The organism is Qipengyuania vulgaris, assembly GCF_009827325.1.
Classification (GTDB): domain Bacteria; phylum Pseudomonadota; class Alphaproteobacteria; order Sphingomonadales; family Sphingomonadaceae; genus Qipengyuania; species Qipengyuania vulgaris.
In genome coordinates this window covers 57,672-115,342 of record NZ_WTYC01000006.1, presented here as the reverse complement: position 1 = coordinate 115,342, position 57,671 = coordinate 57,672, and the positions used below count along the sequence as shown (strand labels likewise).

The window sequence follows — 57,671 nt, the reverse complement described above, 5'->3', positions numbered from 1 at the left end:
CCAAGGCCCTTGCTCAGGAAGGGGCGCGTTTCGGCATCACCGTTAACGCCATTGCGCCAGGCTATATCGACACCGAAATGGTGGCAGCCGTCCCCGAGCCGGTGCTGGAAAAGATTATTGCCAAGATACCCGTAGGCCGCCTTGGTAAAGCCAGCGAGATTGCGCGCGGGGTCAGCTTTCTCGTATCGGACCATGGCGAATTCGTCACCGGTTCGACCATGAGCATCAATGGCGGTCAGCACATGTATTGATACCGCACGAGCGGTACCACATACGTCTCTATTCAGTAACGTGAGACCAACTCTACGCTCTATTCGGGCCCTCGCGGATCAACCCGCCATTTCCCGGCTTTCGCCTGACGACACCACTGGGTCGCCGATGAAGTCACCTGCCGCCCCTGCTCGAATTGCGAGTAGCTAACCTGACGGCATTCACGGGGACCGTAAGATACGATCTCGCTTACGAGGACATAGCCGCGCTTCCCATCTTCCTGCCACAGTTGAGCCTTGCCGCTGCGCAAAGCACGAGCGGTTTCCCGGTCGACCGAGCCAACGGGCGGGCCAAGGAAAGTCGGAGCGGGGTTTTCGCGAGGTGGCGGCGGGAAATTGAAGGTCTGCTCGCCGCTTTCAGGCGTCGCCTCAATCGTTGGCAGTTCTTCGACTCGCCTTTGCGCGGCAACCTTTGACTCCGATGGGTCCGCTTCCGGGCTCTCCGTCGGTTCAGGTCGGGCCTCTCCCCAGAAAAACGGTGAGTCGTCCTCCTCTACGGGCCCTTCGGGATCGAGACGGACGAATTCGTCATTCTGCTGGATTTCATCGGAGAACAGGTAGAACGCGAGTGCCGCAGTGGCCAATGCGGCGCCGCCGAAGAACAGCAGCAGCCATCCGCCCAGCCGTTCGCGACGTTCCATTTCGGCCAGCTCTGCAGCTGTGTAGCTTGTGGGTCGCGGGGGCAAAACGTCGGATGGCAAAGCCTGCTTCGGCCCGCCATTGCCCTTTTCACCCCTGCCGTCATCTTCGGTCACGTCCAACCGCGCAATCTGTCGATCCTGAGGAACACACTATCGACGAGCGCATGTTTTACCGCAAGAGTGTTCACGAAAGAAGGACGGAATGACGACTCCCTATCACCCACCCAGAAAATACTCTGTCCGGATCGAGGGCCATCGGACCTCGATCAGCCTCGAGCCGATCTTTTGGGATTTGCTCCGCGCGGCTGCCGCGCGGAGCAATATTGCCGTGAATACGCTGGTCGCCGCTATCGATGCGGAGCGAATTCGCAGCGAAACACCCCCGGGACTTGCGGGCGCCATCCGCATCTGGCTGGTAACCCACGAACTGGTTTCCAGACACGATTAGGGCGGCGAAATCCCTTCCGCCGCCCTGATTACCGGACCTGAAATGGTCAGTATTTCGCGGTCGCATCGCTTGCCGGATAGGTTTCGTCCAGCGCTTCGTCGGTCGAACTCATCCGGTCGTGCGATGCGGTAGATTCCGATCCAGCGTTGCGGAAATTGCCCGCTGGCTCATCGCCAGCGAAAGCCACGCCATTCCTGTCGACGTGGTTCTTTTCGTAATAGCGGTAACCTGCATAACCGAGGGCACCGAGTGCTGCGAGCTTGAGGATCATGATAGCTTCCCTTTCGAGTAAATGACTTACACCGACCAACGTTCGGTGGGCGTGAAAGGTCCGCCTCAAATGGTCAGTCGTCGCCCACCCGTTCGATATCCGCGCCGACAAGCTGCAGCTTCTCTTCCAGCCGCTCGTAACCGCGATCAAGATGGTACAGGCGGCGCACCGTCGTCTCCCCCCTGGCAGCCAGTCCGGCAATGACAAGGCTCATCGAAGCGCGCAGATCGGTCGCCATCACCTCGGCACCGGTAAGCTCCACCGGTCCGCGCACGATTGCAGTGCGGCCGGTCGTCTCGATCTCGGCACCCATGCGCGCCAATTCGGGCACGTGCATGAAGCGATTCTCGAAGATTGTTTCCTTGAGCACGCTAGTGCCCTCGGCCTTGCACAGCAGGCTCATCAGCTGGGCCTGCATATCGGTAGCAAGGCCCGGGAAAGGTGCGGTGGTGAGATTGTGCGCCTTGAGCTTGCCTTTGGCCGCGACATTGATGCCGCGCTTATCGGTTTCGACTTCGACCCCGATGTTGCGCAAGGCATGGATGGTCGACCCCATGTCATGCTCGTCCGCCCCTTCGAGCCGCACTTCGCCGCCGGTGATTGCAGCGGCGCAGGCATAGGATCCGGCCTCGATCCGGTCGGGCATCACCCGGTAGGTTGCGCCGTGCAGGCTCTTCACGCCATGGATCGTGACCTCGGAAGATCCGATACCCTCGATCTCCGCCCCCATCGCGGTGAGAAGGTTGCACAAGTCGACGATCTCGGGCTCGCGCGCAGCATTTATGAGCTTGCTCGTCCCGTTACACAGGACAGCGGCCATCAATGCATTTTCCGTCGCGCCGACCGACACGACCGGGAAATCGAATTCGCCGCCCGGCAGGCCGCCATCGGGCGCGATCGCCTTAACATAGCCCTGCGCAAGTTCGATATGGGCGCCGAATGCCTCGAGCGCTTTCAGGTGGAGGTCGATCGGACGATTGCCGATTGCGCAGCCGCCAGGAAGCGAAACCGTCGCCTCACCGGTGCGGGCCAGCAGGGGACCGAGAACGAGGATCGAGGCACGCATCTTGCGCACGAGATCGTAGGGCGCGACCGAGCTTGTGATGCGGGTCGCTGCCAGGGTAACATTGCTGCCGAATTCCTCTGGGCGCTTGCCGGGGATCGTGTGGCTCACCCCGAATTGCGTCATCAGGTGCTGGAAACCGTCGATGTCGGCGAGACGCGGCAGATTGCGCAGCGTCACTGCCTCTTCGGTCAGCAGGGCGCATGGGATGAGCGTGAGGGCCGCGTTCTTCGCGCCCGAGATAGGGATGGTGCCGGAAAGCCGGTTTCCGCCGCGTACGATGAGTTTGTCCATGGGCCCCTGCCTTTAATCTTCGCGGGCCTCGTGGCAAGCGTCATGCGCCTGTCACTGCACCCGTCCATTGCACCCCTCAACCGACCAGAGATTGACCTGTTCCAACTCCGGACCTAACTCGCATTGCCATGAACCAGCATAAGCCAATCAAAAAAGCCGTTTTTCCTGTTGCGGGACTCGGCACGCGCTTCCTTCCGGCCACCAAGGCGATACCGAAGGAACTGCTCCCCATCGTGGACCGCCCCTTGATCCAGTATGCCGTGGACGAAGCGCGCGAAGCAGGCATCGAACAGATCATCTTCGTCACCGGACGCGGCAAGACAGCGATCGTGGAACATTTCGACGTGGCATACGAACTCGAGGCCACGATGAAAGAGCGCGGCAAGGACATGAGCGTCCTCGATCCCACGCGGGCGACACCCGGGGACATTATTACGGTCCGCCAGCAGGTGCCACTGGGGCTGGGCCACGCAATCTGGTGCGCCCGCGCGATCGTGGGCGACGAACCTTTCGCCATCCTCCTGCCCGACGAGCTGATGGTGGGCGAACCGGGCTGCATGAAGCAGATGGTCGACGCCTATAATGAAGTGGGCGGGAACCTCGTCTCGGTCCTCGAGGTGCCGCAGGAGGACGTGTCCAGCTACGGGGTCATTGCCCCGGGTGCGAGCATTTCGGATACACTGACCGAAGTCACCGGGCTGGTCGAGAAACCACCGGTCGCCGAAGCCCCGTCCAACAAGATCATTTCCGGGCGCTACATCCTTCAGCCAGAAGTCATGCGCACCCTAGAGAACCAGGGCAAGGGAGCAGGCGGCGAAATCCAGTTGACCGATGCGATGGCGCGGATGATCGGGAACCAGCCGTTCCATGCCGTGACATTCGCTGGCAACCGTTACGACTGCGGCAGCAAGACCGGTTTCGTCGAGGCGACGCTCGCCCTTGCACTACAGCGGGAGGACATGGGCGAGGAGGTTCGCGCGATAGCCGAGAGGCTGCTGGCGCAATAGAGAGTCTCATCGCGCCAAGGCATACAAAAAGGGTCGGCTCGCCATGAACGCGAACCGGCCCTTTTTTGCGCCAGACTTTATCTGATCAGACGGTTCCGCAAGCCGCACCTTCTGCGGTGCAGGTCTCGTCACGCGTTGCCTTGAATTCGTCGCCTTCTTTCCAGTTCGGCCAGCTGGTGCTCATGCCCAGCATCCGGCCAAGGCGGTAGAACAGCTGCAGGTCAGCCATCACGCCCGACCAGTCCCAGTCCGGATCGTATTCGTCCTTTGGCCCGTGATACCGGTTGTCGCGATAATCCTTGGCGATCGCAGCGCCGGCTTCGATCCCGCCTTCGACGAGGTCCTCGCCGCCATCGACATAGAGCATCGGCACGCCGCGCTTGGCAAAGGCGAAGTGGTCGGAACGGTAGTAATACCCCGCTTCCGGATTGGGGTTGGGCGTGGAAACGCGCCCATCCGCCTCCAGCGCCGCCTCGAGGAACTGGTCGAGCTGCGACTTGCCCGGTCCCACCACGGTTACATCCTTGCTCGGACCGGCGATCAGGAAGGCATCCATATTGATCCCCCCAACCGTCTGCTCGAGCGGGAAGACCGGGTTGGCGGCATAGTAGTCTGCGCCGAGCAAGCCGGATTCCTCTGCCGTCACCGCAAGGAAAACGAGGCTGCGAGCCGTGGGCCCGGTCTTCGCCTGCGCCTCGGCCAGGGCTACCAGTGCGGCCGTGCCTGTCGCATTGTCGACCGCGCCATTGCAGATGTCGTCACCGTCCGGAGCTGGCGTACAGCGACCGAGATGGTCCCAGTGCGCCGTATGCATGACGTATTCCTCTGGTCGCTCGGTGCCCGGAAGAATGCCGATCACGTTCTGCGATTCGAAGGTGCGGATATCGTTCGAGAAACTGGTCGAGGCGGTCAGGCCCAGCGGCACCGGTTTGAAGTCCTTCTTCTTCGCCGCTGCTGCCAGTTTGCTGAAATCCTCGCCCGCAGCTTCGAAGATCTGCTGCGCGACTTCATTCTGTACCCAGCCGTTCATCGTCGTCAGCGGCGGCGCATTCTCGCCGCGCTGGGCATAGGCCTGCGGGCCCGACCAGCTGCTTTCGACCACGTTCCAGCCATAGGAAGCGGGTTCCGTATCGTGGATGATGATCGCGCCAGCTGCACCTTGGCGCGCCGCCTCTTCGTATTTGTAGGTCCACCGACCGTAATAGGTCATCGCCTTGCCGCCGAAGGGGCCTTCAAGCGATTGCGTGCCGAAATCGGGATCGTTGACGAGGATAACGGCCGTCTTGCCGGTCATGTCGACGCCTTCGTAGTCGTTCCAGTCCTTCTCGGGCGCGTTGATGCCATACCCGACGAATACGAGTTCGCTATCCTCCAGCGCAGTTTCGGCTTCCTCGCGATAGGACACACCTACCCACTCGTTGCCATATTCGAATTCCATCGGCTCGCCATCATCGCCGGAAATGGTCAGCGGGGCGAAGTCCTTGCCGGTGATTTCGACCAGCGGCACCTTCTGGGTCCAGCTGCCGTTGTTGCCCGGCTCGAGCCCGACCCTCTCGAACTGTTCGATCAGGTATGCGACGGTCTTCTCCTCGCCTGCCGTACCCGGCATGCGGCCTTCGAATTCGTCGGAGGAGAGACGTTCGGTTATCGTCTTCATCGTCTCTTCGGAGATTTCGCCGCTGGCGATATCGGGGATGTCGAGGCCTGTGGCGGAACCCGCCTCGTCCTCGATCGAAGCGTTGCAGGCGGCAAGCAGCAGCGCCGATGCTGCAACCAGTGTCGTGCGGATCATTGGGGGGCAACCTCTCGTTTGCGTTATCCGTGGCGTGCTTGTTGCACTGCTCCGCCCGGTGACGCAAGCTTGCGCCGTGCGACGTGCTTCGGCAGAGCGGATGCGATGCCTGCCGACTGGAACCATGCACTGGATCGCGCGCGAAACCACGCCCCTTTCCTGTCGCGCGGACTGGAACGGCGTCCCGACCTTGCAGAATTGCTTGATCAGGGTGACGCAGATGCGGCGCTCGCCCTGGCCAAGTCTGCAGGCGAGGGTATCGATGACACCGGGCTTGCCCTGCGCCGGGAGAAACGCGCGCTGGCCCTGGTGCTGGCGATCGGCGATCTCGCCGGGGAATTCTCGCTGGAAAAGGTGATGCGGGAACTGTCGCTCTTCGCCGATCGCGCTCTTCACCGGGCGATCGGGGCAGCTATCGCCCGGCGGGTCGAAGATGCCGAGCCCCAAGGCATGATCGGCCTTGCTCTCGGCAAGCATGGCGCGGGCGAACTGAATTACTCGTCCGATATAGACCCCATTCTGCTGTACGATCCCGCCACCCTTCCACGCCGCGAACGCGACGAGCCGGGCGAAGCGGCACAGCGCTATGTGCGCGATGTGGTGCGAATGCTGTCGGAAGTCACCAGCGAGGGATATGTCTTCCGCGTCGATCTGCGCCTGCGTCCGGCTTCGGAAGTCAGCCCGCTGGCCATCCCGCTCGACGCCGCGATCATGCATTACGAAAGTTCGGCGCTTGCCTGGGAACGTGCCGCCTTCATTCGCGCGCGCGCCTGTGCAGGCGATGTCGCGGCAGGCGAAGCCTTTCTCGATCACATTCGGCCCTTCATCTGGCGGCGGAGCCTCGATTTCGGGGCCATCGACGAAGTGCGCCGACTCACCCACCGGATCCGCGACAAGCAGTCGGGCCCAAGCGAGCCCGCACCCGGATACAACGTCAAGCTTGGTCGCGGCGGCATTCGCGAAATCGAGTTCTTCGCCCAGACACACCAGCTGATTCACGGCGGGCGCGACCCCTCGATCCGCCGCAAGCACACCCGGGCCGCGCTCGATGCGCTGGCCGCCACCGGCCGCATCGGAGCAGACGACGCGCGCGCCTTGGGCGAAAGCTACGACGGTCTCCGGCTGATCGAACACAGGTTGCAGATGGTGGCCGACCAGCAGACCCACGCTCTGCCTGCGGGCGAGGCATTGGACAATGCCGCCCGGCTGGACGGATTTTCCGGTGGTTCCGCGTGGCTCCAACATATCGCCAGCCTTACCGGACCGGTTGCCGAGCGATACGACGCGCTGCTGGCAGAGGACAGGATTTCGGTTCCTGCTGACAGTCCCCACCTTGCTGCCGGCGACGCCAATGCGAAGCTCGACCATGCGCTGGAGGAGCGTGTCCTCGGCTGGACCGACGGTCGGTATCCGCCGCTGAGAAGTACCGCCGCCTTGTCTGCCTTCGAAGCGATCCGCCCGACCCTCCTCTCCTCGCTTGCCGCTTCCGAAGACCCGGAGCGTGCGGTTGCGCGGTGGGAAAGTCTCCTCAATAGACTGAGGAGCGCGATCAACCTCTTTCGGCTGCTCGAAGCCCGACCTGGCCTCATGCAATTACTGGCCGACTGCCTGACCCTTGCTCCGCCACTGGCCGATGCCATCGCGCGCCGTCCCGAACTGGTGGATACGCTGATCGATCGGAGCGCACTCGATCTGCCCGGCTCTCGCGAAGACCTGGCAGCCGCCATGCGCAGGGGCGAACGCGGAGACACTTACGAGGACCGGCTCGACCGCATCCGCATAGTGACCGGCGAAACCCGCTTCGCACTGGGCGTTCAGTTGATCGAAGCCGCACACGATCCGCTCGATATCGCGGCGGCGCTGTCGCGGGTGGCGGAAGCTGCGCTCGAGACCGCGCAGGAAGCGGCAGGAGCGGAGTTCGCTCGCAAACACGGCAGGATCGAAGGATCCGAATTGCTGGTGCTCGGCCTGGGCCGCCTCGGAGGCGGGGCGCTGACCCACGAATCCGATCTCGACATCATCTATCTGTTCACTGGCAGCCACGAAGCGGAGAGCGATGGCGAGAGGCCGCTGGGTGCGACACTCTATTTCAACCGCCTGGCCCAGCGGGTCAGCGCCGCGCTTTCCGTCCCGACCGCGGAAGGGGCGCTATACGAGGTGGACACCCGGCTTCGACCGCAAGGCGCGCAGGGGCCACTGGCCGTAAGCCTCGAAAGCTTCGAGCGGTACCAGCAGCAAGACGCCTGGACGTGGGAGCATATGGCGCTCACCCGCGCCCGGGTTCTGACCGGGAGCGATACGGCCAAGGGCAGGGTGCAAGCCATTCTGCAAGACGTACTCTGCCGCGCGCGGGATCAGCATTCATTGCGCGCCGACCTGCTCAAGATGCGCGCAGAGATGGCGGCGCACAAGCCTGCGAAAGGCCCGCTGGATGCCAAGCTTCTGCGCGGGGGACTGGTCGACCTCGAGTTCCTCGTGCACTTCCTCCAACTGCGCGACCGGCAGGGGCTTACCCCGCATCTGGAAGACGCCATTACGAAGTTTCCGGAATTGGAGGGGCTCGCCGGCCCGCATCGCTTGATGACGCGGCTGCTGGTGGGTACCCGCCTGCTTGCCCCGGCCCTTTCCATCCCCGGCGAGGCGCCCGGAAGCATCCTTGCGCGGCTGTGCGAGGCGAAGGATCTTGCCGATCTCGTCCGCAATTTCGGCGAGGCGCGGCAGCAAGTTGCAGATACATGGAAATCGATTTTCGACGAGACACTGGAGCTGGACCAATGACGACTTATGCAGAGGGCGACGCCTTTCCCGACTTCGAGATGGAAACACCCAATGGAGGAACGATAACCAAGGGTGACTTCGCGGGCAGGAAAGCGGTCGTCTTCTTCTATCCGAAAGACAACACCCCGGGCTGCACGATGGAGGCGAAAGACTTCACCGAACTCAAGCCCGAATTCGAGAAGTCCGGTACCGCTCTGCTGGGCGTGAGCAAGGATTCCGCGAAGAAGCACCAGAACTTCATCGCCAAGCATGATCTCACGGTAGATCTCTCCACCGACGCAGAGGAAGGCGGGCTCTCCGACCAGCTTGGTGTATGGGGCGAGAAGAAGAATTACGGACGCACCTATATGGGCATGATCCGTTCGACCTACCTGCTGGACGAACAGGGCAAGATCCTTCGCATCTGGCCCAAGGTCCGCGTAAAGGGCCATGCCAAGGAGGTATTGGAAGCAGCACGCTCCGCATGATCTCGGTGTCCTGCGCCATCCGCGATGCCTTGCTGACCGGCGACAAGACCGCGAAGGTCTTCGCTGCCCGCAAGGTGGCGCGTGACTGGCGGCTAGGCCGGCTGGATTTCGCCTTCGACTGCGCCATGCCGGATCGGCCCGCATGGCCCGCACAGGTCGAACTGCGCTTGCCGCGCGACATGCCAAGGCGCGGACGGGGCGGTTCGGAACAGGGCCGCATCGCACTGTGGCATTCGCTCGCCCATATCGAATTCGTCGCAATCGACCTCGCGCTCGATATGGCAGGGCGATTCGGCGAATCGATGGGCCAAGCCTTTGTTTCGGATTTCCTTTCGGTCGCCGCGGACGAAGCGATGCACTTCGCGATTCTCGAGCGAAAGCTCGATTCGCTCGGGTCTTCCTATGGGGCGTTGCCTGCGCACGACGGGTTGTGGAGTGCGGCGCAGGACACCGCTCACGACGTTGCCGCGCGGCTGGCGATCGTTCCGATGGTCCTGGAGGCTCGGGGGCTGGATGTCACTCCAGCCATGCTGTCACGTGTTCGCGCGCAAGGTGATGAAAACGGGGCTAAAGTTCTGCAGCGAATCCTTGACGATGAAATTCGTCATGTTGCTCTCGGTGCCAAGCATTTCCGGGAAATTTGCGCAGCGCGCGGGGAGAACCCGCCAAGATCATGGCGAAATCTGGTCAAAAGACATTTTTCGGGGGGTCTGAAGCCACCATTCAACGACTCAGCGCGTTCGGCAGCCGGTTTATCGCGGGACTTCTACGCAGGTATTGCCTGATTAACCTTTTCCAGCAAAACCCAAACTCACGAGATGCCGGGGGGTTCCGGCGGAGTTGAAAAGAGATCGATAAAGGCCGGGACGCCTCTTTCGATCCGGGACAAAAAGGCGCGGGAAACCGTGCCGGATGGACGGGTTTAGCATGATCACCAAGCGCACAACGCTGGCTTTCACTATGGCTGCAGCAGGTCTTTCGATTGCTGCCACTCCGGCACAGGCGGATACCAATGCCGCTGCCGCAGTGGGCGCCATCGACATGTCGAAGGTTACGGCGCAGGGATCGGAAGACGGTGATGAGCAGTTCACCGAACTTTTCGCCCGCTGGGAAAACCCCAGCCAGCCAGTGGCGGCAATTCGTCCCCAGGTTTCGGTTCCCTCACGCATGCCGCTGCACGATGCACGCATGACCAGCGATTACGGCACCCGCACCCACCCGGTGCTCAAGCGCCGCATGGGCCATAAGGGTGTCGACCTTGCAGCCACCACCGGCACGCCGATCTATGCAACGGCGGACGGTTATGTCTCCAAGGCCGAGCCATTCTCCAGCTACGGCAATTACGTTTCGATCGAACATGGCGCCCGCATCCAGACACGCTATGCCCATATGTCGCGCATCGCAGTTGGTGCCGGAACTCGCGTTCGTAAGGGTGACGTTATCGGCTACGTCGGTTCGACCGGCCGTTCGACCGGTCCGCACCTTCATTACGAAGTCCGCATCGACGGCCAGGCCGTGAACCCGGTTCCCTACATGGTCGAATCGGACGCGCAGCAGGCCTTTGCGCTGGCGATGGCCGAGGGCGGACAGGGCGGTAACGACGAAGAATAATCCCGGGCATCAAGCCCTTCGGGACTGCGGAAAAGGGCGGCGGGGAGACCCGGCCGCCTTTTTTCTTGCCCGCACGCGCTGGTCGGTTAGGTTTCTTCCTGCAACCGGACGAGTCCCGTTCAAGCGGACCGCCGGAGGAGAGAGGACCCCCGATGCATCCAATATCGCATGCCAGATCACGCCCCGACCACCCCGCCATCATCATGGCCGGGAGCGGCGAGACGATGAGCTATGGCGAGATGGATGCCTATGCCAATCGCTTTGCGCAATTGCTGCGCTCCAAGGGTCTTAGCCGGGGCGACCACTTCGGTGTGCTGATGGAGAACACCATCCATTACCTGCCGCTGGTCTGGGGATCGCAGCGCGCAGGCACGATGATGGTGCCGGTCTCGACCCGCCTCACCGCTCCCGAGATATGCTACATCCTTAAAGACGCCGGTGTGAAACTGCTCGTCACCAGCCGGAAGTTCGACGACGTCCTGCAGGCACTCCGGAAGGAATGTGGCGACATCGACCTGCTGATCGTCGGCGGCGAAGGCGCGGAAGATTACGAGGCCGCGCTGAACCGACAGATTGCAGATCCGATCCCGGACCAGGCACCAGGCCAGTACATGCTCTATTCTTCCGGGACGACCGGATCGCCAAAGGGTGTGCGCCCTGCACCGCCGGACAGTGACGATATCGAGGCGGTCAACCCGCTGGTAGGCTTGGCGATCATGGGCGCGGGAATGCCAGCCGACGGAAGCATGGTCTATCTGTCGCCCGCCCCGCTCTATCACGCGGCCCCGCTGGGCTGGTGCACAACCGCACATCGCCTCGGGGGCACAGTCGTGGTGATGGAGAAGTTCGAGCCCCAGCACGCCCTCGACACGATCCAGAAATACAAGGTGACCGACAGCCAGTGGGTGCCGACGCATTTCGTCCGCATGCTCAAGCTGGAACCGGAAGAGCGCGAAGGTTACGATCTGTCCAGCCACCAGCGCGCCCTTCACGCCGCGGCGCCTTGCCCGGTGCCGATCAAGCGCGAGATGATCGAATGGTGGGGTCCGATCATCAATGAATATTATGCCGGATCCGAAGGCATCGGGATGACGCTGATCAAGGCGGAGGACTGGCTGCAGCACCCCGGCAGCGTCGGCAAGGCCATCCACGGAAAGCTCCATGTCTGTGGGCCCGACGGCGAGGAACTCCCCGCCGGTCAGGACGGGCTGCTGTTCTTCGAGAACGACCAGATCCCGAGCTATCACAACGATCCGGCAAAGACCGCCGAGGCCATGCATCCGGAAGGCTGGATGACGCTGGGCGATATCGGCCATGTCGATGAGGATGGCTATCTCTACCTCACCGACCGCAAGAGCCACATGATCATCTCTGGCGGGGTGAACATCTATCCGCAGGAGATCGAGAACCTGCTGGTCACGCACGACAAGGTGATGGATGCCGCCGTGATCGGCGCGCCCTGTCCTGATTTCGGCGAAAAGGTGGTCGCGGTGGTCCAGCCCAAGGATATGGCCGAAGCGGGTGCCGATCTGGAAGCGGAGCTGCGCGATTTCCTTGCCCCCAGGCTGGCCAAGATCAAGATGCCCAAACTGTTCGACTTCCGCGCCCAATTACCGCGGGAGGCGAACGGCAAGCTCTACAAGCGCGAACTGCGCGACGAATTCCTGGCGAAGGCGGAGGTCGAAACGGAGCGGGCGTGAAAGCGACCGAGCGCGCGCCCGAAACCTGGACGCCGCGCCTAGCCACCTTCTGCTTCCCCGCCTGATTCGAGGCGGTCGGCGTGCGGCCTCGCGCTGCGAAGCCTGAGACATGGACCGGGTGTTACACTGTCCAGGGCCAAAACACTGTCGGCTTATGCAAAAAGCGTCCGCTTGCGGAAAATGCCCGTCGGCTTGGGCAGGAAAGGCGTCACCTTTGGCTGCCGGCCTGTCAGCTTGCGCCGGCGGCCTGTCGGCTTGCGAGAGCTGTTGTCGGCTTGCGCCATGCCGGAGCGCGCACGCTGATGCGGGTGATCGACGGTCTGAAAGAGCCGCCGCACTGTGGCAGGCTGCACGCATGTAGGAAATCTCGCCACTTGCTCCGCGACTTCGCTGCAACGGGCAAACTCCAGTCGAAACACCGCCGTCAAAGGAGGCACCGCGCGCTCCAGGGCCTGCCGCGCGAAGTCGAAATCCGGTTCGGCAAGTAAAACTCTCAAGGAGCAGAATAATCGAACTCGGTTCGTCGCATATTCCTACGGTTCGTCGCAGATTTCTGCTAGGTGAATGACATGAATACAACAGTAGGACGATAGGCTTCCGGCGCTTGTCGGAGGCGGGGCGCTCCTGCGCACAAAGTGGGGAAATCATGACATTGCTCGAGCCGCATAACATGCCGTTTGCGGCCGCGCTCGTCATCATGCTGGTCCTCGCGGTCGTCCAGCTGGTCGGCGTTGCCGACTTTGGCGATGCTGATGTGGACCTCGATGCCGATAGCGATGGTTTGCCGGACGCCGGCATGCTCGATGGGCTGCTGACGCTGCTCGGTATCGGGCGCCTTCCGCTCACGATCTGGCTCGCGGTATTCCTGTTCCTGTTCGCAGGTATCGGCCTGTCGGTTCAGGAGCTTGCGCAAAGCCTCACCGGTTCGGCGCTTTACGGCTGGCTCGCCGCGCTGATCGCAGCGGGAGCAGCGATACCGGTGACGGGCGTGTTCGCCCGGCCGCTGGGCGCGCTGCTGCCCAAGGGCCATACCACCGCGGTAAACACCGAAAGCCTTCTTGGCCGCCGTGCGACAATCACTGTGGGCGTGGCACGCGCCATGTCTCCGGCGCGAGCCCGGGTGAAGGATGTGCATGGCCAGACCCATCACGTCATGGTCGAACCGCATGAAGAGGCATCCGAACTGCACGCGGGCGACGAGGTCCTGCTCGTTCGCCGCGATGGCAATCGTTTTTACGCGACTGCGCTGGCCGAGCGCCGCCTGTCGCCCACAGGGAACTAACGAGGGGGAATAATGGAAAGTCTATTCGGAACATCACTGGTCATGGTCGGCGGCGGAACGCTGCTCGGCATCATAATCCTGACCTTCCTGCTGAAGATGTATCGCCGGGCGTCGAAGGAAACCGCCTTCGTCCGGACCGGCTTCGGCGGCGAAAAGGTGATCATGAACGGCGGCGCGCTGGTGCTGCCCGTCTTTCATGAAACCATGCCGGTTAACATGAACACGCTGGTCCTCTCGGTCGTCCGCCGCGACGGCGAGGCGCTGATCACGCTCGACCGCCTGCGGATCGACGTGAAAGCCGAATTCTACGTCCGCGTGAAGCCCGATGCCGAAGCCATCGCCATGGCCGCGCAGACGCTGGGTCAGCGCACGATGCAGCCCGAAATGCTGAAGGATCTGGTCGAGGGCAAGTTCGTCGACGCCCTGCGCAGTGTGGCTGCGGGCATGACGATGAACGAGTTGCACGAACAGCGCGCCGACTTCGTCCAGAAGGTGCAGCAGGTGTCGTCCAACGACCTTGCGATGAACGGGCTGGAGCTGGAATCGGTCTCGCTCACAGGTCTAGACCAGACCAGCATCGAGCATTTCAACGCCAACAACGCCTTCGATGCCGAGGGTCTGACCAAGCTGACCGAGCAGATCGAGGCGCGCAAGAAACTGCGCAACGACATCGAGCAGGACACCCGCGTGCAGATGGAAACCAAGAACCTCGAGGCGAACCAGCGTTCGTTCGAGATCAGCCGCGACCAGGAATATGCAAGGCTGGAGCAGGAGCGAGAGGTCGAAGTGCGGCGTGCCGCCCAATCGGCGGAAATCGCGCGCGAACAGGCAGAACGCACGCGCGAATCCGATGCCGCGCGGATCGAAGCCAAGAAGCAGGTCGATGCGCAGCAGATCGAGGCCGACCGTCTCGTGGAAGAGGCACGGATCGACCAGCAGCGCGCGCTCGAAATCGCCCGGCAGGAACAGCAGATCGCGGTCCAGAACAAGAGCCGTGAGGAAAGCCAGGCCAAGTCCGAAGCCGACGCGGCCCGCGCCAAGGCGGTTGCGGCCGAAGAACAGGTTGCGACCAGCCGCGAGAGCGAAATCGCCGAAAGGCAGAAGAAGATCGAATTGATCGAAGCCTCGAAGCAGGCGGAACGCGATGCAATCAAGATCCGCGTCGATGCCGAAGCCGAAAAGGATGCTGCATCCAACCGCGCCGAAGCCGCACGGCTAGAGGCATCGGGCGAGGCCGAAGCCGAGAAGCTGCGGGCCGAAGCTGCGCGCGTCCGTTTCGAGGTCGAGGCGGCCGGTCAGAAGGCGATCAACGAGGCGGCGAACATCCTGTCCTCCGACCAGATCAGCCTGCAGACCAAGATGGCGCTCCTCAAGGTCCTGCCCGAGCTCGTACGCGAAAGCGCCAAGCCGATGGAAGCGATCGAGAGCATCAAGATCGTGCAGATCGACGGCCTTACCAATGGCGGCGGCCACCGCACGGGCGGGGGAGCCGGCAATGGCGCGGCCGCCGCGGGCGGCGGATCGGGCAACCTCGCGACCGATGCGGTCAGCGCGGCGCTCGCCTATCGCGCGCAGGCACCCGTGCTGGACGGGCTGATGAAGGAACTGGGCCTCGACGGCTCGAGCCTCAACAGCCTGGTCAAGGGGCCGGCGGAACAGACCGCCGGGCTAGCCGCCAATTCTGGCGGCGCCGAAGAGCCGAAGCAGGAACCGAAGGCGAAACAGGCTGCTCTGCCTTCGAACGGAAAGTCGAAGGACGGGGCCAAGGCCGCCGACGCCTGAATTGAATAAAACGGCAGAAGGAAAGGGGGCGCTTCGGCGTCCCCTTTTTCGTTGCGCGAACCGCTCCGCAGGTTCTAACCGCCGCGCATGAGCGATACGCCCCGATGGACCATGCCCCCCGAATGGGCCCCGCAGGACTGGCTGTGGATCGGCTTCCCGCACGACGCCGAGGAATGGCCAGAGGTGCTTCCGCAGGCGCAGGAGCAGATTGCCGCTTTCGCCAATTCCGTGGCCGAAAGCGGGCAGGAGGTGCGCCTTCTGGTCCGCGATGCGGCGAACGAACAGCGCGCACGCGATCTCGTGAGCGGTGGGGTGAAGTTTGAGCGCCGGACCTACGGGGACGTCTGGCTGCGCGATACCGGCCCCCTGGTGCTGATCGACGGCAGGGGCCACAGGGTCGCACGGCGTTTCGGTTTCAACGGCTGGGGCGGCAAGTATCTGATGGACGGAGATCAGACTGTCGGCGCGGAACTGGCCGAGGACGCCGGCCTGCCGCTGGAAGTCTCGGACTGGATTCTCGAGGGCGGCGCGATCGATGGCGACGGCACCGGCCTCGTCGCGACGACCGAGCAATGCCTGCTCAATCCCAATCGCAATCCGCAGCTCTCCCGCACCGAGATAGAGGACCGTCTGAAGCAGGACTTGGGCTTCACCCGCGTGCTGTGGCTCGGCGATGGATTGATAAACGATCATACCGACGGGCACGTGGACAATCTGGCGCGGTTCGTCGGACCCAATACGCTGGCGCTGCCGCGAGCCACCGGCAAGGACGATCCCAACGCCGGAATCTATGCCGATGCCAGGGCCCGGGCACAGGCGGCGGGGGTGACGGTAAAGGAAATCCCTTCGCCCGGCCTCGTAACGAGCGGCGACCGGATCGAACCCGCGAGCTATGCCAATTTCGCCATTACCAGCCACCTCGTGGTGGTGCCGACCTTCGGCAGCCCGCATGACGAGGAAGGCGTGGCGGCCATTGCCGAGCTGTTCCCCGACCGGGCCACCATCGGATTGCGCGGCGATGCGGTGCTTGCAGGCGGCGGCGGTTTCCACTGCGCCAGCCAGCAAATGCCCCGGGCGTGAGGCACAGTTAACCCTTCGTTAGCAAATTGGGCGGAGAATGCCCGCATGGCAAAGGCTATCGCTCTCGTACGCTTTCATGTCCCGGCATTTCCGCTGGGCGATGCGGCGCGCGCCGCCATCGTGAGCGGGTGCGGGCTTGCGCTGATCCTGGCCGGACCCGCGCTCCCCTTCTGATTAGGACTCGCGCGGGAAAAGTTCGCACGCTAGCCGAACGCCTTCCACAGCGCGCCCACTGCCGCTCCGCCAAGCACCACACCCACGCTGATTCGCCAGGTCCGGTCCTCGATCCGGCCCGATGCCTTGTCGCCCAAGCGGTTGCCCAGCAGCACGGCGGGAAACAGCAGCGCAGCCAGCGGGACCAGAGACCAGTCGAGAACGCCGATCGCCGCGCCGCCCGCCAATCCCACGCTCGATGCGCAGGTGAAGATCAGCATCATCGAAGCCTTGGCCACCTCGCGCGGGATGTCGCGCCCCACGTAATAGGGCACGACGGGCGGTCCCGGCATTCCGGCATAACCGGTCATCAGGCCGCTCAGCACCCCGACACCCGTGGTGGTTGCGGGATGGTGGTCTAGGCCTCCGCGGCGCGGAAGCAGAATGGCGAGGAAGGCGGAGAGAGCGATGACGGCGATGACCAGCCGCGCGATATCGGGGCTTGTGACGGTGAGTGCATAGAGGCCGAGGGGTGTGGTCACGGCGACCAGCGTGATGATGATCCATGCCGAACGTTCCGCACCCCGCAGCAGCCGCCGGAGCTCGGTCAGGCCGATGAACACGGAGAGGAAGTTCGCCAGCAGCACCGCGTCCACCGGCGCGAGCGCCAGCGCGAGGATCGGCACGAGCAGGATCGCCATGCCGAACCCCGTCAGTCCGCGCACGAAGGCGGAACCGAAAGCGGCCAGCAGCGCGGCGATTACCGCCGCCGTGCCATAACCGGCGAACAATTCCACCGGCGTATCAGCCTTCGCGCAGGTCCGGCGGTGTCGCCTCGGTACGCAGCATGGCGATCGCTTCGTCGAGCGGCATCACTTTCTGGTGCTGCTGCCCCAGCGTGCGGACCGCGACGGTGCCTTCCTCGGCTTCGCGCATTCCCACCACCAGCAGATGCGGGACCTTCGCGTGGCTGTGCTCGCGCACCTTGTAGTTGATCTTCTCGTTTCGAAGATCGCTGGACACGCGGATACCCGCAGCTTCCAGCTTGGCGACCGCTTCCTTCGCGTAATCGTCCGCGTCCGAGACGATGGTGGCGACCACCGCCTGCGTCGGCGCGAGCCATAAGGGAAGCCGCCCGGCAAAATGTTCGATCAGAATGCCGATGAAGCGTTCGTAACTGCCGAAGATCGCGCGGTGCAGCATTACCGGGCGATGTTTCTCGCCATCTTCGCCGACATAGGTCGCATCGAGACGTTCGGGCAGAACCCGGTCGCCCTGGATCGTGCCGACCTGCCAGGTGCGGCCGATCGCATCGGTAAGGTGCCATTCGAGCTTGGGGGCATAGAAGGCGCCTTCGCCGGGCAGTTCTTCCCAACCGTAATCCGCATTGGCCATGCCGGCTTCCTCGACCGCATCGCGCAGTTCCTGTTCGGCGCGGTCCCAGTCCGCGTCGGTGCCGAGCCGCTTTTCGGGGCGCAGCGCCAGCTTGATTTCGTAGGTGAAGCCGAAGTCCGAATAGACCTCGTCCGCCAGCTTGCAGAAGGCGCGGACTTCTTCGACGACCTGCTTTTCGGTACAGAAGATATGCGCATCGTCCTGGGTGAACTGGCGCACGCGCATCAGCCCGTGGAGCGCGCCATGCGGCTCGTTGCGATGGCAGCAGCCCATTTCGCCCAGGCGGATTGGCAGGTCGCGATAGGAGGTGATGCCTTGCTTGAAGACCAGCACGTGGGCCGGGCAGTTCATCGGCTTGATCGCCATCCAGTCGGAATCGGGCGCGACGCTGGGGTGCGAACCTGCCCCGCTATCGTCCACTTCCGGCACCATATCGGGCACCGCAAACATGTTCTCGGCGTATTTGCCCCAGTGGCCCGACTGTTCCCACTGGCGCACGTCCATCAGTTGCGGCGTCTTGATTTCGCGGTAGCCGCCACCGTCCATCTTGCGGCGCATATAGGCTTCGAGTTCGCGCCAGATGCGATAGCCGTTGGGATGCCAGAAGACCGATCCGTGCGCCTCTTCCTGAAGGTGGAACAGATCCATTTCGCGGCCCAGCTTACGGTGATCGCGCTTGGTCGCTTCTTCCAGACGCGTGAGGTGCGCGTTTAGCTGCTTCTTGTTGAGCCAGCCGGTGCCGTAGATACGCGTGAGCTGCGCATTCTTCTGGTCACCGCGCCAATAGGCGCCGGCCACGCGCATCAGCTTGAAAGCCTGCGGATCGAGCTTGCCCGTGCTGGCAAGATGCGGGCCGCGGCACATGTCGAGCCAGTCCTCACCGCTCCAATATACGGTCAGCTCCTCGTTCTCGGGCAGTTCCCGGGCCCACTCGGCCTTGAAGACCTCGCCCTCGGCTTCCCACTTGTCGATCAGCTGCTGGCGGCTCCAGACTTCGCGGCGCAGCGGCTTGTCGGCCTTGATAATGCGGCGCATCTCCTCCTCGATCGCGGGGAGGTCGTCCATCGAGAACGGCTCGCGCGTGTCGGGCGCCTTCACATCGTAATAGAAGCCGTCGTCGGTCGCCGGGCCGAATGTGATCTGCGTGCCCGGCCAGAGCGACTGCACCGCTTCGGCGAGGACATGCGCGAAGTCGTGCCGGGCGAGTTCGAGCGCGTCTTCCTCGTCGCGTGAAGTGACCAGCGCCAGTTCGGCATTGCCTTCGAAGGGACGGTTGATGTCGCGCAATTCGCCGTCGACGCGCGCGGCAATTGCAGCCTTGGCTAGGCCGGGGCCGATCGCCGCGGCCACATCGGCAGGCGTGCTGCCCGGTTCCATTTCGCGCACCGAACCGTCGGGCAGGCTGATCTTCAGAAGTTCCGTCATCGTCTCATCCGTTTGGTTGGCGCGGATTGCTGTCCCGTCTCGACTTGACGAGGCCCATGGCACAGCTAGGCGCAGCCTTGAAGCGGCGTTTGGGAGAATTTTGCGATTTCGGGAGGTAACGCCGTGCCGCCCGAAACCGGGCGGCGGAGTATCGCGTCAGATCGCGACCAACCGCCCCCGGAAAGCCGGGGTGGTAGTAGTCGCAGTCGTGGTGCGCTTTTGCGTCATGTCTTTCGAGATAACGGGGAGAGATTAAAATCTCAACCGATATCGAGGCGGCGCGAACCGGCGAGGGTGGAAATGCGATGGGACGCGACCACACCTGCACCCTTTTCGCGAACGCTGGAAAGGAAACGGTATTCGCTGGTCGATCGGCCCGGTGTCAGCTCGACGACCATGTATCCGCGCCTCGACGAATCCATCCATTTCAGCTCAGGATTGCGCGCGACAAGTGCATTAGCAATGTCGCCAGGCGCAATCTGCGGGAGGAAATTCTCGAAGCCGGGTGACGTGACCGAGTGCCCGCCGAATTCGACGCCGACCGATTCCCCGCCATGAGCCAGGTCGAAGGCCCAGGCGTTGTGCGTGTCGCCCGCGAGGCTGACGAGATTGGCATCGGCAGCCAGCGCAGCCTCGTACAGGCGCGCACGGGCGGCGGGATAGCCGTCCCAGGCGTCCATGTTAAGCGGCAGTTCCGCGCGGCTGGCGATTGCGCCTGCCCTGACCCGCTCCAGCACGTAATCGGGCAGACCGTCCGGGAGGTTGTCGGTAAGCGAGGTCGCTGATGCGGCCTTGCCCATGAGAACCTGCTGGACGAGTACCTGCCACGTCTTTCCGCCTCTGCGGGAACGTTTCAGGCCCTCGGCCAGCCAGGCCTGCTGGGCAGCACCCAGAACCTCGCGCGCTGGATCGCGATATTCCCCGTCCCGGAATGCAGCGAGACGTGCAATGCCGTCTTCGGGCGAGGTCATCCGGCGCAAAAGGCTGTTGTAATCGAACTGCTGCGCGCGCGCCGTAAGTCGGGTTTCAAGCCGAAACAGCGTCGCAAGGTCGCCCACCTCGTAAGCGGCCCATGGTTCGTCCGATACGGGCATCCATTCGCGATAGGCACGCATCGCGGCAGCCTTGCGAACCGGCCAGGGACCTTCCGTTTCCGGCTGGTGATTCTGCGCGCCGCCTTCCCAGCTATCGTTGGTGCTTTCGTGGTCGTCCCAGCCGGCAATCATGGGGTACATTTGGTGAAGACGCTGAAGGTCCCCGTCGGAACGATACTGGGCGAACCGCGCCCGGTAATCGGCTAGCGCGACCGTTTCGGAGAGCGGATCGAGCGGGGCACGCGCTTCCAGGAATTCGCGCTGCGAGGGATAGCTGCCTTGCGGATATTCGTAGAAATAGTCGCCAAGGTGCAGCGCGCAGTCGAACTCGTTGGCTTCGGCTGCGTGGCGATAGGCGTTGAACCAGCCAAAACCGATGTTGGAGCAGGAAAACACCGCCATGCGCCAGCGCGTTGCCGCACCTTGCGGCAGTGTGCGCGTGCGGCCCATGTCTGATGTCGACCCATCGGGCGCGGTGAAGCGGAAGTAATACCATTTGCCCGGCTCGAGGCCCTGTGCCCACGCCTTGCAACAGAAGTCGTTGTCGGGCGAAGCCGTCACCGTGCCTTCGGCGACAACGCGGCGGTTCGCATCGGCCTCCATCACCTGCCAGCCGATCGCCGTATCCTGCGTCGCGGCATAGCGGGCCCACAGAAGCACGCGGTCATGGCCAGGCTCGCCGCTCGCAACGCCATGACTAAAGCCATTGCCGCTCGAGCGGGCAGCAATCGGCGCTGCGACCAGACCTGCTCCGAGCGCTGCGCCCTTGAACAGCGAGCGGCGATCCAGTGATGGCATCCTCGGCGACTGGGGCGGTTCGGTCAGTGACATTGCGGGCGCTCTCCTCTCACACCGCAATGACTGCGCCCTATGGCCACTTCATGACAAGCAGGAAAAGTGAGCATGGAAAGCCTGCGCTCCAATTTGGAAAGCACACTTGACATGAGAGCCAAATCATGACAACCACCCTTTACATCAAGAAAAGGACACTTGCCATGAAACAGATCCATCTCTCGCTTCTACTTGCCGCCGCCATGATGACCATCGCGCTGCTTTCGGTTTACGACGTCGTGCCGCAGGAGTTAGCACAGTTTTCGCCCTTTCTCCTCCTCGCCTTGGTCCCCGCTGCATGGCTGCGTGATCGCAAGTCCTGCAATCTTCTGAAGCGTGGCAAGGCATGAACGGCGAAACGACCCCAAGCACCGGGCGCGGGCCGGCCTTCTGGGCCGGCCTCTACCTGGCCAATGTGGCCGTCATCGGAGCCCTCAAGCTCGGCGGCGCAATCAACGGCCCGACCGGCTTCATCCTGATGGCGCTGGCCTGCGTGCTGCTCGTTCCGATGATCCGGGCGCAGGCCAAGAGCGGCTGTTCGAGCGAGGCCCTACGGCTCTATAACAAGCGTGTCGTCGTCAGCAGCATCGGCTATGTGCTCGGCCTCGGCATCGCGATCACGCTGTGGCGCAATTACGAAGTCACCGGGCCCGTTCTTTTTGGTCTCGCCATGCTGCCCGCGCTCCCCACGCTCGGGATCATCTGGGCCATGGGCCGCTATCTGGTCGACGAGAAGGACGAGTACCTTCGGCATCGTACGATCATGGGCGCCCTGTTCGGTCTCGGCGTCGTGCTGACGCTCGGCATCTTCTACGGCTTCCTCGAAACCTTCGAACTGGTGCCGCATATATGGGCATGGTGGGTCCTGCCGGTGTGGGCGGTTGGCCTCGGGATCGGCCAGCTGTGGCAGAGAGTGCGCGAGCAATGAAGAACCGCCTCAAGGTCCTTCGCGCCGAGCGCGACTGGAGCCAGCAGCACCTTGCCGACCTGCTCGAAGTCAGTCGGCAAAGCGTGAATGCGATCGAGACCGGGCGCTACGATCCGTCTCTCCCGCTCGCGTTCAAGATCGCCGACGTCTTCGAAATGACTATCGAGGAAATATTCCAGCGCGATTGAAGTCGGATACGCTTGACTCGGACCGCCCGCCGCTCGAATGTCGATGCTTAACGGTTACAGCACCGACATTCGACTGGGGGGTCGCTTTTATTCATGCATTACGATGACATACAGGCCGAAAGTGCGTTCGGCTTCGACGGCAATTGGAAAGATTTCGCGAAGATCGCGCTGCCCAATCTGCTGCTCACGATCGTCACTTTGGGTATCTATCGCTTCTGGGCAACCACGCGCGAGCGGCAGTACCTCTGGTCACACACGCGTTTCGTCGACGAGCGGCTCGAATGGACCGGGACCGGGAAGGAGCTTTTCATCGGCTTCGTTCTGGTAATGCTGCTTTTTGCAATTCCTCTCTTCGGCATTCAGTTCGTTTCGCAAGCGCTGGTGCTGCGCGGTTACGAAACGGCGGGGGTTGTTCTGGGTCTGCTGCCTTTGTTCATGATCTTCTATCTGACCGGTCTCGCGCGCTTTCGGGCCTTGCGTTACCGCCTTTCGCGGACTCGCTGGCGTGGTATTCGCGGGGGTAGCGACGACCAGGGTTTCACCTACGGACTTTCCTACATGTGGAAGACCTTCGTGGGCTATCTCGCCTTGGGGCTGCTGGTTCCCTGGTCGATGACCAGCCTGTGGAACGAGCGCTGGGGCAAGATGAGTTTCGGCCCGCACCGGTTCGACGCGGACGCCGATTCGGCCAATGTCTTTGCGCGCTTTCTGCTTTTCTATCTTTCTCCTTTCGTTTTCGTCATCGGCGGGGTGATTGCGGCGGCCACGGGCGGTCTTGCTGGCTACGGAATTGGCGGCGAGGAGGGCGCGGGCGTCGGCCTGTTCACCTCTGTGATAATCCTCGGCCTGTTCTTCTATGTCGGTCTTGGCCTGATTGCGGTGGCCTTCTACGCGAAGTTCTACCGCGAAGCCGTGGGCTCAACCCATTGGAAAGACCTGCATTTCGGCTTCGAAGCTTCGACCAAGGACTGGATCATGCTGCTGATCGGCGACGTCCTGACCGTGGTTCTCACGCTGGGCATCGGCTTCGTCTTCCTGTCTTACCGGCACTGGAAATTCTTCGTCACGCACATGGAAGCGGGCGGCGATATCCTGCTGGACGAACTGACACAGTCGACTACCGCGACCGCCAGACATGGCGAAGGTCTGCTCGACGCGTTCGATATCGGAGCGATCTAGGACGATGGACGAGGCGTTCCAGGCATCCGCGCAATGGTACGACGGCCATACTGCCATCCGCCATGAGGGCGAGGCCGTATGGAACGGGGGCGACGTGCTCGCCCTGCGCAGTTCCAGCGGCGATACGGATGTGCCCTTTACCGACCTCGAATATGCCGAGGAACGCGCCGGAGAACTGGTCTATCGGCGTTCCAGTCAAGCGGACTTCCGGCTCATCCTGCCCGCCGACCTTCCTGCGGGCCTCGCTTCCAGACTGCCCGAAAAGCAAGTCTATGGGGCGTGGGTGGACAAACTCGGGATCGGCAAGGCGACCGCGATCTTTGCTGCCGTGAGTGTCGCGGCTGTTGCGCTGTTCATGACTGCACCCGAATGGCTGGGACCGCGTGTGCCGCAAAGCTGGGAACGCAATCTTGGCGATGCAATGATCGGAGATATGGGCAACCGCCTGTGTCACACGCCCCAGGGTGATGCCGCGCTGGCCAAGCTGCTTGGCGCTGTCGATCCGGCGCAGCAGAAGGTCCGCGCAGGGGTGGCCAATATCGGGATGGTCAATGCCGTAGCCCTGCCGGGCGGACAGGTCCTGTTGTTCGACGGCTTGGTGCAGGACGCCGAGACACCCGAGGAACTGGCCGGCGTGCTCGGCCATGAGGTCGGACACGTGCGCGAGCGCCATGTCATGACCGCGCTTCTGCGGCAGTTTGGCCTCTCGATCCTGCTGTCGGGCGCGAACTCGGGCATGGGGGAAACGGTCTTCGGGCTGGCGTCGATGGGCTATTCGCGCGACGCCGAGCGCGAGGCAGACGAATATGCCCGCGAGCGCATGGCGGAAAGCGATATCTCGCCGCTCGGTGCGGCAGATTTCTTCGAGCGCATCGGCGGCGACGCCGAGGGCGAGCAGAATGCAGTGATCGGCTGGGTGTCGAGCCATCCCGATCCCCGCGAAAGAGCGGAAGCCTATCGCGCCGCAGCGAAAGGCAAGAGCTTTACCCCTGTGCTGAGCGATGACGAGTTCGCCGCTCTCAAGTCGATGTGCGAGGAAGACCCGAACGTGGAAGAGTTCGACTTCTTCTAGACTTGCATTGCCCGGCCATCGGCCCGACATCTGCCGAGCATGAACGATGTTAGATATCACGACATGCCCGATGGGCGCCGGATCGCCTATCGTCACCTGGCAGGTCAGGGCCCCACGCTGGTCTTCCTTCCGGGCTATATGTCGGACATGGATGGCGGCAAGGCGACGGCCGTGTTCGACTGGGCTCAAAAGCAGGGCCGTGGCTGCCTGCTGCTAGATTATTCCGGATGCGGACGCAGCGAAGGTGATTTCGCCGATGGAACCCTCACCCGCTGGCGCGAAGAAGTGGTGACGCTGGTCGAGACATATGTCGACGGCGAGGTCGTCCTCCTCGGGTCGTCGATGGGTGGCTGGCTCATGCTGCTGGCGGGGCTGGAATTGCGCGACATGCTCGCGGGCATGGTGGGCATTGCCGCTGCGCCGGATTTCACCGACTGGGGCTATTCGGACGCACAAAAGGAACAGTTGGCGGCGGGTGAAACCGTGTTCGAGGCCAATCCCTACGGGCCCGAACCCACACCTACCTATCCCGGCTTCTTCACGGACGGACAGGGCCACCGCTTGCTCGGCAAAACGATATCTATTGCGGCACCTGTGCGCCTGCTGCACGGCCAGCGCGATACAGACGTTCCGTGGGAAACCAGCCAGCGTCTCGCCGAAGCTTTGCGTTCGGATGATGTTCAAGTGACCTACGTCAAGGACGGTGACCACCGCCTATCGCGTCCGCAGGATATCGCCCTGCTGCTGCGCACGGTGGATGGCCTTCTCCAGGATTAGGGACACAGTTTGACCGACCTTCTCGCTTCCGCCGCCCTTGCGATCCTCCAGGTCGGCCCCTTCCCGGGCCATGGCGCCATGCCCGAAGTGCCAGAAGAATTAGGAGACCGGCCCCCGCGTTCCGAAAACGTCGAGCAGGCACCGCCAACCGAACTTGCGAATTGCCTGCGGCAGGCTTCGGCCAATCCCGAAATGGCGCTGGATACGGCGCAGCGCTGGCGCGAAGGGGCGCAATCCCAGTTGGAGATGGCGCAATCCGCACATTGTCTCGGTCTTGCGCTCGTCCAGTCGAACCGGATGAACGAAGCACGCGAGGCTTTCGAACTCGCCAGCGCCGAAGCCCCGGCCGACAATCCCACCTACAGCGCCAGGCTTGCTGCGATGGCTGGGAATGCCGCCATGGCTCAAGGGGATGCCGAAAGTGCGCTCCCCCTGCTCGACCGAGCCGGAGAATTGGCACTGTCAGCGAGAGACAATGAACTGGGTGCCGATCTGCGGGTCGACCTCGCCCGTGTGCTTGTTCGCTTGAACCGGACAGAAGATGCCGCTTCGGCTCTTGCCGAGGCGCGCGAGGCAGATCCGCTCGACGCGCAGGCCTGGCTATTGTCGGCAACACTGTCCCGCAGGCTGGAACGGCTTGGCGAGGCGCAAAACCAGATCGAACGTGCGGCCACGCTTGCCCCGCGCGATGCGCAGGTCGGGCTGGAAGCCGGCGTCATCGCGGCCATGTCGGGCCGCGCTCGGGATGCAAGGGCAAGCTTCCAATCGGTGATCGACGTCGCACCCGACAGCCCGGAAGCCGGGCGTGCACAGACCTATCTCGAACAATTGGACGCCTCCGCCACCGAATGACCCAATATTCCATCCTCGATCTCGTACCCGTCCGCGAAGGCGGAACCCTGAGCGAAGCCTTCGAAGCCGCCGCCAATTTGGCCAGGGCCGGGGAGAGTGCCGGCTGCAAGCGCTATTGGGTGGCAGAGCATCATGCGATGGAGGGCATAGCGGGAGGAGCAACTTCCGTAGTGCTCGCGCACATCGGCAATGCGACCAGCACCATCCGCATCGGTTCGGGCGGGATCATGCTGCCGAACCACACGCCTTTCCAGATTGCCGAGCAATTCGGAACGCTCGATGCGCTGTTTCCCGGGAGGGTCGACCTCGGCCTCGGCCGCGCCCCGGGCGCCGGACCCGAACTTCAAAGGGCGCTGCGCAAGGACCTGCACCGTGCGGCCGAAATGTTTCCGCAGGACGTGGTCGAACTTCAGGCATTCATGGCGGGGGATAGTGCAGTTCATCCGACCCCTGGTCTCGGAGCCAAGCCGGAATTCTGGATGCTCGGCTCGAGTCTTTTCGGGGCGCAGCTCGCGGCGCAATTGGGCATGCCCTACGCCTTCGCCAGCCACTTCGCACCCGATCATCTCGATGCTGCGCTCGAGGTTTACCGACGCGATTTCCGGCCCAGCGAAGCACACCATAAGCCGCATGTGATGGCGGCGATGAACCTCTTTTGCGCAGATAGCGAAGAGGAGGCTGACACGCTTGCCACCTCGCAAATGCAGGCCTTCGTTGCGCTACGCACGGGAAAGCCTTCGAAGCTGAAGCCTCCCGTGGCGGGCTACCGCGATCAGTTGCCACCAACTGCGCAGGCCATGCTGGCGCATATAGGCCAGGCAAGCGCCATCGGAACGCCGCAGCAATGCGCCGACGCCGTAAGCGCATTCGTGCAGCGCACCCGCGCGGACGAGATCATTTTCGCAGGCCCTACCTTTGATCCGCAGGCGCGTATCGACAGCCTGAAAAGGGCGATGGCCGTCTTGCCCTGACGTTACGGCACAGGTCCGCGCATAGGTTTGCAAAAATGCACGAACGGCGTCTTGCAGTGCCCTCTCAAGAGGCCTAATCGCCGCCCCTTACCGGTCCGGGTACGACTCGGATATTTCAAGACGCCGTAATAATTGCGCGTCGTAAGCGAGAGGCCCCCGATGGGTTCCAAGACCGCCGCCACTCCCGCCGCCCAGACCAAGGCGCTCGTGCAGCACATGCGCGATTCGCTGCTTCCTGGCGATACACCCTTCGATGGTCCGCGCATGAAGGAAGCCGCGGAATTCGTTATCGAAACCGCGCAGAAGCGGCGATACGGCGAAGCGGCGATCGCGATCGAGTCGGTTACCGAAGGCCAGCGCTACACGCGCATCGCAATCATCAACGACGACATGCCTTTCCTTGTCGATTCGACTGCCAATGCGATCGCCGCGCTGGGTATCTCGATCGACCGGCTGGTCCATCCAATCGTGCCTGTAGAGCGCACGAAGAATTGCAAGCTCGCCAGCATCCGCGAAGGCGAGCCGGAAGACGCCTATTGGGAATCGATGATCTACATCGAGACCGCGCGTGTCGATGCAAAGCAGCGCCGCGCACTCGATGAAGCGCTGCAAATTACGCTCGAAGATGTCCGCGCGGCGGTGAACGACTGGCCCGAACTGCAGGACCAGATGAAATCGGACGCCGCGACGATCGACGATGCGGAAGGTCGCGCGCTTCTCGAATGGCTGGATTCGGGCATGCTCACGCAGCTTGGCCACGTTGTGCGCCGGCGCGATGGAGAGCAGGAAAACCCGCTGGGTATCTGCCGCGCGGGCGAACCTGCGCTGCTTGTCGATGCAAGTTACGAACGCGCCTTCAAGTGGTTCGAAGGCAAGGGTGAGGGACGCTCGCTGCTCATCATCAAGGCGAACCATCTTTCGCGGGTGCATCGCCACGTTCCGCTGGATCTGTTCATCGTACCTCGGCGCGAAAGCAAGAAGATCGTCGCCCTCTCTATCCACGCGGGGGTATGGACGAGTGCTGCACTGGCCGCCCCGCCGCGGGCTGTGCCGATTCTGCGAGAGCGACTGGACGGCATCCGTAACAAGCTGAAATTCGACGTCGGCGGCCACGCGGGCAAGGCGCTCGTTCACGCGATGACCACGCTGCCGCACGATCTCCTGATCGGCTTCAGCGAAGCAGATACCGAACGCGTAGCGACTACCATGATGGCGCTGGTCGATCGTCCCCGACCCCGTCTCGCTCTGGTCGAAGCTCCACTTGCGCGGCACCTCTTCGCGTTCGTCTGGTTGCCGCGCGACATGCTGGCGACTCAGGTGCGGCTGCAGATCAAGTCGCTGCTGGAAGAAAACGCGGCTGCACGCCTGCTCGACTGGAGCCTCGAGGTCGAGGGCGGTAATCTCGCCATGCTGCGCTTCGTTCTCGATATCCGCGACGGAGCGAGGGCGCCGAACGAAGCCTTGCTGGAGGAGCAACTCCAGACCTTGCTGCGCGGCTGGAGCGAAGCAGTCGAAAACGAACTCGCCACCATGATGGAAAAGGGCCGTGCCGCGGCGCTTGCCATGCGGTTCGCGGAAAGTTTCCCTACTGGCTATCGCGCCCGCTTTGGCCCCCGCGAAGCTGCCGAAGACATCGCCCGTCTGCGGGCGCTCGGCATTCATGCGGAAGAGGACGAAGACGGCGAAGCCCCGCATCGGGGCGCACGTCTCTACCTGTGCGAACGCAACGACCCGGCGTGCCTGCGCCTGAAACTTTACCAGGCCGAAGGCAGCCTCCCACTTTCCGATGCCGTTCCAGTACTGGAGAACTTCGGCTTCCACGTTCAATCCGAAATGCCGACAGTGCTGAACGAGGGCCAGCTTGGAACGGTCCATGATTTCGCGCTGGAACTCGCGCCGGGAGTGGACTCATCGGATCTCGTTCAAAGATCCGACGCAATCGAAACCGCGGTCGCCGCCGTACTCAATGGACACGCCGAAAACGACGTATTCAACCGGCTGGTTGCGGAAGCGGGACTGGGTGCGGCTCAGGCAGACTGGCTGCGCGCATTCTATCGCTACCTGCGCCAGACCGGCATGGGCTTCACCATCTATACGGTGGTCGATGCACTGGCGAAGAACCCGGACATCACCGCTGCCCTGATCGACTTGTTCACGGCGCGTCACGATCCCGAATTCAAGTCCGGGCGCGAAAGCGCCATCGAGGATGCAAAGGGTCGCATCAAGCGGGGACTGGCCAAGGTCAAGGCAATCAACGACGATCGCCTGCTGCGCCTCTACAATTCATTGATCGAAGCGATCCTGCGCACCAACAGCTTTGCCCCGGCGGCAAATGAGGCCCTAGCTTTTAAGATCGATTCCGCCCTCGTGCCCAACCTGCCCAAACCGCTGCCCTGGCGCGAAATCTTCGTCTATTCGCGCCGCGTCGAAGGTATCCATTTACGCTCGGGCCCGGTGGCACGCGGGGGTCTGCGTTGGTCGGACCGCCGCGACGACTTCCGCACCGAAATACTGGGACTCATGAAAGCCCAGCGCGTGAAGAACGCTGTCATCGTTCCTACAGGAGCGAAGGGCGGATTCTACCCCAAGCAATTGCCTGATCCCGCGCTCGACCGGGAAGGTTGGGCAGCAGAAGGACAGGCTAGCTACGAAGTCTTCATTCGCACCCTGCTTTCGGTCACCGACAATATCGTGGATGACAAGGTCGTGCACCCGGAAGGCGTCGTCATCACCGATGGCGAAGACCCCTATTTCGTGGTTGCGGCCGACAAGGGCACCGCCAGATTTTCCGACGTTGCCAATGCCATTGCCGAGAGCAAGGACTTCTGGCTAGACGATGCTTTCGCAAGTGGCGGCTCGAAAGGCTACGACCACAAAGCGATGGGCATTACGGCAAAGGGCGCATGGGTCAGCGTCCAGCGGCACTTCCTCGAAATGGGCATCGACGTCCAGACCGATCCCATCCAGGTGGTCGGCTGCGGGGACATGTCCGGTGACGTGTTCGGCAACGGCATGCTGCTGTCGAAAGCGATCAAACTGGTCGCCGCTTTCGATCACCGCCATATCTTTCTCGACCCCGATCCCGATCCGGCCAAGAGCTGGAAGGAACGGGCACGCATGTTCGATCTGCCGCGATCGAGCTGGGACGATTACAACGCTGATCTCATCTCCCGCGGCGGCGGAGTGTATCCACGGGACGCCAAGACCATCAAGCTGTCCAAAGCGATGCAGAAGGTGCTCGATCTCGAGGTTTCCGAGATCGAACCGGAAGAATTGATCTCGAGCATCCTGAAGGCACCAGTCGACCTCGTCTGGTTCGGCGGTATCGGCACTTACATCAAGGCAACTGCAGAGAATAACGTACAGGTCGGCGATCCGGCGAACGACGCGCTCCGCGTCGATGCAAGGGATATGCGCGCCCGGGTCATCGGTGAAGGTGCGAACCTCGGCGTGACTCAGGCAGGGCGCATCGAGTTTTCTCAGAACGGCGGGCGCTGCAACACCGATTTCATCGACAATTCGGCCGGCGTCGATTGTTCGGATAACGAGGTCAACATCAAGATTGCCCTCGCTGCCGCCAAACGTTCGGGCAAGCTGACCGAGCCCAAACGCGTAAAGCTTCTTGAAGAAATGACCGACGAGGTCGCCGCGCTGGTGCTCGAAGACAATCGCCTACAGGCATTGGCCCTTTCGATTGCCGAAATAGGCGGCGAACGCGCCATGGCTTCCCAACTGCACCTGATCGAGACGCTCGAGGCGGGCGGCAATCTGGACCGGCGCACCGAGGGATTGGCCGACAATCAGACGCTCCAGCGGCGCGCCGCGGATGGCGTGGGCCTGACAAGACCCGAACTCGCCGTGCTGCTTTCGTCGACGAAACTGGTGCTGCAGGATGCGATCGAGGCGAGCGAACTTCCAGACGATCCGATCCTGGAAGAGCTCTTGCTGCGCAGCTTCCCCGAGCCGATGCGCAAGAAGTTTAAGGAGCAGATCGAGAATCACCGCCTGCGCCGCGAAATCATTGCGACCAAGCTGGCCAACGCCATGGTCAACCGCCTCGGTATGGTTCACCCGTTCGAACTGGCGGAAGAAGAAGGTGTCGAACTATCCCAGGTTGCTGCGGCCTTCGTCGCCGTGGCGCATCTGTTCGACTTGCGCGGCCTGTGGAGCGAACTCGATACCGCGCAGATGGAAGAAGGCGCGCGCCTGCTGCTTTTCGACCGTCTGGCAGCCGCTACGGGCAATCTGATGTCAGATGTCCTGCGCACCGGCGCGGGACGGGTCGAGCCTGCTAAGATGGTCTCCGACCTGGGCAAGGGCGTGAAGGTCCTGATCGATTCTTCCGAGCAATTGCTGGGGAGCGAACTCAAGACCCAGGCGGCCAAGCTGCACGAAACCTTCATGCAGGCTGGTGCGCCCGACGCGCTGGCTTCGAAGGTGGTAAGCATCTTCGATCTCGATGGATCGGTGGGCCTTGCACAGCTGGCGAGCGACACCGGCATCGAACCGAAACCCATGACCCAGGGCTTTTCCGATATCGGAGCAAAGATGGGTATCGACTGGGCACAGAGCACCGCAGCCAAGATGAATCCGTCGGACGTGTGGGAGCGCCTGCTGACGTCCGGTCTCGCGCGCGATTTCCAGCAGATGAGGCTCGAATTGCTGCGACGACTCTCGCGCCGCAAGGATGCGAAGAACGATATGCCGCAGGTGGTCGAGAACTGGCTGGCGGACCATGAAGTGGCGGTGCGCCAGTTCCGCACCATGGTAGAGCGAGCCCAGTCTCAAACTCCTGTTGCGCCGGCGATGCTCGCGCAAATTGCAAGCATGGCACGCAACCTCCTGGCGCGCTGACGTCCCGCTCTTTGCTTGACCGCGCGGTAGTTTGACGCCAGCCCTCGCCCCCATGGAGCATTTTGACGTCGTCATCGTGGGTTCGGGTCACGGCGGCGCGCAGGCTGCAATAGCCCTGCGCCAGGCGGGCCATGAGGATTCGATCCTCATGGTCAGCCGCGACCGCAATCCCCCTTACGAGCGCCCCCCGCTATCGAAGGAATATCTGGCTGGCGACAAGCCCTTCGAGAAAATCCTCATCCGGCCCGAAGCCTTTTGGGGCGAGCGCAATGTCACGCTGCGGCTGGGTGCGAACGTAAACGAAGTCGACTGGATGAAGCGCGTGCTCGTCCTGTCCGACGACTCCACCCTGACCTATCGCAAACTCATCTGGGCCGGTGGCGGCGATGCCAGGCGACTGAGTTGTCCTGGAGCCGAGCTGGCAGGCATTCATACCATCCGCGGAAGGCGCGACACCGATGCATTGAAGACCCAGCTTGCCGAAGGAGTGCGCCACGCGGTCATCGTAGGCGGCGGCTATATCGGGCTGGAGGCTGCGGCCGTACTGCGCGCAAAAGGGTTCGGCGTTACGGTGGTCGAGATGCAGGAGCGGGTGCTCGCACGCGTCGCTGGTCCGGAAATCTCCGATTTCTACGCCGAGGAGCACCGGCGTCAGGGGGTCGACTTGCGGCTCGAAACTGCAGTCGAGCGGATCGAAGGCGAAGAGGATGTCAAAGGTGTTACGCTGTCGACCGGTGAAACGATCGCCTGCGACGCTGTGATTGTGGGGGTCGGCATCGTGCCCTCCGTGGGGCCGCTGATCGCGGCTGGTGCAGCGGGAAGCAATGGTGTGGATGTCGACAGCTACTGCCGCACTTCACTCGACGACATCTATGCCATCGGCGACTGTGCAGCTCACGCCAATCCCTATTCCGCCAACGCCGTCATTCGTCTCGAATCGGTTCAGAATGCCAACGACATGGCAACCGTGGCGGCCAAGTCGATCATGGGCGACAAGCAGGATTACGATGCGGTACCGTGGTTTTGGTCGAACCAGTACGACCTGCGCCTCCAGACCGTCGGCATCGCCACCGGATATGACCGGACGGTGCTGCGCGGCGATCCCGCAGAGCGCAAGTTCAGCCTCATCTATCTCAGGGAAGGTGAGGTCATCGCCCTCGACTGCGTCAACAACACGCGGGACTATGCCCAGGGGCGGAAACTAGTGATGAACCGTGCGGAGATCGATGCCGAACTGCTGGCGGATACCGAAGTCCCGCTCAAGGAGATGAGCTGAGCTTCCTTGCCGCCCAGTCCGCGGCTTCCGCAACGACGGGGTCCGGATCCTGCCTCAACCCTTCGACCATCGATGCCAGTGATGGATTGCCGCTGTTCCCCGCGGCATAGAGGCAGTTGCGCACGAAGCGGTTTCTGCCCACGCGCTTGATCGGAGAACCAGAGAAGAATTGCCGGAAACCTGCATCGTCGAAGGCGAGGAATTCGGCAAGGAGTGGGGCGGTCAATTCCGCGCGCGGTGCAAGCTTGATGTGACGATGCGCGGTGTCCGCGAACTTGTTCCAAGGGCATACCGCCAGGCAATCGTCACATCCATAGATACGGTTTCCCAGGCTTTCCCGGAATTCTTCTGGGATAGCGCCCTTATGCTCGATGGTCAGGTAGGATATGCAGCGCCGCGCATCGAGTTTGTAGGGAGCAGGGAAGGCATTGGTCGGACACGCATCCTGGCACGCGCGGCACGATCCGCACATGTCGCGATGCGGTGCATCCGGCGTGAACTCCACTGTCGAATATATCGCGCCCAGAAACATCCAGCTGCCATGCTCTCGGCTGACGAGGTTAGTGTGCTTTCCCTGCCAGCCGATCCCTGCCGCTTCGCCCAGCGGCTTCTCCATCACCGGTGCAGTATCTACAAAAACCTTGAGTTCGCTCTCGGGCGCCCGGACGATCAGCCAGCGTGCCAGAGCCTTGAGCGCCTTCTTCACGACATCGTGATAATCCCGCCCCTGCGCGTAGACAGAGATCCGCGCTTTTTCGTCATCCCCCTCCAGTGCCAGCGGATCGACATCGGGCGCATAGCTCATGCCCAGCGCGATCACGCTTCCCGCTTCGGGCCACAGGCCTTGGGGTGAAGCACGTTGTGCCTTGCGGCTCTCCATCCACTCCATCGAGCCATGGCGCCCTTCGCCGAGCCACTCCTCGAAACGCTCCGCTCGCAGCGGATCGCCGCCCGCAACCGTAAAGCCGCAAGCCACGAAGCCCAATGCGTGCGCTTCTTCCCTCAGCGCCTGCTGCAATTCGGACAGAGAGCCTTCCTTAACCAAACTTGCTGTTGCTCCCGTTCACTTCGGAGGGTTAACTCGCTCACCAATCAGGGAGCCACACTCAGGCGATGTCGCGAAACGACGATCATTACAACCGGCCGCTTGCGATTGAGGCGCGCGGACTGGTGAAGCGGTTCGATGACACCCTGGCGGTCGACGGCGTCGACCTCAGCGTTCCCGAGGGCGCAATCTACGGCATCCTGGGCCCCAACGGTGCAGGCAAGACAACCACTCTGCGCATGCTGCTGGGCATCATCGATCCGGACGAAGGTATTCGCCGGGTATTCGGGCATGATCGGCCGCACGAAATCGCCAAGTGGATCGGTTATTTGCCCGAAGAACGCGGGCTTTACCCGGCAATGAAATGCGACGAGGCGATTGCCTTCCTGGGCGCATTGCGCGGCTTACCTCTCGAAGAGGGCCGCAGGCGGGGCCGCGAATTGCTCGAAGCTCACGGCATGGGCCATGCTGTCGACCGGCAGATCCGCCAGTTGTCCAAGGGCATGGCGCAGACGGTGCAACTCCTCGGCACCCTCGTCCACCGCCCGAGACTGGTAGTCTTCGACGAACCCTTCAGCGGATTGGATGCCATCAATCAGGGCAAGCTGGAAGTCATGATCCGCGATTTGGCCAAGGAGGGCACGACGGTCATATTTTCGACCCACGTGATCCATCACGCCGAACGACTATGCAACGATGTCGCAATTATCGCCGGGGGGCGCGTGCCCTACGCCGGATCGGTCGATGCGGCACGTGATCGTATTCCGGCCCAGGTCCGGCTCGAAACTCGCGACGCGACGGGCGAGTGGCGTTCCGCATTGCCTGACGATGCCAGGCACGATGCCAAATCGGGCGGAGGACATTTCTGGTATTTCCCGATCCCGGAAATCGGCATCGAAGCGCTGCTGAAGCGGCTGATCGATGGAAAAGCAGGCATTCTTTCGCTCTCTATCGAACGCGCGGGTCTTCATGACGCTTTTGTCGAAATTGCGGGCGAAGCAGCAGCCCGGCAACTCGAGGCGGAGACTGCGCAATGATCCGCGAAAACGAAGCCTCGCGTCTCAGCTTTTTCGAGGCCGCATGGGTAATCGTGCGCCGCGACTTCAGGGCAATCCTGTTCAGCCGCGCATTCTTCTTTTTCCTTCTGGGCCCCTTGTTCCCGATTATCGTTGGCGCGCTGGCTGGGGGGATCGGCGGACAGGTCCAGCGGGAGGCGATAGTGAACACCGTCGCGCTCGCGATGACGGATGCAGACAACGAAGCTTTGCTTGTGGCGAGCCGCACCGCGAAGGGCAAGGTGGACGGCCTGCCTGAGATTGCGGTCATCGAGGAGGCGAGACGGGACAGTTCCGATTTCTCGCCTGAGGATCTTCTGCGCACATCGAATTACGCAGTCGTCGTTACCGGCACCCTCGCGGAACCGGAACTTTCGGGTACGCATACGCAGATTCATCGCTGGGACGGCGCGGTCTCCTTGCTCGCGGCGATGGCTTCCGGCACCGCGCCCACCAGTTTTCCGGAGATTATAGAGCGTCAGGTGGAAACCACCGCCGCCGCTGCGAAATCCAACCGCATCCGCACCGCGCAGGCGGGACAGTTGCTGCTGTTCCTGCTGATGATGCTGCTGGCCGGAATGGTGCTGTCCAATCTTGTCGAGGAAAAGGCCAACAAGGTCATCGAGGTACTCGCCGCAGCGATCCCGATGGACTCGGTCTTTTTCGGTAAGCTCTTCGCCATGCTGGGCGTGAGCTTCGTCGGCATTGCGGTATGGGGGGCATTCGGTGCCGGGATCGGCGCACTTGCGGGAGAATCTTTGCCGAGCCTACCCGAACCAGCGCTTGGCTGGCCGCTCTTCATACTACTCGGCGTGGTCTATTTCTCGATGGGGTATCTGATCCTCGGTTCGCTGTTCCTCACGATCGGCGGCATGGCGACCACCGTACGCGAAGTGCAGACGCTTTCGATGCCCATAACGATGGCGCAACTTCTGGTGTTCTTTCTCGCCGCCTTCGCAATGACGAATCCTGGTTCGCCGTTGGAACTCACTGCAGCGATCTTTCCGCTTTCCTCTCCCTTCGCCATGCTGGCCCGTGCTGCTCAATCTAGCGAAGTCTGGCCTCACCTCCTTGCGATAACTTGGCAGGCCCTTTGCGTCGCAGCCTTCGTCAAAGGCGGTGCCACGTTGTTCCGGCGTCGCGTGATGAAGTCGGGCAAGGGAGGGCGCGGCCCAAGAGATAGAGGCGCACGAACGGCTTCAACCGCCGGGAAATAGTATTTGTCGCCTCGTCAATTCGCGATCGGCACCATTAGGTTCGCTTTTGAAACGCACTATTGACACACCTGTCAGTTAAGGCAGGATGCGTTCGAGAGAGACCGGTGCGTATCCGAGCAGGTGCGCTCCGAACGGGAGAGATCATTATGGCGACAACCGCGCCGGAAAGACCGCAAGTTCGCAAGGGCCCGACGGCCTACGAATCGCTCAAGAAGCATTTCGACGAACATCCCGAAGATCATCTGCGCCACACACACAAATGGGACGTGAGCCGCTCGGACATCTATGCCGAGGACACGTGGCATGCGGTTTTCAGGGAGATGCGCGAAGCGGGTCCACTGCATTACATACCGGAAAGCCCGTATGGCCCATATTGGGCTATCGTACAGCATAAGCCCATCCAGCATATCGAGGCACTTCCCGAACTCTTCTCCTCAAGCTGGGAGCATGGCGGGATTACCATTCTCGAACGGCTGGATGACATTCCGGAAGAAGAACGACTCGAACTGCCGATGTTCATCGCGATGGACCGGCCCAAACACACTGGCCAGCGCCGCACAGTCGCGCCCAAATTCACGCCCTCCGCCATGACCGACATGGAAACGGAAATTCGGCGGCGGACCGGTGAGTGCCTCGATTCGCTGCCGCGCGGCGAGGTCTTCGACTGGGTCGACAAGGTTTCCATCGAACTCACCACCGGCATGCTGGCGATCCTGTTCGGCTTCCCTTGGGAAGACCGACGCCTCCTGACGCTGTGGTCGGACTGGTCCGGGGACACCGAGCTGGCGAGCGTGCGAGCGCTCGACGACATGCGCCGCGGCTTCCTGCACGAGATGGCGGGGTATTTCATGTCGCTCTGGGGCGAACGCGCGCAGAACCCCGAAGGCGAAGATCTCATCTCCATGATGATCCGCTCCGAAGCGATGAACCAGCAAAGCCCCGAGGAATTCATGGGCAATCTCGTACTGCTGATCGTGGGCGGCAACGATACCACGCGCAACACGATGAGCGGTATCATTCATGCGTTCGACAAGTTTCCGGACCAAAGGAAGCTGTTCGAGGAAAAGCCCGAACTGATCCCCAATGCGGTGCAGGAATGCATCCGCTACCAGACCCCGCTCGCCCATATGCGCCGCACCTGCACCGAGGACACCGAGCAATTCGGGCAACAGATAAAGAAGGGCGACAAGGTCGTCCTCTGGTACCTTTCCGCCAATCGCGACGAAGAGGTCTTCGAAAACCCCGACAAGCTCGACATCACACGCGAGAACGCCCGTCGCCACCTTGCCTTCGGCTATGGCATACACCGCTGCGTGGGTGCGCGGCTGGCAGAACTGCAACTGCGCGTCCTTCTCGAAGAGATGCACAAACGTCGCATGCGTGTGCATGTCGCAGGAGATGTCGAACGGGTACGGGCGAACTTCGTGCATGGCTTCCGCAAGCTCGAAGTGGAGATCACCGAGTTCTGAAGCCGAAATCACCCGTTCATGCAGCGTGTGCTAAGTGTCGGCTATGACCGAACGTAATATCCGTCCCTCCCGCCGTGGCTTGCTAGGCTGGATCGGCGCGACCGCCAGCTTTGCCGCACTCGCCGCGTGCGGATCGGGCCGGGCTGAGGCCAAGAGCTTCCCGGTCAAATTGTCCGAGACGCAATGGCGCGAGAAGCTAACCAAGAGCGAGTTCAACGTCCTGCGCAATGCGGCGACCGAGCGCCCCTATTCGTCCCCATTGAACGACGAGAACCGGGCGGGGACCTTCATCTGCGCTGGTTGCGACAACGCGCTCTACAGTTCGAAAACGAAATACGATTCCGGTACCGGCTGGCCGAGTTTCTGGAAGGCGCTGACCGGCGCGGTCGGCACCACGACGGATTTCAAGCTGGGCTATCCTCGAACCGAAGTGCACTGCGCCGAGTGCGGCGGACATCTCGGCCATATCTTCTCGGACGGTCCGAAACCGACCGGAAAGCGCCACTGCATCAACGGCACGGCAATGGATTTCAAAGCGGTCTAATCAATCACCCGATATACTGCGAACTCAGCCGGCCCGCCGACATCGACAGGGCGAAGCCAGCGGGGCGCCTCTCCAGAGGCAAGCTGTGCCGCGAAGCCATCGTCAGAAATAGTGGTGTAGAGGCGGATTTCATTCATATCCGTACATAGTGCAACATAGTCCACTGCGTGCGCTGCCAGCAGCACACGCGCTTCGTCCGCAGACGAAGTAAACGCTTTGATCAAATCCGACATAGCGTCGGCCGCGCGATGGTGCCCCGTCGCCACCACAGCGTGTTTGGTGTCAAGCAGAACCGCCGGACCCATGTCGAGCGGCGCGAATATGGTTTCGGAGCCGAGCTGATCGAGACGCTGAGCATTTTCGTAGATATCGCAGCTTGAGCTCTGCGCACCCTCCATTCCGGCTTCCGGCGCTGGCATGACACTTCGTGCCGCCAGCACCAAGGACGTGGGAGCCAGCAACAAAACCATGATCGCCGCGATGCTGAACGAATAGACCGGCCTGCCTTGGCTACGCAGCCGATTCATCAGCGTGACTGCAAGCCAGCCGAGCGGGATGGCGGCAATGACGGCGGCAAAGGCAAGCGAACGCGCAACGAGAAGGCCCAGAATAACGGCGGCAAGCAGCAGGAAGAGATGCTCGCTCCACCATCTGCGCGTCCAGCCCCGCGAACGCATCATGAGGAGCACCATAGCGCCGATTCCTGCGCCCATCTGAATTAATGCGGGGACATATGTCGAGGCGGGCTGTTTCCACAAGGGCTGCCCTTCGAGGACGAGCCGATACCAATAGCGCTCGACCATAGGATCAAGTGCAGCAAACGGAGACGCTAGGCAGGTCGGAGACACGAGCGCAAAGGAGCCCAACGCCAGAATTCCGACAAGAGCGAAGAGCGAGGCCAGCCCAAAACCAGTCAATTTGACCATTCGTCCGATCGCCCAGGTCCCGCATCCAGCCACCACGAAAAACAGCAGATGGGCAGGAGAAACTGAGTCGCAGTGTGCTTCGAATGACAATCCGCGAGTTGCGAGATACGTCGCTATCAATCCGATCGATAGCGCCTGCATGTAAGCGACCAGCCAAAAGCGATCATTAGAATTCAGCCACCACCGCCAAAATAACACGATTGCGAAAGCCGCTGCCAAGGGTAGCAATTCGAGTGAAATCGAAATGCCCAGCGCCATCGATACGCCTGCGATGGACCCGCCCGCTTGTGGACGTCGCCGACAGATTGCCCATAGCGCGATGGCGAGGCTGGCGGTCTGCCAGCCATGATGATCGATCCGCAGGGGTTGGAACTGGAACAGGAGGGACGGCAGGAAGCCGCAGGCCAACACTGCGAAGATAGCAACGCGTGCACCCAATAAGCGCCAGGCGAGCCGTCCGACTGCGGCCGCAGCCACTCCAAACGTCAGGAATGGCACCATTACCAGCGCAGCCCTCTCGGCATTCGCTTGCCCTACTAGAGGCTCCAGCGCTGTGACAATCAGCAGCAACGGTAAATCGACCAGCCGCGACCAGTGCATGGTCGTTCCGGAAGGCGGATCGATCCGGTATTGGGTCGTATCGAACCAGCCTTGACCGCCCAAGAGATCCCGGACCTGGACCAGACGCAGGGCATCGTCCGGGTCGGGGAACCGGCCTGTAACCAGCCGGGTCGCATTCGTCAGCAGGAGGATGGCGCAAACCGCCAGCCAGGCAAGCACGAGCTTCTGTACAGGAAAATCCCCGTGGCGCAGGCGGCGATCCTCGTTCATCTCAGGGAATGTGGCGGAAAACGACTTTGCTGCGCAAGAGCCACGTGGCGGCAAAACTCATAACGATCGCTATCAGCTTAGCGTATCTTGGATCGATACCTGCCATGTCGCCCACCCCGACAACCGTCGTGGTTACGGCAAGGCCCACTAACGCCGAACCGGCGAAAAGCACTTTCTGTCGAGTTCTTAGAGGGCCCCGCTTCGCCACCGTATCTCGGAAAACGGCGCGGCTTGAAATTAACCAGTGAGTGACGATCCCGGTGCTGTATGCCAGCGCCGAAGCTGGTGCTGCGGCGGTCGACATCGACAGCAGCACCAGGAAAACGCCCATGTCGACCACGAGAGCAGCAGCGCTTGCAAAACCGTACCGCGTAAGACGGACCAGATCGAAGCGGCGAATAAATGCGGCAGGTCCGCTCATTAAGGCGTTACCCTGCCGCGCCATCGTCGCGATCTCCGGTCTTTACGATCTCGGTGGTATCTGGGGTTTTTGGAGACTCGCCTTTCCATTTTAGAAGCAACCACGGGACGCGGTCCGGAGCAAACTGGCTGCGGTGGTGGCGGTCGAAATAAGGTGGCATATGATCGCCTACGATGAGAATATCGGTCTCGGGGAAGTCTCCTGCGGTGATTTCCTCGATAATCGCACTGTCCATCTGATCCCACAATGCGAACTGTCGGCAGATCATTGGATAATTTTCGGCGAGTGAAGATGAGATTCTTTCGCAGCGATCGACGTCAAGGTTCATGCCTGGAGGAACCGGGAGATGGGAATTGACCGTTAGCCAATAAATGAACTGGGGCTTTTGCGCTGCCTTGATGTCTTTTGCGAGCAATGCCGGAACGTCGCGGTCGCATACTCCGGGGAACACGCCGCCGCATTCGCGCGCGCCACGCTCGAACAATTCCTCGGCGAAACTGCTCTTTTGAAATCCGATGTTCGGATACCACTTAGCACGGTCGAAAAAGGCACCGGTGAAACTATGATAGGCGCGCGTCTCATAGTCCGCTTCTGCCAGTTTCGCCGGCAGGCAGCCTCTGTCGACGCCCTCCATCACATCGTAATAGTCGCCCCAACGACCGCATAGCTCGCGAATTTCGCCGGCGGTCGTCGAATTGTAATATGTGGTTTCACCAGTGCTCAGTTCGTATCGGTTGGTAACGGCGGGGCTGTGGAAACGGGCAAATAGCAGCCGTTCCATGTCCTTGTTGCCCACCGGTGCGCCAAGGGATTCCACCATGATCAACATCCGGTGACGCTTGGGAGCAACTGTGGCGTCGAAGCCGGACAGGTGGCTGGCAGATACGAACGGCGTTTCGAAGTCCGCTGCGCGCATGTAATGTCCGCGCATTCCGTGCCCCATCAGCCCATCAAATTTCGCCAGCGCCAATGTGATCACGATCGCAAGCAACACTAATCTAATCTCGGAAAATCCCTGAGGTTTTCGCATTCTCCAGATCGCAATCCCGCAAACCCCGACGAGGAAGCAACCCCCGACAATATACTCGAGCGACTGCGAGGGATTGATCTCCAGGACGAAGCGCAGGGAGTGGAGCAGCGAGGTAATCGCCAGATTGAAAAGTCCGGCAACGAATCCAAGCACCGAATAAACCATCGCACCGATGAACGCGACGATGCGGACCCAGACGGGCGCGTTGCGGACAATCAGCCCGAGCGCTCCCGCAGCGATGATTTCCGGACGCCGAGGCGGGGCCCCGAAGAACCACATGCTCGCGAACACGACGTTGGCCAGGACCAGCCAGATAAGCACACAGTTGGCGAACTTGCGCCATTCGTCTCTCGCGATTGGGCGAAGCAAGCCCGTCTTTTCGTCTTCTGCCGGCCCTGTCACAGGAAGGCTTGCCATCTTACGCAGCCTCCCGATCATTTGCGTCACTTCCGACGCGCCCCGGAACGTCGCGGACCGAGTTCAGCGCCGCGGCTTGGTCTTCGGTCAGCTGGCGGTTCGGCAGCGCGCTTTCGGCACCTTCGTCGCCTGCTTCGTGGTACTCCGCGTCTTCGTTGACGCACCAGGTGTCGTAGACCCGTTCGCCGGCGAGGATGTTCTCGACCGTGAGCATGGCGGTCATCATCGCATGGTCCTGGTTGTTGTAGCGATGCATGCCGTTGCGGCCCACGAGGTGCAGCGTCGGATGCTTGGCTTCCAGCTCGCGGCGCATGGCATCGACATTTGCCGCATAGTCCTCGTCATAGACTGGGTAGGCCTTTTCCTGACGGACGACCGCGCCCGACCGGACCTTCCGGCGGTCGACGAGGCCCAGGATTTCCATTTCGTCGGTCGCGAGGGCCACAAGGTCCTCGTCCGCCATCGACCACAGACCGTCGCCTTCGAAGCAGAAATATTCGAGTCCGACGCAGGCCATGTTCTCGTCCGGGATCATTTCCGGCGACCAGCTGCGGAAATTCTGCACGCGGCCGACCTTCACCTTGCTGTCGTGGATATAGATCCAGTTGTCCGGAAAGAGATCTTCACCCCTCACCATGAGCGCCACGGTGAGGAAGTCGCGATACTTGAGGTCGCTGGCCTGCAGCGTCGATTGCGGCAGCGGGTGGAGGCGTTTGGAGAGTTCGCGCATCGGCGCGCTGCTGATCGCATGCGCGGCTTCGATCGTCACTTCGCCATTGGGTCCTTCGGCGCTCATGCGCCAGCCCCCCCGCCCATCGCTGGCGAGCTGCTTGAGGCCGTGGCCCATGAACAGCTGACCCTTGCCGGTGGCGAGGATCTTGTCGCGCGCCGCTTCCCACATCATGCCCGGCCCGAGCCGAGGATAGCGGAAGGTTTCGAGCAGCGTCTTCACCGCCTGCCCGTCATTCGGTCTCTTGTTGAGACCGAGGCTGCGCTTGAGTCCATCGACCACCGCGCCCCAGAGCGAGAGACCCTTGATTCGCTGGGCGGCCCAGTCGGCGCTCATTTCGTCGCAGGGCATGCCCCACACTTTCTCGGTATAGGTCTTGAAGAAGATCGAATAGAGCTTCTTGCCGAACTGATTGGTAGTCCAGTCCTCGAAGCTTTTTACATCCTTCCTGGGGAACAGCTTGTATTGGAGGTAGCTCGCCATGCAGATGGCCGAGCGCAAGATCCCGAGATTCCACAGCGCTTCGAAGGCCCGCAACGGATAGCTGTAGAATTTGCCCTCGTAATAGATGCGGCTCATGCGCGGGCGCTGGATGAAATCGTCTTCGCCGAGGATCTCGTTCCACAAATCGACCACTTGTTGGCTTTTTGAGAAGAAGCGGTGCCCACCGATGTCGAACCGATAGCCCTGATGTGCGACCGTGCGGCTGATGCCGCCGACATAGGTTTCGTCCTTCTCGATGATCGCGACAGACTTGCCCTGCTTGGTCAGCAGATAGGCAGCGGTCAGACCCGCCGGACCGGCGCCGATGATCGCGACGTCTACCTTGTGCCCTGAAGCCTTGCGAACCATTTCAATCCCCCCGAGGTACCTTGCCCGAACGAGAGTGAAGGAAAATGGTTAGGGGCTGGTTAACATGGTGTTGGGGCGCACTCCCCAACGGGCTTCAAGACAGGTTCGCGCTATCCTGGAGCATGGCCGGGCACTGCACCGCCGCCGCCATCAGGGCGAATTCCCGCAAGGAGAAGGTGTTTTCGAAAACCAGCCCGTAATTCGCTTCCTTCCGCCATCGGACCTTGGCACGCGTTTCGGGAAAATAGTTCCCGGTCACGCGCAAGGTCTGATCGATCGCGAAAACTGCGTCGCATTCTACTTGGGCGCCTTGCTGCGACAGGTTCGAGGACACGGCCTTTCCGCTTTCGGTGAGCGAGGACAGGGTGAACGGAAGGGCTATGTTGAGGCGCATCTGGCGCTTGGGAAAATTCCAGGATTCCCGGATGAGCCGCTCCACTGCAACCGGTCGGTCGAAGCGATAGCTTGCCTCGCAGCCCTCGCGGCGCGTCTCCGTGATCTCGTAGGTTTCGCCGTTCTGCAATTCGAGAGAGATCGCGGTATCCGCAGGAAGAGCGTGGAAGGTGCGCAGCGATATGCCGACCGCCGAAACATCGCGGATGACGCAAATGAACTCGCCCTGCCCGCACACAAGCTTCGCGGATCTGATGAGCGAAGTGTAGCGCGGGGCAGCACGCTGCTCCGCAACCTCCGGCGCCGCCGCGGCAGCAATCCCAATACCGGATAGAGAACCCATCGTACGCCATGCTCCCGAAGCTGAGGACGCAGGCGCCCTATCGGTGGCCGTTATGGACCAGCGGTCCTGTAGGCGACTTTTCTGGGGGAGTACGGGTTAATACGAAGATAAGGCGAATGCTTAAGCCGGGATGGGACCGTGGTCAGAACCCAACGTCGTCCGGTGCAGAAATCTGGTGCGGGTGGTGGGACTCGAACCCACACGAGCAAAGCTCAGGGGATTTTAAGTCACGAAAAAATGGGTTCCGCCAGGTTCCTAACGACTAGCAAATCCTTGTCATATCGCCAATTTTCGGACTGCTCGGCTTACCGTAACATTCCTATAACGCCCGCTAAATTCCTTGCGCGATTACACCAAGATTACGACGATTCTCATGTGGGCCGATAGCGCACTCCGTCCGAATGGGTCCTCTCAATGCAGCTCCGAATATGGATCACCGCACACCACCCCAGTAAACTTCGATTCGGCAGCATTGGTCGGCCGTATTCGGCGGCAGACACAGTGTTGCCAACCGTCATTCCGACATCATCGAAGTGAAAGGAGCGTGGATATGTCCACCGCAGAGCAGAGTAACTTGGCCATGGCGAAAGACCCCGCCATCGCAGCCCGGATCGTCAAGAACATCGCTCAGCTTGAGCAGGATTACCGGCTTGCGGACGGCCACCTGAGTGACTGGCTGATGCGCATGATCATGATCTCAATGAAGGCTGCGGCACCCGAACCGTTCGTTGTCGAGAACACCGCTTGGAGCGCCTATCTGTCGCATCCGGAGTGGAAGCCCACCAAACGCATCGGCCGGGGCGATGCCTGGCTGGAAATCGTCGAGTTCTCGCGCGACGAGCAGGAGCACTCTTGGCTTGCCGCCGCCGTTGGTGCGGGTCCTACTGAACTGAACCTCGAACTTATGTTCCGGGATGGTCTCGCCGGATACTTTGCCAAGCTGGAAGGCGATCAGGGTCTGACATCGAAACTCCGCAAGAAGGGGTTCAAGATCGATACCGCCAACAAGCGAGTCTACCTGCCCATCGTCATCGACGCTGACCTGCTGGCCAAGGCGCTGCCGACCGATGACTTCCAAGATGCCATGGCCCCAGTCCGAGAAGCAACAGAACTCGGCATCGCTGCCAAGCCTGAGATCGACCTACTGCTCAAGCTGGTGCGAGGATGAGCGCCGTGGCGGAACTCGCTGTGCCTCGCGCGGAAGCCATCGCTCGTCTCAATGACCAAGTCCGCAAGACCGGGACCGGTGGCACGATCATGGTTACGCAGGGCGTCCTCGCCATCACAGGCTTCAACTCACCAGAGCTGGCAGAGGCACTTGCAGCCTATGACGCGTTCGATCCTGATAACGACCCGCACGGCGAACGGGACTTCGGTGATCTCAAACTGTGGGGCGAGAATCTATTTTGGAAGCTGGACTACTATTCGTCCGACCTGCGGTATGGATCAGATGACCCCGCCGATCCCGCAAAGACCAAGCGCGTTCTCACCGTTATGTTGACAAGCGAATGGTAGGCGGACGGGAATGGGCTACCAGTGGAGCGTCCGCTTCTGATGGTTGCAAGACCAACAGCAGACATTCCGCTTCTGACGCCATAGCAGGCATTAATTAGGCAATGGAACGGGCGGCGGCTGTAGGCCTATGTGATCGATTAGCCACGAATTTGGTTCGGAGGAAGCGCCTAGATCCCGCTTTGCTCGCCGTAGAACGGCGGTTCCGTCTGAGAGGGAGGCTAGGCCCGAGGAAGTCTCTCTCAGGAGTTGGAGCGAAATGTCGACGTGAACGGAACCGTTGGCGCTGTTACCGGGTTGTGCTGCCGCAATATTAGGCTGGAATTCGCCAAGCCGCTGTAGTCGTGCAGTAAAAACCGCACCGCGGCTGCCGTCCTTCCATAGCTTGGCAGCATCAACGCTTTGACCTGCAAGGACTAATGCAAAGTAGCGCTGCAATGTTTGCCGCGCGGCTTGTCGACTTTGTTCGTCAAGCGCACTTGTTGGCTTGGAAGGGCGGTCCTCTTCCGATCCGGGCAGAACCAACGCCGCGGGATTTCGTAACGTCTCTCTTGTAGTTTGTTGATTGCGCACTTCATTATTGGAAGCCTCATTGGAGCAAGCAGTGAGAAGCGCTAATAAACTGAAAAGATAAGCTTTCATTGGGCTTTAAACGTAGTATCTCTCTGATGTTTCCGAAGCCGAGCATAACTCATCAAAGAACGCGGCATTCGCGGTTTAGCCGGGTCCGCTTCCCACCCCAAATCGGTCGTTCGCGGCTGTTGAAAATCACACCAACACCGGACAGGCTGCTTTCTAGCCTTTTTGTGTTAAAACCGGACATTCCGCTTACGACGCCATGGCGGACTCTTCCCTTGCGGATTAGAGCGACGAATTCCCACGATCAAAGGAGGTTAGGAACTATGCCGGATAACCAAAAACTCGAAGTCTCAACAACCGTTGAGGCTCCTCAAGATAAGGCATGGAAAGCTTATACCTCCGCTGATGCAATTCCTAAATGGAACTTCGCGTCCGATGATTGGTGCTGTCCAACCGCGAAAGTCGATTTGAAGGTAGGCGGCAATCACAGCGCCCGCATGGAAGCCAAGGATGGCTCAGTCGGCTTCGACTTTAATGGCAAATACGAAGAGGTCGATGCCCCACATGCTCTTACTCTCATCCTAGAAGATGGCCGAAGATCACGAACGACTTTCGAAGCCGCTGGCGCAAGGACAACTGTGCGCACGATTTTTGACGCTGATAGCGAGGCACCTGTCGAAATGCAGCAGTCTGGTTGGCAGTCAATCTTGGACAACTTTCGGCGCTATGTCGAAAGCACGTAATGTCCGTTAACCACCCCAAGCCGGCCGTTCGAGAAACCTGCGATCAATCCTGAAAGCTGCCTTTCCCAAAAGTAGCGTTGCTGCCGACAAGACCTTAGTGGAGACTAGCGCATTCTCTTGTAAGTGACGGAACTCATAGATCGCTATCCATTCCAATTGGCGGCAAAGCCGGGACCACATCGCACGTCCTTCGAACCGCATTTAGAGCATCGCAACATTGCTTCGACAGAAGCCATTTGCCGGGACCAGCCATTCTGGTTGCAAAGCAGCACCAACCGCGTTGGATCGAGAACTGCGACCCGGTTACAAGTCCGACAATCGACGCGCAGGTTGTATCCGTGCCGCCGAAAGTCGCCGACATCATCTAGCCGTTTGCTGCTCACGGCTTACGTCTCAACGACCAGACAAGCGCTGAGCAGGCAGTAAGAAGGGCTGCGAAGGCAGCTACCATGGGGGCATCCAATACGATCATGACAAACTCCGAATCAAGATCGGATATGTTCCACATTTGTTCCGAGTAGGAAATTGATCGTTAGGTGGCTATGCCTTTGACATGTTCATGCTCGCTCCTGATGCGGGCACCGGCATATTAAAATTTGAGCTCTTCCAAAGGAAGGGTTTCAATTTTCGAACACGTGCCCGAAAGGTCCATGATTGTTCCTGCAAGGGCCGCACTCGATCCAGAAGACAGTCGATGATGAAACGTACCCCCACGTCGGTCGAAAACAACGCTCATATCAAAAGTGCCGAAATATCGATCATGATCCGTGCTGACCCCATAGATGTATTCATCTTGTTGAAAGTTACATACGTGATCCCCATCGCAGAGTGGCTTGAGTTCTCGTTCAATCGGTCGCCACTCAGAAATCTGCTGTTCCCCCGGCGTAATCACGTATTGCGTTGAGCCCTCCTGATGAGCGCAGTTCAATGCAATAGAGTTTGAAGGAATAGGCTGATCGACCGCGCCGGTGGCTGCTTCCTCCGAACTGCATCCGCCTAAACCAACCACGCCCACCACCACGAGGCCGATACAACCCTTCACCTTGATCATCTGTCAGAACCCCCAAGTCGCTTGATAAGTATCGACAGATGACTGGAAAATGCAAATCACTGGCATGACCGGCAGTCACCCGCGCGGCAGATGACCGCGCATAGCTGGATCACGCAAGAAGCGAGCTAGACGAGAACGTGCGGCAAGCGGTTGCTGACCAAGTGATCGGACAAGCTCAGGGCATCGTGACGGAAGACGCCAACATTTGCCGGGATGAGGTTCGTAAGTTATTCCTATGCCTTCTGCTTGCGTATTGGAATACGCGCCCTAAAACGGCCTAGTTGGGTCGGGGGGATCAATGCAGTTAAGAATATTGACGGCGATCACGGTTTTTCTCGGATCGTATCTTCCCCTTGCCGTCATTCTGTTTTCACAGAACATTGACTATCCAGCGCTGGGCCGAAGTTTTTGCTGGCCGCTGGATGAAGCGCAGTGCAAGGTTCCACTACTAGACGCGGGCTATGCAATAGGCTTTCTTGCCGTGACGCTCGTTTGCTTCTTTCTCACGGTCCTCGCGCTCGCTCTTGTCCGTACGCGGCAGGACATCACGGTTCGTGAAGCGGAATACGTGCCAACCGATCTCATGAACTATACGCTCCCTTACGTAGTGTCCTTCATGGGGATCGATTATCAAGACACAGATAAATTTGTTGGTTTCTGCGTTTTCTTGGCTTGGATGTTTTGGATCACTAATAAATCAGGTCAGGTGTTGCTCAACCCAATCCTAATCGCACTGGGCTGGAGACTCTACAACGTTACCTACAGCTTTGCGGGCAGCAGTGACGTGCACAAGGGGCGCGCACTTGTGAAAGGATACTTGACGCCCGGGAACTACCGCCAGTGGCCCGTTCAGGACATACAGATTATCAAACCGTAGGAACAGTAATGGCGATCCCAGCAGCTCTTATCAACTTTGACATCCAAGATGCCGGCCTCACGGTTTGGCTGTTCAAAAAGTCGGGTGGTGCCGCGGGGACGGCACCGACATACACCGGCCGTTGGATAACTACCGAGGACGACCTGGATGCCGCACTAAAATCTGCGATCGATGACGCTCGGGCGGATATCGAGGAAGTCCAGGAATATGGGTTGCTCGCCCAGAACAACGAAGGAAGTGCCCTTCTCATAGATACCGCCGAGACCCACGCTGGGCTAATCGTCGGTCAAACCGCGAATCCGGTGCCGCAGAAAAAGGTCAAGAATGAGAAGGAAATCGTAAATACGAGCTTTTTCGTAGTCCGACTTACTCATAACGGGAGCGTTCTTCACGCCGTCAGAAAGACAGATGCCTCGTGGAAGACCAAGCAGAGGAAAGGTCTGATCGACATAGGATTCCGGGATAGCGCTCTCGAGCTGGATGACGCCCCAAGGTTCTCGCTGTCGAAGTACGTGGACTTTTTCATCGCTGACGACCGCATAATCATCCCACACAAAGCAAACTTTGAGTCGGTCCTGAATTATCGCCAGGCTCATGCGAATGAGTTTTAAGATTTACAAATGGAGAATGAGTTCATTCAAATATTTGCTAACTTAACTCCTCTCACCACCTTCGTTGGAAGCAATAAGATCCACTTGCGTCGAATGTGTTCTATCCGTCAGAAGGGACATTATAAGGATCAGACTTTTATCTCGAGGCTAAGGCAGCACCACGCTGCTCATGGTCTGTCTTTGCAGTTTGATCAGAATGGATTGATTGTCTGCACACCGGATAACTGTCGCGATGTCATAACGGCACTTCTCGATCACCGCCTGGCCTCGGCATTCTCTGAAAACGTTTACGACGTTCCCGATGCAACGAAGGTTGCTTGAGTCAAAGGGTCCGACCGTTGGCGGCGTTGGCTAAAGATAGAAGAGCTTAGCTCATTTAGAGCAAAAACCTTCAACAATTTTAAGCGCCTCGTCTCTAACCGCATATACTTCAGACCAAGGAAACTCAGGTGCTGTTATCGAGACGTCCCAAATCTTTATCAAGTACCCGTCGAACTCCTGATCCTTCCTCCACTCGAAGCGCCCTTTGGGCCCACTGATTAAAGAGCCGGCGTCATTTTCGACTGCAAATCCTACGGTTGTCGATGAGCTGTTAATGCCGACTAGAGTGTAAAGTTCGAGTTCCCCGCAGTCGCTCTGCAGCACGAGGTTTTCATCCTCCCAACATGTCAGAGGGCCAACCATATCGTCGCCGAGGTAGTCTGGGGAATGCACCTTCCATTGCTCAGGAATTTCGCTTTCCCAGACGTGCCTCCAGAATAACCAGAGCGCGATGGGATATTCCGCCCTTGTCAGATGAGCCGCAGCACGAGCAGCAAGAAAATCGCCGTATTCCCTCCAATTCTCCAGACCCGCAGGCAGTCCGTCCTTCTTGATTTCTGTCAGATGATCGACAGAACTCTCGATCGCTGAATCAGAAAGATAATGTGTGACGCTTTCGGGTAGGCTGTCCAGAAACTGGGTATTCACAGGCGTCTCCAAATATGATGGCGAAGGGCGGCGAAGTCACGATCCAAGATGCCGCTTCGTGGTAGCTCTTTTTCTAGCCGGACAAGTAGGACATGCCACGAAAGTAATGACCAATTATCATTTCGCTTTAACCGCTTCTCTGTCTCGCGGCAGTGGCCAATATCGAGGATGAGAAGGCGTGTCGGACCAACGCCGGAGATAAGACCACGCCTTTTGGCGAAGGCTCTGTAGTCGGATAGCGGATTGTTCGTTAGCGCCGCGCCGAGCTTTGCCTCAATCACAACGCCAATATACCTATCACCTTCTTGGCCTGATACGATCATGTCGATCCGGCTACCCTTGCTCGGAATGACCACTTCGATCTCAGCCGCACAGTCATCGAATTTGTCCGGCCATTGTCCTGGGGCGGCAGCCCGCAAGAAGGCGAGAATGGCAGGCTCCCCATGCTTCTCGAGAAAATGCTGCAGCCCAGCCATTGCTTGGGTTTCGGTAAGAGCAAGCCACGGTTCGACCCTCTGAATAAAACAATGATGTTCGTCCGTGATGCCAAACCACTCCTTGAGCGCGGCTAGGTGCTTTCCTGGTGCAGGACGAACAGAAGCGAGCTTGGTAACAAGCCGCCTTACAGCTTTCTGAGTGTCGTCTTGTAGGTGTTCACTCCAAACTTTCAGGGGTGCGGGGCGATATCTTCGCGGCAATCGGGCGAGGTTAAGGTGCTCAGTCGTCAAGCCTCACTCTCCTTGGGGTTTCGGTCTGTCTGTGCGCCTATTCCACGACAACAGTTATTATTTGGTGCGCCAATAGGCACATTCGTTAATCGAAAAAACGTCTAGCACTTGCTCGCCTTCACCCGCGTGTTGGAGGTTGTCATTTATTGTCATCCCGAGGCGTTCGGCCACTCTCTGGCTTGCTTGATTTTGGCGATCAATTCGAGCGACGACGGCTTTCACCTGCATCTCTTCGAACAAGCACCGCAGTACTTCCGCCGCTGCCTCGTAGGCATAGCCGTGGCCCCAAACGTCGCTACTGAGTCGCCACCCGATTTCGACAGCGCCCTGAATCGGGGAGTCTTCCTCTTCTACGATAATGGCCCCGCAAAAACCCAGAAACGCATCATCGTCCATGCGCTCCACGACCCAGTAAGTCAGACCGATCTTTCCTAACTCGGAGAAATAATCGATGTCCGCCGCTATTTCCGCCTCAGATTGAACTCCCCCCAAGAAGCGCATTACCTCCTCTGTATTGCAGAGCCTTGCATACTTCGCAGCATCGGCCGGACTCCAATTTCTCATCCGGAGCCGCTGCGTCCTTAGGCTTGGCTTACTCTGCCATTGGAAATCCGTTCGGCGTAAGGCAATCGGCTCATACCTGTAACAACGTAGAGCCCTAAAACCAGGCGTCAGGGCAGACGGTGCAATTAAGATATTGCCGACTGCGATCTCTCGATCCTTGCCTGACTTAAAGCGCCACCAATGGGCTTCGCCTTCAGGTTCCCCTTGGAAAAAAGAGTGAAGATATGCGGCGCTATTGGGCGGCACCCGAAAGTCGGTCCAACATTGTGGGTCCGACCAATGGTCATCAGTCGCCAAGCGGCGGGTAAATGTCTGCCACCGCAGTTCGAGTGGCGTGTGGCCGGGATTGCAGTAGTAGGCCGTCAACTGCTTTCGACGATGGTCAGGCTGGAAGAATAATTCCCCTTTTGGGTGGTTGCTTGGCAGCCGGATTGGCACCCCTGAATGCCGGGTTCTCTCGCGCTCATTTTGTCCTTGAAACCGAGCGTGAGCATCGTGGAGAGATACTAATTGATAATGTCCCGCGCGCTCGGAACAGCACACCTGTATCCGCACATTTTCGAGATCCTCAGTTAGATGGGTCCCTGGCAGGTACGGATCGCCCGTGCCAATTCCATTCGCGGTGAGAATGACGAGGTCGCAGGCCCCATCTTCGCGGGCTATCTGTTGCGCCTCAGCGCAAGCCATTTTCCATCCCGGTCGTGGCTCTAGCCAGCCAGAGAAAGGATCAGCAAACTCTGTGTCACCGAAGCGCCCAAGGATACGATAGCTCCGCGACAACACCTTCTCAGCGGCATCTTGTTGATCTTGCGCGTATGCGTCTGCCCTGCGCTCTTCTGGACGGCTGCGAGCATAAGTGATGCATGAGTAAGCTTCGGCCATCCTAACCTCCGTGATCTTTGGAAAGCTAGGCCGAGCCTCAATGAGGATCGGGGCTTGAAGTGACTACTGAACGCACCTCAATTCGAGCTGATCGAACCTTAGTGGCTGCGCGATCGAGATTCAAGTGACACGCGGGCGCTCAAGTGACTTGCACCCAACGATTGAACTACAACCGATAAAACGATCCCACGAGCGTGAGACATCCTCCTATCGAAAAGGAGCGTTTTCGCGCCTCCCCGCGTAAGCTCCTGATATTGCCTCCAAATATAGGCTAACGCACTTTCGACCATTACTAATTTCGTGACACGACTTCGAGCTAGTGGAGATGAACCATGTCACGAACATTTGCGTATTGCCGAGTGAGCACAAGCGACCAGACTACCGACAACCAGATTGCTGAAATTGAGGCTGCTGGCTTCAATGTCGAACCGCGCCGAACCTATTGCGAAACGGTTTCGGGGTCGGTGCCAGCAATGGAACGACCAGAGTTCGCCAGAATGGTTGATCGTCTAGATTGGGACGACGTGCTGATTGTCACGAAGCTCGACCGCTTGGGCCGCAACGCCATGGATGTTCGAACGACTGTCGAGCGGCTGTCTGAAGAAAATGTGCGCGTTCATTGCCTCGCACTTGGCGGTGTCGACCTGACCAGTGCAGCAGGCAAAATGACTATGTCCGTCATTAACGCCGTTGCGGAGTTTGAACGAGACCTTCTTATCGAGCGAACTCAAGCTGGATTGCGACGTGCAAAGGCAGAGGGAAAAAAGCTTGGGCGACCGCGCGCGCTGGATGATCAAAAGGAAGAAGAAGTAATCGCATTGCGCAAGGCAGGGCACTCGCTGACAATTGTCGCTAGGAGAATGGGAGTTAGTCGCTCTGCAATCCAACGCGCAGAAAATCGACACAGAGAATGAGGCTCCACGACAACAATTCTATTCAACCTTCAAGATCACGAACGCTTATCCGTATCGTGAACTTTGCTCCAAGGAGGTGCGCCTTCCACGCTGTGCTGGAGTAAAATAAGGATAACGCGGGCGAACGCGGCTGAGAAATGGATCTTCGCGCATGTCCGCCTCTATAAAGGCGATCTCATCGACGGTCAGACCCAATGCGAGACCGACTACTTGATCGATCTCGTCCACGCGGGCCTGAACTTCACTTTCGACTGCAATAGGATCGAGCCTCGCAAGCAGTTCTGAAAGCGCCGTCTCGGCTGAGGCGTCTTCCGGAACAGGAATCTCAGGCAGGGTTCCTTTAGTTATCTCACTACCTTTTGCCTGGGCTAAAGCCAGTCCTAAGCGAAGCCGCTTTGCGAGAAGTTCGTTCGGCATGGCCAGAGCATGGCCGTTCTCCGAGAACGTGACGGTCAATGGATCGTCAGGGTCTTCCGGCTGGAGGGCGACGAGGGCTGGCTCCCCGTCATCGAAAGCAGCCGAGGCCACGAGCTTGTCCGATTTCGCAGCGTTGGCTTTGAATGCCTTTTTAAGAGGAACAAGCGCTAAAGCGGCGGCTTGCCGTTCGAGTTCTCGACCCGCCTCAAACCGAGCGCGACAGGCATCGAGGAAAGGTGCACGCAAAGCTTCCAGATCATCTTCTACGGCTGCGACATCCTCTGACCAAGGTAGACTGCCAATTAGGCTCGGATACAGGTGGCTGCGAAGCATATCTTGATATGACGCGCGGAGCGACAGCAAGGTGACCCACCCGTAAAGACGAGAGGTCAACAGCAAGTCGAATGGGAACTTCTCAAGATCAGGGCGTGGCACAAAGACAGTGGCGGTATTCGTCACAGCTTGGGTCTTCGGATCAAGCGGCGCTGCAACAGGAATCTGCTCCAGAATGGGCAAACACCACACACGGCTAGATAATAACTCCCGCAATCCCTCTCGCCAAAACGACGGCGTTGAAAGATTCTCAGCATCCAAACCTCGGAAAACAGGTGCCCCAACGAGACCAGCGGTTCGGATGTTCTCGCCCTTGTAAATATCAACGCCATCAGGGTTGTTCTCACTTCCGGTGCCGCGCCTAGCCACTCCGTCGCTTATCATGCGACCTGCGGTCCATTGCGCCTCCCCGATGCCTGTGGGCTGGATATCGACTGCTTGAAAACCGCCTTTTCGCCTCGTCCAGTATTGCTTTGCGGCCTCTGACAGAGGTGACAATGATCTTAATTTAGAAATGATTGGTGCACGCTCTGCCGTCGTGCGGGTTGCGATACGGCCCTCAGGAGTAAAGAGATCTGCGTATGCAATATGCGTTTCTGGCGAAATACTTAGATCAAAGCTAGGCCGTGTTTTTCGACCTGCGGTGGATGGAATTACGGAAGTATCATCCGCGTGGCGGACGCAGACGGTGTCGGTCTCTTTGGGGGGGCGCGCTTCGGCAAACAAAATCATCGGCAAGACCCGAGCATCGAAAACGTGGCGCCAGATCAGCTCCATGTCTACAATCTCAGTGATGGTCCAGCGCCCGCCAGGGGCAAAAAGGCGGCGTAGATCGGCAGACTTCTCGGCAGCACAAAATCCAAGCGGAATAATGAAGGCGAGCTTTCCGGGTCGGCTCTCAGGCGCGCCCTCCTCGTCGCCCGCCGACGATCCTGCAGCGGGTTCGAGCCAATCGTGTAGGGCGCGATAGATGAATAGATTATAAGCATCCCGACCCGTCGAAATGCCATCGTGGGTTATGCCACCAACAGTGATGGGTTGCTCGAAATGTGCTTGGGCAGCGTCATCCAGCGGCTGGCCGCGTTCAGGGCGCAAATAAGGGGGGTTACCAACGACAGCAGAATAGCCCGGCACATCGATATCACCCCATCGCGTGGTGCTTTGGTCCCGTAGGCTGGTAGGCACGAGGCTGTTGGCGCGTTCAGCTATACGGATTGCCGGGAAACCTTCACTGCGAACTTGCGGTCCAAAGGACAAAAGGTGGAACAGTAACTGGATCTGGGTAAGCACGGCCGAAAAAGGATTTAGATCGTTTCCGGCCGTGCGCTCAATTACGGCGCAGGCATCGGAATAGGTAGCCAAGCCCCTGTCGGCATCTTCGCCGACCGCTTGCTGATAACGCTCGATGAGAAAAGTGCCGGAGCCGCACGCTGGATCAAGGATTGTGTCCTCCGGCGCAAGGTCGAGGCGATCCAGCATATAGCGCGCAATTGACGGTGGTGAGTAATACTCACCCAGTGCTTTACGCTGCGCAGGATCGAGGAAGCGGTCGTATATACCAGTTAGGATGTCGCCGCGTATAGTGGTGAAATCGAAACGGGCGAAGCGGAACATGGCCCATTCGATAGTGCGGGAGAGCGTATCATCGGATAGATCGAGAACCCAGTCGTGTTCGGTCTCCCGGAACGCGGCGGCATAGACTTGAGCACCTTGACGGTAGGCGTCTTCCAGCAAGCGGGTGTAGTGAGCGTCGAAGTAATCCCTCATCCCCTGGAAGGCAGCCACGCCGCCGTTGCAGAGATAACGGCGCATTTGCGTGCCGTCGGGGGTCGTCAGGTCGAAGAACGAATGTCCCTCTAAGAAGCGGATCAACAATATGCGAGCCAGGATAAGGTTCGCGGTTTCCGTAGCGAAAAACCTATCCAGCTTGTCCGCTTCCTTATCCGGGTCAATTCCAGTTCGCTCAGCAAATGCGGGAAGAGCCGACAGCGTTAGCCTTGAGAGTGCGGGATTGGCCGCTAGCGTTCGGTTTAGCGTATGAACTGCTCGCCCGTGTTCGATGGTTTCTTCACGGCCTTTAGGATGGCCCTCGACCGAGACCGGATATGGCTTGAAGACATGGCCGTGGAATTGTTCAGAGAACGCGTCCACCTCGGTTTTAAGGTCGTTTCGTTTGGCACGGATTGCTGTCAGCGCCGATAACGTTGCCGCCTGTAGCTGACGAGTGGTATCTTCAAGCCCATCATAAAAAGCATTGCGGGCAATGCTTTCCGCCAGCGTGTCGCCGCTGCCAGAGAGCGCGTCCGTGTCGATCAGGCTCAAGTCGCCTTCCCTGAAACGGGCGAGGCGTTGCGGCACTCCCGCTACTTCGGCTTTCAATGCAGCGAAGCGATCTAGGAATTCGTCATACGTGAGACTGGCAAGGTCGAGAACGATATCCGACGCTGCGTTTTCACCCTTATCTGCAGGTCGAGCGACGATGGTAGTCGGATCGACCATGACAAACCAAGCTGTGTCAGCGGTGATGTATTTGCTCTTTTCCGCAAAGAGCGTTGCGCGGCGGCCCTCCTTTAGACAAACACCATGTGCGTCTTTAGCCTCTAAGACAATCCAAGAGACTTTCGCATTGTCGACGGCACCCGGCGCAAACACGGTCAGGTCAGGCCGACCGCGCTTGCCAGCAATATCAATGTCCACATCCTTTGATGGGTATCCTAGAACTTCAACAAAGAGGGTAT

Annotated in this window: 49 protein-coding genes and 1 pseudogene (2 of these 50 cut by a window edge); 32 read left to right on the top strand and 18 right to left on the bottom strand. The window is 60.2% G+C overall.

All coding sequences use genetic code 11. The annotated features are described in order from the left end of the window. On the top strand, window positions 1-251 hold the 3' portion of the coding sequence (gene phbB, locus GRI69_RS11980; protein WP_160728513.1) for an acetoacetyl-CoA reductase. The gene continues 475 nt to the left of window position 1, outside the view; 251 of the gene's 726 nt are visible here — the last part of the coding sequence; its start codon lies beyond the left edge, outside the window; it ends in the stop codon at window positions 249-251. A 59-nt stretch (window positions 252-310) separates the two neighbouring features. On the opposite strand, the gene GRI69_RS11975 is transcribed toward phbB, so the two are convergent. Beyond that, on the bottom strand, window positions 311-1,024 hold the full coding sequence (locus GRI69_RS11975; protein WP_160728512.1) for a hypothetical protein: 714 nt from the start codon (window positions 1,022-1,024) through the stop codon (window positions 311-313). Window positions 1,025-1,112: 88 nt separating this feature from the next. On the opposite strand from GRI69_RS11975, the gene GRI69_RS11970 reads away from it, so the two are divergent. Continuing rightward, on the top strand, window positions 1,113-1,358 hold the full coding sequence (locus GRI69_RS11970; protein ID WP_160728511.1) for a ribbon-helix-helix domain-containing protein: 246 nt from the start codon (window positions 1,113-1,115) through the stop codon (window positions 1,356-1,358). A 46-nt stretch (window positions 1,359-1,404) separates the two neighbouring features. Here the strand turns inward: GRI69_RS11970 and GRI69_RS11965 are convergent, their stop codons facing one another. Next, window positions 1,405-1,629 (bottom strand): hypothetical protein, encoded by a 225-nt coding sequence (locus tag GRI69_RS11965; RefSeq protein WP_202392000.1) that lies wholly within the window; start codon window positions 1,627-1,629, stop codon window positions 1,405-1,407. 73 nt (window positions 1,630-1,702) lie between these two features. Beyond that, window positions 1,703-2,986 (bottom strand): UDP-N-acetylglucosamine 1-carboxyvinyltransferase, encoded by a 1,284-nt coding sequence (gene murA / locus GRI69_RS11960; protein WP_160728510.1) that lies wholly within the window; start codon window positions 2,984-2,986, stop codon window positions 1,703-1,705. A 128-nt stretch (window positions 2,987-3,114) separates the two neighbouring features. On the opposite strand from murA, the gene galU reads away from it, so the two are divergent. Next, window positions 3,115-3,993, top strand: coding sequence for a UTP--glucose-1-phosphate uridylyltransferase GalU (gene galU / locus GRI69_RS11955; RefSeq protein ID WP_160728509.1), 879 nt, complete (start codon window positions 3,115-3,117; stop codon window positions 3,991-3,993). A gap of 85 nt (window positions 3,994-4,078) precedes the next feature. Here galU and GRI69_RS11950 read toward each other — a convergent pair whose 3' ends face one another. After that, the gene (locus GRI69_RS11950) at window positions 4,079-5,785 is read right to left on the bottom strand and encodes a M28 family metallopeptidase (protein WP_202391999.1); all 1,707 of its coding nucleotides are present in this window, start codon (window positions 5,783-5,785) and stop codon (window positions 4,079-4,081) included. A 105-nt stretch (window positions 5,786-5,890) separates the two neighbouring features. On the opposite strand from GRI69_RS11950, the gene glnE reads away from it, so the two are divergent. From glnE to GRI69_RS16290, 9 genes are all read left to right on the top strand, one after another. After that, on the top strand, window positions 5,891-8,563 hold the full coding sequence (gene glnE, locus GRI69_RS11945; protein WP_160728508.1) for a bifunctional [glutamate--ammonia ligase]-adenylyl-L-tyrosine phosphorylase/[glutamate--ammonia-ligase] adenylyltransferase: 2,673 nt from the start codon (window positions 5,891-5,893) through the stop codon (window positions 8,561-8,563). Then, the gene (locus tag GRI69_RS11940; RefSeq protein WP_160728507.1) at window positions 8,560-9,030 is read left to right on the top strand and encodes a peroxiredoxin; all 471 of its coding nucleotides are present in this window, start codon (window positions 8,560-8,562) and stop codon (window positions 9,028-9,030) included. The genes glnE and GRI69_RS11940 overlap by 4 nt, the downstream gene beginning before the upstream one ends. Then, window positions 9,027-9,815: a ferritin-like domain-containing protein gene (locus GRI69_RS11935; protein WP_160728506.1), complete on the top strand. Its 789-nt coding sequence runs from the start codon at window positions 9,027-9,029 to the stop codon at window positions 9,813-9,815. Before GRI69_RS11940 ends, GRI69_RS11935 begins: the two co-directional genes overlap by 4 nt. A 142-nt stretch (window positions 9,816-9,957) precedes the next feature. Beyond that, a complete protein-coding gene (locus GRI69_RS11930) occupies window positions 9,958-10,641 on the top strand; it encodes a M23 family metallopeptidase (protein WP_237453087.1) in 684 nt (227 codons plus the stop codon). A gap of 152 nt (window positions 10,642-10,793) precedes the next feature. Further along, a complete protein-coding gene (locus GRI69_RS11925) occupies window positions 10,794-12,341 on the top strand; it encodes an acyl-CoA synthetase (RefSeq protein ID WP_160728504.1) in 1,548 nt (515 codons plus the stop codon). A gap of 646 nt (window positions 12,342-12,987) precedes the next feature. Beyond that, window positions 12,988-13,623, top strand: coding sequence for a YqiJ family protein (locus GRI69_RS11920; RefSeq protein WP_160728503.1), 636 nt, complete (start codon window positions 12,988-12,990; stop codon window positions 13,621-13,623). A gap of 12 nt (window positions 13,624-13,635) precedes the next feature. Beyond that, on the top strand, window positions 13,636-15,405 hold the full coding sequence (locus GRI69_RS11915) for a flotillin family protein (protein WP_160728502.1): 1,770 nt from the start codon (window positions 13,636-13,638) through the stop codon (window positions 15,403-15,405). A gap of 87 nt (window positions 15,406-15,492) precedes the next feature. After that, window positions 15,493-16,485 (top strand): agmatine deiminase family protein, encoded by a 993-nt coding sequence (locus tag GRI69_RS11910; protein ID WP_160728501.1) that lies wholly within the window; start codon window positions 15,493-15,495, stop codon window positions 16,483-16,485. Between the two features lie 45 nt (window positions 16,486-16,530). Then, window positions 16,531-16,659 (top strand): hypothetical protein, encoded by a 129-nt coding sequence (locus GRI69_RS16290; RefSeq protein ID WP_272916478.1) that lies wholly within the window; start codon window positions 16,531-16,533, stop codon window positions 16,657-16,659. Between the two features lie 29 nt (window positions 16,660-16,688). Here the strand turns inward: GRI69_RS16290 and GRI69_RS11905 are convergent, their stop codons facing one another. From GRI69_RS11905 to GRI69_RS11895, 3 genes are all read right to left on the bottom strand, one after another. After that, window positions 16,689-17,435, bottom strand: coding sequence for a TSUP family transporter (locus GRI69_RS11905; RefSeq protein ID WP_160728500.1), 747 nt, complete (start codon window positions 17,433-17,435; stop codon window positions 16,689-16,691). 7 nt (window positions 17,436-17,442) lie between these two features. Next, entirely contained in the window at window positions 17,443-19,458 is a 2,016-nt protein-coding gene (thrS, locus tag GRI69_RS11900) for a threonine--tRNA ligase (protein WP_160728499.1), read from the bottom strand. 260 nt (window positions 19,459-19,718) lie between these two features. Then, on the bottom strand, window positions 19,719-21,383 hold the full coding sequence (locus GRI69_RS11895; RefSeq protein ID WP_160728498.1) for an alkaline phosphatase D family protein: 1,665 nt from the start codon (window positions 21,381-21,383) through the stop codon (window positions 19,719-19,721). Between the two features lie 125 nt (window positions 21,384-21,508). On the opposite strand from GRI69_RS11895, the gene GRI69_RS11890 reads away from it, so the two are divergent. The 10 genes from GRI69_RS11890 (at window position 21,509) to GRI69_RS11845 (ending at window position 33,480) form a co-directional block, all read left to right on the top strand. Then, window positions 21,509-21,733: a hypothetical protein gene (locus tag GRI69_RS11890; protein ID WP_160728497.1), complete on the top strand. Its 225-nt coding sequence runs from the start codon at window positions 21,509-21,511 to the stop codon at window positions 21,731-21,733. Continuing rightward, a complete protein-coding gene (locus GRI69_RS11885; protein WP_160728496.1) occupies window positions 21,730-22,311 on the top strand; it encodes a hypothetical protein in 582 nt (193 codons plus the stop codon). Before GRI69_RS11890 ends, GRI69_RS11885 begins: the two co-directional genes overlap by 4 nt. Further along, the gene (locus GRI69_RS11880) at window positions 22,308-22,499 is read left to right on the top strand and encodes a helix-turn-helix transcriptional regulator (RefSeq protein ID WP_160728495.1); all 192 of its coding nucleotides are present in this window, start codon (window positions 22,308-22,310) and stop codon (window positions 22,497-22,499) included. The genes GRI69_RS11885 and GRI69_RS11880 overlap by 4 nt, the downstream gene beginning before the upstream one ends. A gap of 93 nt (window positions 22,500-22,592) precedes the next feature. Then, window positions 22,593-23,678, top strand: a complete 1,086-nt coding sequence (locus tag GRI69_RS11875; RefSeq protein WP_160728494.1) for a YjgN family protein — start codon at window positions 22,593-22,595, stop codon at window positions 23,676-23,678. A 4-nt stretch (window positions 23,679-23,682) separates the two neighbouring features. After that, a complete protein-coding gene (locus GRI69_RS11870; RefSeq protein ID WP_160728493.1) occupies window positions 23,683-24,750 on the top strand; it encodes a M48 family metallopeptidase in 1,068 nt (355 codons plus the stop codon). A gap of 39 nt (window positions 24,751-24,789) precedes the next feature. Beyond that, a complete protein-coding gene (locus GRI69_RS11865) occupies window positions 24,790-25,527 on the top strand; it encodes an alpha/beta fold hydrolase (protein WP_160728492.1) in 738 nt (245 codons plus the stop codon). 9 nt (window positions 25,528-25,536) lie between these two features. Beyond that, window positions 25,537-26,379 carry a tetratricopeptide repeat protein gene (locus tag GRI69_RS11860; protein ID WP_237453086.1) on the top strand — a complete coding sequence of 281 codons (843 nt, stop codon included), beginning with the start codon at window positions 25,537-25,539 and terminating at the stop codon, window positions 26,377-26,379. Then, window positions 26,376-27,350, top strand: a complete 975-nt coding sequence (locus tag GRI69_RS11855; protein ID WP_160728491.1) for an LLM class flavin-dependent oxidoreductase — start codon at window positions 26,376-26,378, stop codon at window positions 27,348-27,350. The genes GRI69_RS11860 and GRI69_RS11855 overlap by 4 nt, the downstream gene beginning before the upstream one ends. 159 nt (window positions 27,351-27,509) lie before the next feature. Continuing rightward, window positions 27,510-32,204 carry an NAD-glutamate dehydrogenase gene (locus tag GRI69_RS11850; RefSeq protein WP_160728490.1) on the top strand — a complete coding sequence of 1,565 codons (4,695 nt, stop codon included), beginning with the start codon at window positions 27,510-27,512 and terminating at the stop codon, window positions 32,202-32,204. Window positions 32,205-32,256: 52 nt separating this feature from the next. Then, window positions 32,257-33,480, top strand: coding sequence for an NAD(P)/FAD-dependent oxidoreductase (locus tag GRI69_RS11845; protein ID WP_160728489.1), 1,224 nt, complete (start codon window positions 32,257-32,259; stop codon window positions 33,478-33,480). Here GRI69_RS11845 and queG read toward each other — a convergent pair. Further along, window positions 33,464-34,525 (bottom strand): tRNA epoxyqueuosine(34) reductase QueG, encoded by a 1,062-nt coding sequence (gene queG, locus GRI69_RS11840; RefSeq protein ID WP_160728488.1) that lies wholly within the window; start codon window positions 34,523-34,525, stop codon window positions 33,464-33,466. The two genes, GRI69_RS11845 and queG, sit on opposite strands and share 17 nt — an antisense overlap. Window positions 34,526-34,593: 68 nt before the next feature. Here queG and GRI69_RS11835 point away from each other — a divergent pair, with 68 nt between their 5' ends. The 4 genes from GRI69_RS11835 (at window position 34,594) to msrB (ending at window position 38,810) form a co-directional block, all read left to right on the top strand. Continuing rightward, window positions 34,594-35,562, top strand: coding sequence for an ABC transporter ATP-binding protein (locus tag GRI69_RS11835; protein ID WP_160728487.1), 969 nt, complete (start codon window positions 34,594-34,596; stop codon window positions 35,560-35,562). Next, on the top strand, window positions 35,559-36,797 hold the full coding sequence (locus GRI69_RS11830) for an ABC transporter permease (RefSeq protein ID WP_160728486.1): 1,239 nt from the start codon (window positions 35,559-35,561) through the stop codon (window positions 36,795-36,797). The genes GRI69_RS11835 and GRI69_RS11830 overlap by 4 nt, the downstream gene beginning before the upstream one ends. Window positions 36,798-36,943: 146 nt before the next feature. Next, complete coding sequence (locus GRI69_RS11825; RefSeq protein WP_160728485.1) at window positions 36,944-38,266, top strand: cytochrome P450; 1,323 nt, start codon at window positions 36,944-36,946, stop codon at window positions 38,264-38,266. 43 nt (window positions 38,267-38,309) lie between these two features. Next, a complete protein-coding gene (gene msrB, locus GRI69_RS11820; RefSeq protein WP_160728484.1) occupies window positions 38,310-38,810 on the top strand; it encodes a peptide-methionine (R)-S-oxide reductase MsrB in 501 nt (166 codons plus the stop codon). Here the strand turns inward: msrB and GRI69_RS11815 are convergent. The 5 genes from GRI69_RS11815 to GRI69_RS11795 form a co-directional block, all read right to left on the bottom strand. Continuing rightward, window positions 38,807-40,567 (bottom strand): hypothetical protein, encoded by a 1,761-nt coding sequence (locus GRI69_RS11815; protein ID WP_160728483.1) that lies wholly within the window; start codon window positions 40,565-40,567, stop codon window positions 38,807-38,809. The genes msrB and GRI69_RS11815 overlap by 4 nt on opposite strands. Window position 40,568: 1 nt before the next feature. Further along, on the bottom strand, window positions 40,569-40,988 hold the full coding sequence (locus GRI69_RS11810; RefSeq protein ID WP_160728482.1) for a GtrA family protein: 420 nt from the start codon (window positions 40,986-40,988) through the stop codon (window positions 40,569-40,571). A 7-nt stretch (window positions 40,989-40,995) separates the two neighbouring features. Continuing rightward, window positions 40,996-42,435, bottom strand: a complete 1,440-nt coding sequence (locus GRI69_RS11805) for a sulfatase-like hydrolase/transferase (RefSeq protein WP_160728481.1) — start codon at window positions 42,433-42,435, stop codon at window positions 40,996-40,998. 1 nt (window position 42,436) lies between these two features. Then, window positions 42,437-44,017: an NAD(P)/FAD-dependent oxidoreductase gene (locus tag GRI69_RS11800; RefSeq protein WP_160728480.1), complete on the bottom strand. Its 1,581-nt coding sequence runs from the start codon at window positions 44,015-44,017 to the stop codon at window positions 42,437-42,439. A 94-nt stretch (window positions 44,018-44,111) separates the two neighbouring features. Then, entirely contained in the window at window positions 44,112-44,753 is a 642-nt protein-coding gene (locus GRI69_RS11795) for a PilZ domain-containing protein (RefSeq protein ID WP_160728479.1), read from the bottom strand. A gap of 550 nt (window positions 44,754-45,303) precedes the next feature. On the opposite strand from GRI69_RS11795, the gene GRI69_RS11790 reads away from it, so the two are divergent. From GRI69_RS11790 to GRI69_RS11780, 3 genes are all read left to right on the top strand, one after another. Then, a complete protein-coding gene (locus tag GRI69_RS11790; protein WP_160728478.1) occupies window positions 45,304-45,921 on the top strand; it encodes a hypothetical protein in 618 nt (205 codons plus the stop codon). Window positions 45,922-45,926: 5 nt separating this feature from the next. Further along, window positions 45,927-46,268, top strand: a complete 342-nt coding sequence (locus GRI69_RS11785; RefSeq protein ID WP_337191072.1) for a DUF3768 domain-containing protein — start codon at window positions 45,927-45,929, stop codon at window positions 46,266-46,268. A gap of 899 nt (window positions 46,269-47,167) precedes the next feature. Then, a complete protein-coding gene (locus tag GRI69_RS11780) occupies window positions 47,168-47,587 on the top strand; it encodes an SRPBCC domain-containing protein (protein ID WP_160728476.1) in 420 nt (139 codons plus the stop codon). Between the two features lie 589 nt (window positions 47,588-48,176). On the opposite strand, the gene GRI69_RS11775 is transcribed toward GRI69_RS11780, so the two are convergent. Beyond that, window positions 48,177-48,638 carry a hypothetical protein gene (locus tag GRI69_RS11775; RefSeq protein ID WP_160728475.1) on the bottom strand — a complete coding sequence of 154 codons (462 nt, stop codon included), beginning with the start codon at window positions 48,636-48,638 and terminating at the stop codon, window positions 48,177-48,179. Window positions 48,639-48,936: 298 nt separating this feature from the next. Here GRI69_RS11775 and GRI69_RS15875 point away from each other — a divergent pair, with 298 nt between their 5' ends. Continuing rightward, a complete protein-coding gene (locus GRI69_RS15875; protein WP_202391998.1) occupies window positions 48,937-49,515 on the top strand; it encodes a hypothetical protein in 579 nt (192 codons plus the stop codon). An 8-nt stretch (window positions 49,516-49,523) separates the two neighbouring features. After that, window positions 49,524-50,447, top strand: a pseudogene (locus GRI69_RS11765) (Kiwa anti-phage protein KwaB-like domain-containing protein). Window positions 50,448-50,498: 51 nt separating this feature from the next. Here the strand turns inward: GRI69_RS11765 and GRI69_RS11755 are convergent. The 3 genes from GRI69_RS11755 to GRI69_RS11745 are packed head-to-tail and all read right to left on the bottom strand — an operon-like array spanning window position 50,499 to window position 53,269. Continuing rightward, on the bottom strand, window positions 50,499-51,095 hold the full coding sequence (locus tag GRI69_RS11755; RefSeq protein WP_160728472.1) for a hypothetical protein: 597 nt from the start codon (window positions 51,093-51,095) through the stop codon (window positions 50,499-50,501). Continuing rightward, complete coding sequence (locus GRI69_RS11750) at window positions 51,092-51,823, bottom strand: PD-(D/E)XK nuclease family protein (RefSeq protein ID WP_160728471.1); 732 nt, start codon at window positions 51,821-51,823, stop codon at window positions 51,092-51,094. The genes GRI69_RS11755 and GRI69_RS11750 overlap by 4 nt, the downstream gene beginning before the upstream one ends. A gap of 57 nt (window positions 51,824-51,880) precedes the next feature. Continuing rightward, a complete protein-coding gene (locus GRI69_RS11745; protein ID WP_160728470.1) occupies window positions 51,881-53,269 on the bottom strand; it encodes a GNAT family N-acetyltransferase in 1,389 nt (462 codons plus the stop codon). A 332-nt stretch (window positions 53,270-53,601) separates the two neighbouring features. On the opposite strand from GRI69_RS11745, the gene GRI69_RS11740 reads away from it, so the two are divergent. Next, a complete protein-coding gene (locus tag GRI69_RS11740) occupies window positions 53,602-54,183 on the top strand; it encodes a recombinase family protein (RefSeq protein WP_160728469.1) in 582 nt (193 codons plus the stop codon). Between the two features lie 45 nt (window positions 54,184-54,228). Here GRI69_RS11740 and GRI69_RS11735 read toward each other — a convergent pair whose 3' ends face one another. Further along, on the bottom strand, window positions 54,229-57,671 hold the 3' portion of the coding sequence (locus GRI69_RS11735; RefSeq protein WP_160728468.1) for an N-6 DNA methylase. The gene runs 94 nt beyond the window's last position; the window shows 3,443 of its 3,537 coding nt (coding positions 95-3,537); its start codon lies off the right edge, out of view — the gene reads right to left on this strand; it ends in the stop codon at window positions 54,229-54,231.

Bases quoted from the DNA above. Each gene is read 5' to 3' on its own strand.
- GRI69_RS11970 (WP_160728511.1), top strand. From the start codon at position 1,113: ATGACGACTCCCTATCACCCACCCAGAAAATACTCTGTCCGGATCGAG.
- GRI69_RS11965 (WP_202392000.1), bottom strand. From the start codon at position 1,629: ATGATCCTCAAGCTCGCAGCACTCGGTGCCCTCGGTTATGCAGGTTAC.
- murA (WP_160728510.1), bottom strand. From the start codon at position 2,986: ATGGACAAACTCATCGTACGCGGCGGAAACCGGCTTTCCGGCACCATC.
- galU (WP_160728509.1), top strand. From the start codon at position 3,115: ATGAACCAGCATAAGCCAATCAAAAAAGCCGTTTTTCCTGTTGCGGGA.
- GRI69_RS11950 (WP_202391999.1), bottom strand. From the start codon at position 5,785: ATGATCCGCACGACACTGGTTGCAGCATCGGCGCTGCTGCTTGCCGCC.
- glnE (WP_160728508.1), top strand. From the start codon at position 5,891: ATGCCTGCCGACTGGAACCATGCACTGGATCGCGCGCGAAACCACGCC.
- GRI69_RS11940 (WP_160728507.1), top strand. From the start codon at position 8,560: ATGACGACTTATGCAGAGGGCGACGCCTTTCCCGACTTCGAGATGGAA.
- GRI69_RS11935 (WP_160728506.1), top strand. From the start codon at position 9,027: ATGATCTCGGTGTCCTGCGCCATCCGCGATGCCTTGCTGACCGGCGAC.
- GRI69_RS11930 (WP_237453087.1), top strand. From the start codon at position 9,958: ATGATCACCAAGCGCACAACGCTGGCTTTCACTATGGCTGCAGCAGGT.
- GRI69_RS11925 (WP_160728504.1), top strand. From the start codon at position 10,794: ATGCATCCAATATCGCATGCCAGATCACGCCCCGACCACCCCGCCATC.
- GRI69_RS11920 (WP_160728503.1), top strand. From the start codon at position 12,988: ATGACATTGCTCGAGCCGCATAACATGCCGTTTGCGGCCGCGCTCGTC.
- GRI69_RS11915 (WP_160728502.1), top strand. From the start codon at position 13,636: ATGGAAAGTCTATTCGGAACATCACTGGTCATGGTCGGCGGCGGAACG.
- GRI69_RS11910 (WP_160728501.1), top strand. From the start codon at position 15,493: ATGAGCGATACGCCCCGATGGACCATGCCCCCCGAATGGGCCCCGCAG.
- GRI69_RS16290 (WP_272916478.1), top strand. From the start codon at position 16,531: ATGGCAAAGGCTATCGCTCTCGTACGCTTTCATGTCCCGGCATTTCCG.
- thrS (WP_160728499.1), bottom strand. From the start codon at position 19,458: ATGACGGAACTTCTGAAGATCAGCCTGCCCGACGGTTCGGTGCGCGAA.
- GRI69_RS11895 (WP_160728498.1), bottom strand. From the start codon at position 21,383: ATGTCACTGACCGAACCGCCCCAGTCGCCGAGGATGCCATCACTGGAT.
- GRI69_RS11890 (WP_160728497.1), top strand. From the start codon at position 21,509: ATGACAACCACCCTTTACATCAAGAAAAGGACACTTGCCATGAAACAG.
- GRI69_RS11885 (WP_160728496.1), top strand. From the start codon at position 21,730: ATGAACGGCGAAACGACCCCAAGCACCGGGCGCGGGCCGGCCTTCTGG.
- GRI69_RS11880 (WP_160728495.1), top strand. From the start codon at position 22,308: ATGAAGAACCGCCTCAAGGTCCTTCGCGCCGAGCGCGACTGGAGCCAG.
- GRI69_RS11875 (WP_160728494.1), top strand. From the start codon at position 22,593: ATGCATTACGATGACATACAGGCCGAAAGTGCGTTCGGCTTCGACGGC.
- GRI69_RS11870 (WP_160728493.1), top strand. From the start codon at position 23,683: ATGGACGAGGCGTTCCAGGCATCCGCGCAATGGTACGACGGCCATACT.
- GRI69_RS11865 (WP_160728492.1), top strand. From the start codon at position 24,790: ATGAACGATGTTAGATATCACGACATGCCCGATGGGCGCCGGATCGCC.
- GRI69_RS11855 (WP_160728491.1), top strand. From the start codon at position 26,376: ATGACCCAATATTCCATCCTCGATCTCGTACCCGTCCGCGAAGGCGGA.
- GRI69_RS11850 (WP_160728490.1), top strand. From the start codon at position 27,510: ATGGGTTCCAAGACCGCCGCCACTCCCGCCGCCCAGACCAAGGCGCTC.
- GRI69_RS11845 (WP_160728489.1), top strand. From the start codon at position 32,257: ATGGAGCATTTTGACGTCGTCATCGTGGGTTCGGGTCACGGCGGCGCG.
- GRI69_RS11835 (WP_160728487.1), top strand. From the start codon at position 34,594: ATGTCGCGAAACGACGATCATTACAACCGGCCGCTTGCGATTGAGGCG.
- GRI69_RS11830 (WP_160728486.1), top strand. From the start codon at position 35,559: ATGATCCGCGAAAACGAAGCCTCGCGTCTCAGCTTTTTCGAGGCCGCA.
- GRI69_RS11825 (WP_160728485.1), top strand. From the start codon at position 36,944: ATGGCGACAACCGCGCCGGAAAGACCGCAAGTTCGCAAGGGCCCGACG.
- msrB (WP_160728484.1), top strand. From the start codon at position 38,310: ATGACCGAACGTAATATCCGTCCCTCCCGCCGTGGCTTGCTAGGCTGG.
- GRI69_RS11815 (WP_160728483.1), bottom strand. From the start codon at position 40,567: ATGAACGAGGATCGCCGCCTGCGCCACGGGGATTTTCCTGTACAGAAG.
- GRI69_RS11810 (WP_160728482.1), bottom strand. From the start codon at position 40,988: ATGAGCGGACCTGCCGCATTTATTCGCCGCTTCGATCTGGTCCGTCTT.
- GRI69_RS11805 (WP_160728481.1), bottom strand. From the start codon at position 42,435: ATGGCAAGCCTTCCTGTGACAGGGCCGGCAGAAGACGAAAAGACGGGC.
- GRI69_RS11800 (WP_160728480.1), bottom strand. From the start codon at position 44,017: ATGGTTCGCAAGGCTTCAGGGCACAAGGTAGACGTCGCGATCATCGGC.
- GRI69_RS11795 (WP_160728479.1), bottom strand. From the start codon at position 44,753: ATGGGTTCTCTATCCGGTATTGGGATTGCTGCCGCGGCGGCGCCGGAG.
- GRI69_RS11790 (WP_160728478.1), top strand. From the start codon at position 45,304: ATGTCCACCGCAGAGCAGAGTAACTTGGCCATGGCGAAAGACCCCGCC.
- GRI69_RS11780 (WP_160728476.1), top strand. From the start codon at position 47,168: ATGCCGGATAACCAAAAACTCGAAGTCTCAACAACCGTTGAGGCTCCT.
- GRI69_RS11775 (WP_160728475.1), bottom strand. From the start codon at position 48,638: ATGATCAAGGTGAAGGGTTGTATCGGCCTCGTGGTGGTGGGCGTGGTT.
- GRI69_RS15875 (WP_202391998.1), top strand. From the start codon at position 48,937: ATGCAGTTAAGAATATTGACGGCGATCACGGTTTTTCTCGGATCGTAT.
- GRI69_RS11745 (WP_160728470.1), bottom strand. From the start codon at position 53,269: ATGGCCGAAGCTTACTCATGCATCACTTATGCTCGCAGCCGTCCAGAA.
- GRI69_RS11740 (WP_160728469.1), top strand. From the start codon at position 53,602: ATGTCACGAACATTTGCGTATTGCCGAGTGAGCACAAGCGACCAGACT.